This window comes from Rivularia sp. UHCC 0363 (assembly GCF_034931125.1).
In the GTDB taxonomy this organism is placed as follows: domain Bacteria; phylum Cyanobacteriota; class Cyanobacteriia; order Cyanobacteriales; family Nostocaceae; genus Rivularia.
The window spans coordinates 1-43846 of the sequence record NZ_JAYGHM010000066.1 but is presented as its reverse complement, the minus strand read 5'-3'; the positions used below and the strand labels follow the sequence as shown (position 1 = coordinate 43846).

The following is a 43846-nucleotide window of genomic DNA, read 5'->3' as shown; positions in this document are numbered from 1 at the left end:
CACTATGATTCGTAACTTGGATTTCTACTCGTGGTGGCTCAGACTCGTTATCTTTCCAAGTATATTCCCCTACTAAAGCTGAAGTTTCTGTTTTAGAAGAAAATTGATTACCTCCAGAAGTAACAATAACTTCCATCTCCACATCACCAGCTTTAATTTGACTAGTAGGTGGAGTTTTCAATTCCAGAATATTTTTCCAGCGTGCAATATGCTCTAAACGTTTGATAATTATCTCTGCATCATTTGCAGTGTATTGAGTCTGCGGTACTTCCGGAACAGGTGCGACTAATGGCTTTTTATCAGCAGTTTGTTTAATCCAAAATTGACCTTCAACAGCTTCTAAATAATAATCAGCATCCATCAAGGATTCGCTTTCTCGAACACATAAGGAAGGTTTACCAGCATTAACTTTTGAAAGTTCTGTACGAGCTAGTTCGATACCTTTTGTTTCACCTTGAAAATATACCTTTAACTTAGGTAATGGTGCTTCAGTTACAATTGCCCATAATGGCTCATCTTCAGACAATACACTAGTACCGCTAATAATTTCAGCCACACTAAATTCTGTACTTACTTGAGTCAACTTAGCTTTACAAATTGCATTGTCAATTACTTGTAACTGTTCTGATGTACTTCCTTGAGGAAAAATAGCTAAAACAGTCTCACCTTCAGAAGTTGGACGAATACCATGTAAAATACCACCGTTAATTACCCAACTATTATTCTTTTGTTTGTCATAACTCAAGGTAAAATAATTTATCCGTTCCCCTGCTGCACCTTCCAAGAAAGTTTGGGTTAAATCATCGGATTCTGCTTCTATTTGCGGTGACTGATCTTTAACTTTACCAGTGATCAAAGCATTAATATCTTGAACTAAATTTGCGTATAATAAACTACCATTAGTACGCACTAAAGCTTCCGTTAAAAAGTAAGAAAAAGCACCACGACGTTGACCATCTGAACCTGTATGCTCTTTCGCAGTTTGAAAGTCACGACAAGCAGAAATTAATATATGTTTTGGTCGTTTATAACTATTGCTTAAGCGCAAATTAAGCCATTCTGGTTCATTTGTGCTAAAAAGAAAGTCTTCTAAATGTCTTGCTTGTCCATTGGGATTTGTTTGACGTTCAACAATTTCTGGATCTCTTGTTGCAGTACCGGAGTGACAAGAATCCAAAATAATTAAGATATGGGGCTTATTTTTTGCTACTTGCTCAATTAAATAGTTTAATTCTTTATCTGCTAAGTCTTTAACTCCTGATGTACGGCTATCGTAGCAAACTAAAGTTTCAATTTTACCATCTCGTTCTTGCTTGCGAAAAACCTCTGGTGCTGGCTCATAGGAACCATGACCCGCATAATAAAAGAATACAACATCATCCTTGTCAGCTTTAGTTAGATGTTGCGAAAAGCCGTCGATCACCGCTTGACGTGTTGCTTTATCATTAGTTAACTTCTGCGTAACTAATTCCCATTTATTGTCAATAGTAATTCGGTTGCGTAAGTATGTTTCAATTGCTTCAATATCATTAATGCAACCCTTTAGTGAATTAACTCCTGATTGAGGATGATATTCATTAATACCAACAAGTAAAGCGTAAATTTTGTTAGTCATTGGTCTTTTCCTCTTTTAACGGTGAAATTTTCGTTTGCGAGCAGAGGTATCACCTGCTAATCGTAATATAGGTGCGAAAAGAATCAACTTATGCAGTTAAGTAAATTGCTATAAAAAAAAGGAACGGGCAATAGGGAGCAGTGGGTAGGTTGTATGGAATGTTAGCGGAGCCTGTCCGAAGGACTCAGTATTCACCGTAGGTGCGGTTCATCGCAAAGCCTTATTTTTCGTTACGAGTGCGTAAGTCCTACAATTAACTAAAAAGCAGTTAAATCATCCTCAAACTCCGCCATCGAACTAACAAGAATTGCTCTTCTAAATAAACTTTTCAAAACAGCAACATCATCAATTTCATTAACAGCTTCAACAACTCGTATAGGTACTTCTTCAAATCGTGTTGCTAAAGTTTCAATCACGCTTTCTCGAAGAGTTTCAATAACCCCTTCTTCCTTTGCCAATCTTTCAATACTTGTTACATAACGCATTCTATTTACCTCCTCATCATTCCTGAGTTCGACTTTAAAACTATCTGCTAATTCTTTCGGTAAAAACATTATCCAGTCGATAAACCGGAATAATCCAATAATTTCTTCTCGGTTATATCCTTTCGCGAAAAGACTTCTAACTAGTCTTAACTTCCACTGTAAACGACTTTCCGGGTTTTGGCTGGTTGCTTTGGTTTTCAAGTGTGCCATGACAACCAATCCAAAGGGATTTTCGGTTTCTTCTAAAGTTTGCCATTGTGCTTCATAGTCTAGCAATTTTACAGTGGGAAATTCTAAGCTCACCCGACATCCACCTAATTGATAACCGTAACTTTGAGGTCGCCAATTTACATCGTTGTCTGCTAAAACTGCTAAACTTATGACTCGCTTTTTATGACGGTCAAACAAACGGTAATTATAAATGTACATCCGTTGGGGGAATTTGCTGTCATATTGTCCTTGGACTTCCACATGAATCAATACCCAAGCTTCTTCACCATTTAACAGCCAAACTTTTGCTACTTTATCAACTAATCGCTTACCGATTTCCGCATCTGGTTCTAATTGTTGTAATTCCGTATCTAAAAATTCGTAGGGACGTTCCCAATCAATTTCAACATAAGCATCGTAAAAGAAAAATTCGATAAATTGAGGAAAATATTCTTCAATAATTTCTTTCCAAGGACTATCGTAATTAGTATTTGGTTCGTTCATAAATTTGATTCATCTGTAAAAAAAATGACAGACAAAAAGCCTATCAAATAAATACTTCCTCTACAAAAAAAAACTTTTGATTTTCTACTCTCTACTTATTTCTCTACATCCACTTCGGTAAAGCGACTTCACAAGCTATAGGCAATTCGTTCACCACTTCTAACTGTGAATCGATCAGCCGATCCATCCAATTTCGTAAATACACTTGATTTGCTTCTTGCTCGGAACCTTCGGTAGTATCTGCTGGATAAGGCATTAATCCCAAAATTGTAGATGTAGTCACGCAGTACATTGATTTTTGGAAGCTCTTACAAATTTGCACTAATAAATCATCTTCTCCCCGACGAGTTTGACGATAAATATTGCGTAAATATTCGGGTAAATAGTGGCGCATATCTTGCATTAACAATGTTGGAGGAATCCCCGCACCACCAATTGGTAAAGGGTCTGCATACAACGCACCGTACTGAAATCTTGCTTGGTCTGGGGGGATTTGATAAGCTTGAGCGTTATAAGAAACTGTTCCGTGAAAAGCCGTTCCTCTAAAGAAAATTGCTTCGACATAAGGTACAGCGGTATCCATTAAAAAGGTTAAACCAGCTTTTTCGGGAATTATGTTGTAAGCTTTACCGCGAATTTTAACGCTATAAGTAATCGGGTTACTTGCATTCGCTACCAAACCCGCTTTTACATGGTCTACAACTTGAGCAATTGATGTAATTTTGCCTTTATTGTAGAGGTCTGATAAACTCATAAACGCATCAGACATAACGCGCCAAAATTGTCCTAAACCGCTGTAATACGAGCAAACTCGTAACTGTTCAATTAAAAATTCTGGAAACAGTTGGTTAATACTTAAAACAAAAGGGTTATTCTTAAATTTAGCGTTGATAACTGCTTGTGCTAAGCGTTTAAATTCTTTTGAATCTAGGTATTCATCTAATCCACCACCACCGTGCCACATCATTGATTTCATGCAGTATTCGGCGTATTCGTAATTGATTCTATCATGCTGCCAGTGACGCAGCAGTTTTTTAAAGTTAATTTCGCCGTTAAAATATTTAAAAAAGGGGAAGAATATTAAAAATTGATTTTCAGCGAAGTATATTAGATTCTTTGAATAAGCATCTAAAACAATACCGTAACTGTGAAGAACTCCAACTACTTCAATTACGTTTTCTGGAGTGTCGGGAAGCAATGCTTCTCCACTTAATAAACGTTCGATGTATTCAGCTAAAGGATGCTTATTAAGTTTATTTTTTTTAGTAGTGGTTCCCACCATAAAGATTTCTCCTAAAATATTGATAAATTTAAATTGGGAATTGTGAATGGGGAATGGGGAATTGGTAATTGGTAATTAAAAAATAACAATCAACAATTAACAATCCTAACCATTTCCATTTTTATTGTTACTTATTAAAAGATACATTTACAATCGGATTTTGTGCATTCATTATTGAATTAGTTGTTGATTCTGTCCAGCGGATTAGCCAATTCGGTTGAATGCCAAAAATTACGATTAATACTGCTAAAACAATTGCTGGCATTCTATCCGACCAATAGACGCGGGGTAAATTTATTACTTGTTCGGATAAGCGTCCGAAAAAGGCTTTGCTCATGAGAATCAAGAAGTAAACAGCAGTTAAGCCGGTTCCAATCATGCACAATAAAGTTTGTATGGGAAAAACTGCAAAACTAGCCCGAAATACGATAAATTCCGAAATAAATCCCACCATTCCCGGTATCCCAGCACTTGCCATTACTCCTAGAACCATCAAACTACCAATTAAAGGTAAGCCTCTTTCTGGATTTAGTAATCCTTGGACAACATCCAAATCGCGACTACCTGCTTTTTTATAAATTACTCCTACGAGCAAAAACAGCAGCGCTGATATTAAACCGTGGCTAATCATTTGCATCACGATGCCTAATATACTTAAAGGTGTCGCAGCAGCCGCACCTAGAAGAATGTACCCCATATGTGCTACGGAACTGTAAGCCACCATTTTTTTCATATCTTTTTGAGCGATCGCGCAAGATGCACCGTACAACACGCTCACTACTGCCCAAGTGGCTAGCCAAGGGCTTAAGTATGTCCAAGCTTCTGGTAACAAAAACATTCCAAAACGCAGCATCCCGTAAGTGCCTAATTTCAGCAGAACTCCAGCCAGCAGCAAGGAAATTGGGGTGGAGGCTTCTACGTGAGCATCTGGCAACCAGGTATGCAAGGGTACCAAAGGAATTTTGATCCCAAAACCAATTAAAATCCCCAATAGGAGTAAAATCTGTGTAGCTAAGGGTATGGAACTGGTTTGCAAGCTGTCTAAACTAAAACTAGAGCTACCGCTCAACCAAACCAATCCAAGGAAACTAGCTAAAACCAAAATTCCGGAAACAGCAGTATAAATCAAAAACTTCGTCGCTGCATAACCCCGACGTTCCCCACCCCATATCGCAATCAGCAAATACAAAGGAATTAATTCCAGTTCGTAAAATAGGAAAAATAGCAACAAATCTTGCGATAAAAATGCTCCTGTAACTCCCACGTTGAGCAACAGTAACAAAGAATAATATAGTCGCGATCGCAGTATCGCTGTGTCAGTAGTATATATAGCTATCCCGGTCAGCAGTGCATTTAAAATCAACAGAGGCAAAGATAAACCATCAATTCCAATATGATAGTTAAGTCCTAATGCATCTATCCAAGGGATGAATTCACTAAACTGCTGATTCACTTCACCTAAATTAAACTGACTAGCTAATAGCAACGTCCATAAAAAAGACATAGCAGCAACAGTTAAAGCTATTCCACGGGAAATTTTTGACGTTATACCAACGGGGAAAAACCCAATCAAAGCCGCACCTAAAAGCGGCAGGAAAATTAAAATACTCAGCATGGGGAATTAGAGGGGATGGGGGATGGGGGGATGGGGAGATGGGGAGATGGGGGGATGGAGAGAAAAAATTTTAAATTTATAACTCTTCTTAACTCTTAACTCCTCCCTACTCTCTACTCCCTATTTGAATCTAAAATCCAAAATAGGTTGGGAAATTATCAAGCAATCCTGATGACCAGCTGATAAATAAGCCGATTAAACTGACTCCGAACACAATGGTCAATAAATAACCTTGAGAACGTCCGGAAATGCTGTATTTTAAACTTTGTCCGCTGAAAATTGCGGCGAAACCGACTAAATTTACTAATCCATCGACTAAATAGCGATCGCTCCAAGCGGAAATTTTGGACAGCAATGCTACAGCACCGACTACCGTGACTCGATAAACATGGTCGATATAAAAGTCGTATCCTAATAAATCTTGAATAAATCTCCAAGTCAATATTCTAGACCTAGACCAAGCTTTATGTAGATAAATTGTGGAACCAATAATTACTCCGAGTAAACTCGAACATACTAATGCTCCTAATACATACCAATTTATACTGTCCCAAGTTGGTAATAAATACCATTGCCGAAGCATTACCGGAACTAACAAAGTAACTATGGTTAGCGATACCATTGGTAATGCCATTGGCCAATGTACTTCTGGAGTTCGACGGGTTTTTTGTTGCGGTTCTCCCCAAAAAGCCAACCGAAATACTCTTGTCAAATTTAAGGCTGTCAAACCATTGACTACAATTAAAATCCCAACTACCCAAGGACTAGTTACAAAAAAACCATCCGCCCATGACAGCATTGCCCAAAAGCTTCCCAAGGGTAGCAGCGTTACCATCCCAGCGGAACCGACAATAAAAGCCGTAGTGGTTGCAGGCATTCGCGACCATAACCCACCCATTTCAGTGATATCTTGGCTATGGGTAGTATAAATCACTGAACCGGCGCTCATAAATAATAAAGCTTTAGCGATCGCGTGAGTAAATAATAATAACAGTGCCACACCACCTTGTTGCATACCTGCTGCAATAAAGACTAAACCCATGTATGCGCTGGTGGAATGAGATAAAGTTCGCTTAATATCGATCTGAGCGATGGAAACTAAACTCGCACCGACTGCTGTCATCGTCCCGATAATTAATAAAGTATTTAAAGCTATTGGTGATAAAGCTAAAATCGGTTGCAGCTTGTAAAGTACGTAAGCACCACCAGCAACTACCAAAGAGTTTCGCAATACCGAAGCTGGGTTGGGACCTTCCATCGCTTCATCCAACCATAAATGCAGTGGGAACTGGGCGCATTTACCAGCAGGTCCCGCAATTAGTGCTAAACCGAGCAAGGTTGATGTCAAAGGACTTAACTGTGCTGTTTGCGCCCATTCATACAAGTCGGAAAAATTCCAACTACCTGCCATCGTACCTACCGCTACCACTCCCATTAATAATAATAAATCTCCTACCCGCTTGGTAAGAAATGCATCTCGCGCTGCTGTAACTACCAACGGTTGTGCGTACCAAAATCCCACTAACAGGTAAGTTGAGAGAGTTAAGACTTCAAGTACCATGTAGCTGAGTAACAAAGAATCGCTGATCGCTAAAGCACTCAAAGCGGCTTCAAAAAAGCCGAACAAAGCAAAAAATCTGGCGATCGCCCAGTCTTTTTCCAAATACCCTAAAGCGTAAATTTGCGTTAACAAACTTAGTCCGACAATTAAAACCGTTGCACCAAAACTTACTGACGATATATCTAATGCAAAAGAGAAATTTATTTCTGCTGCGGAAAACCAATTTATGATAATAGTTTGTGGTTCGCTGTTCCAAATCTCTTTAAATACGAATAAACTATGAAAAAAAGCTAACCCTGTTGTGATTAAATTTAAATAAGCTGCCGGTCTTGGTCCGGTACGCTTAATCAATCCCGTGGCCCAAGGCAAAGTTAACAGCGCACCGACTAATCCGTATAAAGGCAAACACCAAGTTGTTGAAAACAGAAATTCATTCATGCAAATTACCGCTACAAATAATCCTTAATAGTCTTTAAGAAATTTTTCTATTTTTTTTAATCCTCCAGCCTACTTAATTACAGAAAATATCAATTCATGCTTTATTAAATTGATTTTTTCTCGATTCACGCTTTTCACAAATTACTTGACAAAAAAATCAAGTTGTACTCTCAATATTTCACTCTTTTTTTACTATATTTTTAATCAGTAATCCTAATTTATTGTTTAGCGCTTCTTAATTAAAAAACTAAAAACAATATGTCTGATAAGAAAAGTTTATATTTTCTTTATATCTTTTTTGCACCAATGACAATGCATATAGAAAGACTGCTATAGCATTCTTTGAGACTAAAGTCATCTTTCCATACGCCAAATTTACGCCTCTATGAACGCGGATTGGGCAAATGTGATAAAAAAAGTATAAAGCACAAGTGTCTACTCTAGAAACCGTAAACTTCGATTGAGTAGCGATCGGCCCTCAAAGATATGTTAAGTTTTTTAAAATGCTTTTATTACAAACTATTATACTAATTTATATTGCAAGGGGTGCAAAGCTTTCATATGCTTAATTTAGGGAGTCTTTTTTTTAAATCCTAAAAGAGCATACCCGTCATATAATTGCCTTCGTTGAGTACTAATTTAGTTAAGTTGGAGTCAGTAAATGCCTATAGCAGTTGGAATGATTGAAACTAAGGGGTTTCCGGCAGTAGTAGAAGCTGCTGATGCGATGGTGAAAGCCGCTCGTGTCACCCTGGTGGGTTATGAGAAAATCGGTAGCGCTCGCGTAACAGTAATTGTGCGTGGAGATGTTTCTGAGGTACAAGCTTCAGTTGCAGCAGGTATCGAAGCTGCAAGAAGGGTAAACGGTGGTGAAGTTGTTTCCACCCACATTATTGCGCGTCCCCATGAAAACTTGGAATACGTTCTACCAATTAGGTATACCGAAGCAGTAGAGCAATTCCGAACTTAAGGGCTATTAATAATTTGAAATGCCTAAATATTGGATTTATTCGTGAAGTAAGCACGCATTGAAAAAATCTAGTCGTTATTAAATAATGGCAATAATAGCGTAGGAAGCTAAATAAACACCTGTAATAAAATGTACCGTGGGGGGCGCACGGTATTGCAGGTTGTAAAATGGTTTTTGGATCTGAAAAAATCTCTCTAGGTTTTTCCTAAATTAACTAAATACTTTGACCAATTGGTTGGTGCGGATATTCGGTTAAATCTTACTAGGGAATCCAAGAGCGCGATCGAAGTAATCTTGATTTACAGGATCGACGAATCAATAATTCCTATTTCCTGGTTGGGATGGGTAAGTCAATTTAGAAAATTGTTTGAGGAAGCAAAGTAATGTCAATTGCAGTTGGAATGGTTGAAACTCTGGGTTTTCCAGCAGTTGTAGAAGCAGCGGATGCGATGGTGAAGGCTGCTCGTGTAACCTTAGTTGGATATGAAAAAATTGGTACGGGTCGCGTAACCGTTATTGTTAGAGGAGACGTGTCTGAAGTTCAAGCTTCAGTTGCAGCAGGAGTTGATTCTGTGAAGCGAGTAAATGGCGGACAAGTATTGTCTACTCATATCATTGCTCGTCCCCACGAAAACCTAGAATACGTTTTACCAATTAGATATACCGAAGATGTAGAGCAATTCCGGGAAAACGTCAACGCAATTCGTCCTTATGGTGGAAGACCGTAATATCTTAAAAACGAATGCAAATTGCCAGAGTTCGGGGTACAGTATCTAGCACGCAAAAAGATCCAAGTTTTAGAGGGGTGAAACTGCTGTTATTGCAGCTGATCGATGAAGAAGGACGCATTCAGTCGGAATACGAAGTAGCAGCAGATACTGTTGGTGCGGGAGTAGATGAGTGGGTGCTCATCAGCCGTGGTAGTGCTGCACGTCAAGTTTATGGCAACGAGCAGCGTCCTATAGATGCAGCAGTAGTAGCGATAATTGATACAGTTTACGTTGAAAATCGCTTGATTTACAGCAAAAAAGAACAATATTAATAGTTAGTCGTTAGTAGATAGTTATTAGTTACTAGTTCCTATAACTAATAGCTAATAACTAACCCATTACAGGAGAAATAATGTTATGAGAGTCCGCAGCAGGGCGGCTCCCCCGACCCCTTGGTCAAAAAATTTAGCTGAACCACAAATTCATGAAACTGCTTTCGTTCACTCGTTTTCTAATATTATTGGTGATGTTGAAATCAGTGCAAATGTAATAGTTGCTCCAGGAAGTTCGGTGCGAGCGGATGAAGGAGCGCCGTTTTTTATCGGTGAAAATACCAATATTCAAGACGGTGTTGTTATACATGGATTGGAGCAAGGTCGCGTACTGGGGGATAATAAAAAAGAATATTCAATATGGATAGGTAAAGACAGTTGTATTACCCATATGGCTCTGATTCACGGACCATGTTATGTCGGTAGTGGCTGCTTTATCGGCTTTCGTTCGACGGTATTTAATGCCAGAGTCGGCGATGGCTGTATCGTTATGATGCACGTTTTGATTCAAGATGTCGAAATTCCTCCTGGTAAATATGTACCTTCTGGAGCAATAATTACCAGTCAACAGCAAGCCGACCGTTTACCAGATGTAAATCCACAGGATAAAGAATTTGCTCATCATGTAGTGGGAGTAAATCAAGCACTTAGAGCGGGTTATCTTTGTGCTGAAGACAGTAAGTGTATTGCAGAAGTACGCGGAAAAATAGACACATATAATACAAACGAAGATAAAGGTTTGCAAAAAAGGAGTATTGAAGTGTATAAGAGTGGTTTAGATAGTGAAACAGTAGAGCAAGTGCGCTACCTGTTAGAGAAAGGATATAAAATTGGCACCGAACACGTAGATAACAGACGTTTTCGCACGGGTACTTGGAATAGCTGTCATCCCATCGAAACTAAAAGCGTCGGTGAAGCAATATCGGCGTTAGAAGGCTGTATGAACGAACACCAAGGCGAATACGTCCGTTTATTTGGCATCGATACCAAGCAGAAAAAACGTGTACTAGAAACAATCATCCAACGTCCGGATGGTTCGATAAAACCAACTACAACATCTACCTATACCTCTCCTCCTGCAACCATTAATAATACTGGTTATAAGAGTAGTTCCAGTAATGGTGGTTATAACAGTAGTGCTAGCAATGGTGGTCATAACAGTAGTTCTCAACTGAATGGCGAAACCATCGACCATATTCGTAACTTGCTATCAGGAGGTTACAGAATTGGTATGGAACACGTAGGAGAAAGACGCTTCCGCACGGGTTCTTGGCAAAGCTGTAGCCCAATTGAAACGAAGAACGTTAACGATGCGATCTCTGCTTTAGAAGAATGCATGAGAAGTCATCAAGGCGAGTACGTGCGTCTAATTGGTATTGACCCTAAAGCGAAACGTCGGGTATTGGAAAGCATTATTCAACGTCCAGACGATGCTAAGGGTGGGTCATCCAACGGTAATGGCAGTTCATATAGCGCCCCTTCTACTCGTTCCGACTCAGCGACAATGTTTACTCCTGCTGTGAGGAAATACGGTGTAGGTTTTGAAAGTGGTTCTACAGCAACTGTTACCAACACTCGATTAAGCACCGAAGTCATAGACGAAGTTCGCAATCTTTTACGTGGTGGCTATAAAATCAGTGCCGAACACGTAGACAATCGTCGTTTTCGTACAGGTTCCTGGTCAAGTTGCGGACAAATCGATTCACAATCGGAAAGTGAAGTAGTAGGTATTCTAGAATCCTATCTCGCAGAATATCCAGGAGAATACGTCCGCTTAATTGGTATCGAACCGAAAGCCAAGCGTCGCGTAGTCGAAAACATTATTCAACGTCCATGATCGAATTTTAGATTTTAGATTTTGGATTAGGGGATAAGAGTTAGGAGTTAATAATTATCTTTCTCCCTATCTCCCCATCCCCTTGTCCCTCCATCTTCCCATCCTCCACCAACGAGGTAAAATATGTCCGTGCCGCCACTGCGCCTATATAATAATTTTGAGACTTTTTTCAGTGGCGAGGTGATTGTTCATGCTAGTGCAGTCATCGCACCAGGAGTAATAATGCAAGCGGCTCCCAACAGTAAAATAATTATCGGTCCTGGGGTTTGTATTGGTATGGGGTCAATTCTCCAAATTGATGCAGGAACTTTAGAGATAGAATCGGGAGCGAATGTTGGAGCCGGTTTTCTAATGGTGGGAGCAGGTAAAATTGGTGCCAATGCTTGTATTGGTTCTGCTACAACTGTTTTTCGCTCTTCTGTGGAGCCGGGAAAAGTGGTTGGAGCAGGTTCGGTTATCGGAGATAATAGTCGGTCTTTTGGCGATTCTACCGAGGAAATGAATGGAAAAGTCAAGCAGCCTGAGTTACCTGTAGTTGAAGCAGAAGCAGAAGCAGAAGAAATTTTATCCGATCCTAATCCTTCAGTTTCTTCAACTTACGTTACTCCTCCCCTCACCCCGTCACCTCGTCCTTACTTTAGTCCATCTCCAATTTCGTCTTTTTCTCCTGGTAAAGATTCAACGGAGGAAACCGTTCCCTCGGATTCGGTGGAATCAGCGGCAGAACCCACTAATGGTAATTCAAACGGCGTTGGAAATCATATCTATGGAAGAAGTAACATTAAAAGTCTGCTGATAACTTTATTTCCCCACAGACAATCCTTGAATACACCAGTTTCTGAGGATGAATCCGAAGAATGAATTCCTAACAAGCGATCGCGAACCCCAACTATTCATACTTAACCCTCGATCTTTTATAGAAGCTAGGATGAAAGGTAAGGCGTAAAAACAATATGTTTAATTTTATCCTTCGCTTTTTACAGTCAGTTGGAATACTGGGGAGAAATAGTAATGCATTCTTATAATAAATCTTCATCACAGGGTCGAGAAAAAATCAAAGGTGATGCTTTAGGGCTAGTATCTACTAGTAGTTTTCCCGCGATCGTGGGAACGGCGGATATGATGCTTAAATCTGCTGGGGTTCATCTAGTCGGATATGAAAAAATTGGCGGGGGACACTGTACGGCTGTGATTCGCGGTGGAGTTGCTGATGTCCGCTTGGCTGTAGAAGCTGGCGAACAAACCGCTAAGCAATTCGGACAGTTTATTTCTAGCTTGGTAATTCCTCGTCCTTATCCTAATTTAAACATAGTATTACCTATTACTAGTAAGCTAAGTAATATCGCCCAAGGAGCAAGCTATAACCGATTGAGCAATCAAGCAGTTGGGTTAGTAGAAACAATCGGATTTCCGGCGATGGTAGGAGCAAGTGATGCCATGCTTAAATCAGCCGATGTGCAGTTAGCCGCTTATGAGAAAATTGGAGCGGGTTTATGTACCGCAATTATTCGCGGCTCTGTAGCAAATGTTGCAGTAGCCGTGGAAGCTGGGATGTACGAAGCAGAACGCATCGGAGAATTGAGTGCGGTAATGGTAATACCTCGTCCGTTGGATGAACTAGAGCAAACCTTACCAGTAGCAAGCTGTTGGATCGAGGAGCGTCAACCCGTCAGATTACCAATTAACATCAAAGAGCAAGTTGGGGAAGCAGAATTAATTGAATTGCCAGAATTAAACAAGTTACCCGAAAAAGTACTTGAAGAAATCTCAATTTTACCCGAAGTTGAAAGATTAGAAATGGGCGAGTTGGAATAGGATATTAGGCATTGGGCATTGGGCATTGGATGATACCTGCATCTTTTACCCAAATGCACTATATGCGGTTGCTCTTACTTATTGATAATAACTTCTTTGGTTCATAAATAAAATACCGATTTTGAATAAAAGGTATAGATTTTACTCTATGCAATTCCTCAGATTTTTTTCGTTGGTTAAAGCTTTTCTTACTTGATTATTCGGTAGTAGTTAATATATATCTATGAAAGGTCATCATTATCATAAGGATGGTCTATTTAAAAATTTTTATTAGAGGATAATCACCATTGAATCAGGCGACGCTGCATCAGTTAAAGGTGTTTGAAGCAGCGGCACGACACGGTAGTTTTACTCGCGCCGCAGAAGAGATGTTTCTTACGCAACCCACCATTTCCATGCAAATAAAACAACTAACGAAATCGGTAGGAATACCTTTATTTGAACAAGTTGGGAAACGGCTATATCTTACAGAAGCAGGAAAAGAATTATTTGCTACTTGCCAAGAACTTTTTAATACTTTGGCTCAGTTTGAAATGAAAGTAGCGGATTTAAAAGGATTAAAACAAGGACAATTGCGTTTAGCAGTAATTACTACAGCAAAATATTTTATTCCACGTTTATTAGGCGCATTTTGCGAACTTTATCCAGGAATTGAGATTGCTTTACAGGTAACAAATCATGAAGGCATTCTGGAACGAATGACGAATAATCAAGACGATTTATATATTATGAGTCAAATTCCAGAAAATCTTGACATAAATTATCAAGAATTTTTAGAAAATCCTTTAGTAGTTTTAGCACCAGTTAATCATCCTTTGGCTTTAGAAAAAAATATTCCCATATCAAGGTTAGCAAATCAACCTTTTATTATGCGGGAACCTGGTTCTGGAACCAGAAGAGCAGTGCAAAAGTTATTTGAAGAAAAGAATGTAGAAGTCAAGGTAAAACTAGAATTAGGTAGTAATGAAGCGATAAAACAAGCTATTGCTGGGGGTTTGGGAATTTCCGTTTTATCTCGCCATACCTTAATGCCTTATGCTGAAGACTTAACGGTTTTAGATGTAGAGCATTTCCCTATAAAACGCGATTGGTATATGGTTTATCCTAACGGGAAACAGTTGTCCATTGTTGCACGCGCTTATTTTGACTATTTATTAGAAGCTGCAAAGCAATTTGCTTCGGAAAAGGGTTTTTAAAAATTAATTACGAATTACGTTCACCTTTCTGTGTCCCTGTTCACCGCAAGGTGTCCCGTAGGGAAGGGTATTACGAATTACGAATTATATTGACGGCTATGCTTTTATCGATTAACAATTAACCAGCATAACCGTTTGCAATTAAGGAAAAGCTGGCAGTGGTTAACCAGGAAATATCATCCGAATCGCGTAAATTCATCGAAACAGATATTGTCGCAGTTGCAGTTTATACTAATCAAGCCTTGGTAACGCGCCGTGGTGCGATCGCATTAAGCGGAATTGAGCGGGAACTAATATCTCAACTGCCAGTAACTGTTGAAACGGAGTCGGTGCGGGTTCGTGGTATCGGTAATATTGCCGTGCGTTTGCTGGGTGTGAATGTGGAACGCATTTACACAACTGAGTCGGTAGTAGCGCGGGTGTCGCAGTTAAATCAACAAATCGAGGAGTTGGAAGCACAGAAACGTCAATTTCAAGCTCAAATGGATGCTCTAGCTTTACAGTCGCGGTTTCTGGAAGGTCTACGAGAGAAGACTGAAGAGCAATTTTCGATTAGTTTAGCGCGTAAAAGCATTAGTTTGAGCGAAACTCTGGATTTACTCAACTTTCTCGGCAGCCAGTACACAGAATACGCCATTTCCACGGAAGATTATAAAAATCAACAGCGGGAATTGGATGCTCAGTTGGAAGTGTTGTACGCTTCGTTAAAACAGATTAAATCTCCTCAACCTCACGAAAGTTTTAATTTGAGGGTGGGAATACAAGCCAGTGAAGCAGGACAATTTGAGTTAGAGGTGTCTTATGTAGTCAACCGTGCTAGCTGGAAACCACTTTACGATATTCGAGTCGATCGCATCAGTAAAAACGTTAATCTGGGATATTTGGCGCAAATCACTCAAAATACCGGCGAAGATTGGACAAATGTAAATTTAACTCTTTCTACAGCTAAACCGGGTAGCGGAACTTTACCCCCGAAACCACAACCTTGGTATATTGATATTCCGCAACCGTTAATGAATCAAAGAAGAGCAAGACGGTTTGCTGAACCACCAATGGCTGCACAACCTCGAAATTTTGATTTTGAAGAAGATAATTTCTCGGGTGAAATTGCAGAATTAGAAAGGAAAATAATTGAAGCAGAGGTAACTACAGCAGAAATATCCCAAGAAGGAAATGTAGTCACTTTTAACTTAGATGGTAGTGGAAATATACCCAGCGATGGCGCACCTCACAACACTACAATTTTCCAAGATGATTATCCCTGTCATTTTAGCTATGTAGCAATGCCGCGTTTGGTAAGCTTTGCTTATTTACAAGCCAAGGTCAAGAATAATCATAATGGTGCGACTTTGTTAGCCGGTAAAGCAAACATTTTTCACGACAATATTTTCGTGGGAGTTTCCGATTTACAAAATACGGTGCCAGGTGAAGAATTTAAATTAAATTTGGGAATTGACGAAGGTTTGAAAATCGAACGTGATTTAGTTGAGCGTGAAGTCGATAAAAGATTTATTGGTAATCTTCGTAAAATCACTTATGCATATAAACTGCAAATTAGCAACTTACTTAATACAGAAGCGAAATTAGAACTGATCGAACAACTACCAGTGAGTCGTAACGAACAAATCAAAGTACGTCTTAATCGTACCAATCCCCAAATTCAACCCAGTGAAATGGGAATATTAAAATTGAATTTAACCCTTGCACCACAAGAGAAACAAGAAATTTATTATCAATTTACTGTAGAACATCCACCGCAGTTGAACGTCATGGGACTGGACATTTAGATTTTGGATTTTAGATTTTAGATTTTGGATTGAAAGAATTATGAGTTAGGAGTTAGGACCACCGGAGTTAGGAGTTATTTCTCCCCTTGTCCCCTTGTCCCCCCATCCCCCCATCCCCCCATCCCTTTGCTGCTGCACGAACAATTCTATTACTATCGTGGATTAATGCGGCGCGAATACTATCGGGGGTGTTGGGATTTTTGGCGATCGCGTATCTTTCTAACCAAGATGAGGAATGAATTTGCGCTAATATTTCGCTTGGTGTTGAGAGATGCAATAAGACGAGTAAACGAGTGAATGTGGGATTTGATGTGACGCAATCTGCTAAAACTTGACTGATTCTCTCTGGAAAGCGTTTTATTAAGGCTTTGAGGGCTGTTTGCTTAATTTTGTTACCTCGTGAACCTAAAATAGCTAGTTGTTCGAGAATATTTAAGGATGTTTTTGTATGGGAAGCAACTGCGATCGCAACTGGATCTGAGTTATCTACTGCTAATAATTCCAACAAGCTACTAGGGGTATTGGGATTTTCAACTACACCTAAACGCACCATACTAATATTATCTTCTGCTAGCTGTTTGAGCAGATTTTTATCGGCGTTAGGATGACGTGCAACTGCCTGACGAATAATCACCCATTGGCTACTAGAAAGCGTATTTAACATATCTGGAGGTACATTTGGATTTTTAAGTCCTTCCATCTGTTTCAAGATGCTTGCTGGGGCGTAAGGATTATTTATTGCTGCTTCTCGAACTGTTTGATGTTTATCTTGAATTAATTTGACGAGGGTTTGGAAGGGGGTTTTGAGATTTTTGGCGACTATGGTGCGTATTTCCCAACGATGATGTTCTCCTAACTGTGCGAGCGTCGTACCTGAAGCGTTGCGATGACGCGCTACAGCAGCGCAAATTTTAAAATCGGAAGTTTGTGCTAGACATTGTAAAGTGCTGTCGGGGGTTTTGGAGTTGCGGGAAAGATTGGTAAGTGCGATTTCCAGAATCGAATTATTTTCTTTTTCGACGAGTTTTTCTAAAACATGAATAGGAGTATTAGGATGTTCCGCGACTCTTTGACGGGTATCGTAATTAGTACTCTCCGCCATTGCCGTTAATATATTGGGGTCGTAAACAGCGTAAACTGGCATAATTGGAATGCCTTGAGCGCGAGCCGTATTTATATAGTCGTATATTGTATTAGTTTGCAGATTGGGAGTAATTTTTGCGGGATTATTTGGATGAACTGCAACAATTTTTCCGATCCAAGCATCTCGATCTGTTGCCAATTGCTCTAATGCTGCTACAGTCGAGTTAACATTCAGCGCTACAGCTTTGCGTACCATGACATCTTCATCGCTTGCTAATTGCACTAACACATCTTTTTGAGTGTTAGAATGAGCGGCAACACCCAAGCGAATTCGCATCCATTGACTGGTAGAAAGCTGTCTGAGAACATCTTCAGACACCGGATTTTCGGTTGCTTCTAACTGTATTTGAAACTGTTGGTGTAAAGTCAGAGGTGTATGCGGATGATAAGCAACAGCTTCGCGGACTATATCGCTAACGTCTCCCATCAACTGTTCGACAATATCTATAGGAGTATGGGGATTTTGAGCAACCATTGCCCGCACCTTACTATAACTATCTGTCGCCAATATTGCTAAAACCTGCTCATTTGTACTTGTTTGGGCAATATCTAAACGTACTTCAGCATCAAGCGTTGTTAACAAATATTCCGGTACGGCTCCAATAGCCCATAAATAAATTTCAGATTGGCGATCGCGTGGTAAATTTGTCGTCTGCATTGCCAGCATCGCTGCTTCATCCCATCCACAAAGCATTTCTCCAGCTAAAGTTACGTGTAATCTTGCAGCTTCAGCTACTTCTATATTTTGGGCTTGAGTTAACCTTTGTAAAGCTGCTTGTGGTGTTTTGGGATCGATCGCGATCGTTAACAGCACTTCTACATCGTGATGATTTGCAGCCAATTCCAGAAATTGGGGAGAAATGCGATCAAGCTTTAACAAAGCTTGTAAAGTAATTAGCGGAATCTCGGCGACAAAGTTAGGATTTTCTAATAACAATAAAGAAAACAACGGATTTTCTAATAACTGCTGCGGAAATTCCGTTCCCAATTTAAATAGAACCTCTGTTGGTGCGTTAGGATTACTCGCAATATTCTTCCGAATAATGTTATCCGAATTATTACTTAAATCAAACAATAAATCGGGAGCAGCATTGGCATTTTTCGTTACAATTCGTGCTAATTCGATATCGAGTTGGGCTAACTCTTGTAATCGCTGTGGCGAAGTTTTCTCGCTCGCTGCTTCTTGCCGAAGTTTAGACAAATTCGGGTAATATGAACGATTAGCCATAGCGAATAATTAATTAGTAAATTATACAGATTTGAATGTAGACTTTTTGAAGCTATATATTAAACAATTTTTTCTTAAATTAGCGGGATTAGTCAATAGCAAATTTTGCTTTTGTAATTTAATAACAAAAAATTATCTCATATCAAAAGTAATTTAAATGACATACAAGCAATCATTAATTATCTAAATATTCTCTTTTATTGAGTTCGCTTTCAGTAGCTATACCAACTAAATTGATAAAATCATTAGCTATAGCTGTACAAATTGATTTTAACTGATGGTTTGTAAAAAAGGAATAAAGGTTAGATAATAAGATGTGTTACACCAATTCTGTATAAAAATACGCTAAAATATCCGCAGCCTAGAAGGCTGGGGCTAATATTATAAAGCCTACCTGCGTAGGCTAAATTGGGCGCATCTTTATAAAGAAACGGTATTACACAATAGAGTTAACGCAGCAGATATTACTACACGAATTAGGAATGATGAATTATTTTAATCCCTAACCTTCATTAAATATAAAATGTTTTGGCTTTTGAGACCGAATAAAGTTTGTCATAATATCTTTTTCTTTAACAGTTGGTGTCGCAAAACAACCTACTGTCCCAGCATTATAATTACCCTTGAAAGCTGATGGATCGTAATGAATGCCGATTTCCGAACGATTCGTCTTAAAAATAGGTGTGATCGGCGACCAAACTCCGCCAAATTGCGTTTTTAAATCTTTACCTTCATACACCCATCCGGGAGCATCAAAAGTATAAATTCCAAAAGGTGGAGGAGTTAGAGAATCTGCAACATTAGAAGGAGTTTGGTAGTTTGCTCTACCGGAAATAAGTCTTACTTTGTTAACAATTTTTCCATTACTGTCAATTAATATAGTTTTATATACTCTTAAACCACCAGCAATAGTTTCGTCAGTACGAGTCGCTACTACTCTTGCACCTTTAACAACTTTCAAAAACTCTGAAGCTACCCAACGATTTGTTCCAATTTTTACCCAATTCCAATTTCCTTTAGAAACGGGTTCTCCCTGCACTTTAACTTCAGTACCGTTACTGATAAATTCAATTTTCTCTCCTAATGGTGCATTACGAACTGTAAGAGAATCCACATCTTTTGTCTGAACGTATGCAATATAATCCATTGACCTGTACTTATGAATTTTGTAGTATAATCTATAACTTCAATCTTGATGTACGCGATTACGGAGCGAGCAAAAGTTACGAAATTTAATCAAAATAATATTATGAGCGTGTATGATTAATAACGCTTTAACAATCTTTATAAAAAAAATAAGTTGAATTTGTGCTGTTTTAAATAATATTATGGTACTAATGAACTAAAATCTATTTATTTTTGTACGGGTGTAATTAATGGTTTCAAGCCTTCCTCAATTATTTAGTTTCTCAGTAGCACCAAAGCCTTTTTTAAAATGGGCTGGTGGCAAAACTCAATTAATTAAACAAATAAGTCAATTTTTACCAGAAAGATTGAATAACGGTTCAATCAAAAAATATGTAGAACCGTTTATAGGAGGTGGGGCAATATTTTTTTGGTTAGCATCTAATTATTCTATAAAAGAGCTATTTCTATCAGACGTAAATGCTGATTTAATATTAGCATATAAGACTATTCAGCTTAATGTAGATGATTTAATTAAATTGCTATTAGATATTGAAAATAAGTATTTATCATTAAATCAAGATCAAAGGTCTGAGTATTTTTATCAAACCAGAGAAGATTTTAATAATCGAAGATATCATATAAATTTTGCTAAATATAGTTCAGAATGGGTAGAAAGAACGGCGCAAATTATATTTTTAAATAAAACTTGTTTTAACGGGCTATTTAGAGTTAATTCAAAGGGAGATTTTAATGTTCCGGTGGGAAGATATAAAAAGCCATCTTTATGTAACCCAGAAAACTTAAAATCAGTTGCTAAGATTTTGCAAAGAACAGAAATTGTCCAAGGGGATTTTAGTAAATGCGAATCATTTATCGATCACAATACTTTTGTATATTTTGACCCTCCCTATAGACCGATTAGTAATACATCTAATTTTACATCTTATTCCGATCAAACATTTGATGATTCAGAACAATTAAGGTTATGTACTTTTATAAAAAAATTACATCAAAAGGGTGGATTACTTTTACTTAGTAATTCTGATCCTAAAAATCATAATATTGAAGATGATTATTTTGAAAAACTTTATGTTGATTATCGTATAGAAAGAGTGAAAGCTTCCCGAAATATAAATAGTAATTCTGCAAAGCGCAACTCTATTAATGAACTGTTGATTATGAATTATTAGATAAAAATTTATTTACCATGAAATTTAATTATTTATTTCAAGAATACTTAAACTGCTCTGATGAATCAGAAGTTTTTCAGTATTTTAAAAATACATTAACAGATTCGATAACTGGATGGGATTATTTTGTTAATTGGCAAAAAGTACTAAATAAATTTAGAGAGGTAGAACTTCATTTAAACACATTAAATTACTTGGTTGGTAAAGAAGATATAGAAAATCAGTTTCGTAATTTATTACAACAATCACCTCAAATAAGCAGTGTCATACCTGTTTTAATAGCTTGCCGTACTTCTAACTTTCAGATATTAACTGATTATACAAATAATAATTTTGTTTATAAGTCATTTAATTTTAAAAACAAAATAACTTTATCCCCGACAGACATCGATGATATTGTGGAATTTACAAAAAATACGGGGGTATTAGAATTATTTAAAAATAAAACCATTAAGAGTATTCCTGATTATGTACTAGGAATCGAGGTCGGTTTAGACACAAATGGTAGAAAAAATCGTGGTGGGACAACTATGGAAACTATTGTAGAAAGTTTAATTACTACAATATGTCAGGAACATAACTTTATATTTATGACACAAGCAACTTCTGACAAGATAAAAAAGCAGTGGAACATTGATGTTCAAGTAGATAAATCGAGTAGGCGTTTTGATTTTGCGGTAAAGAGTCAGAATAATTTATACTTGATAGAAACTAATTTTTACGGTGGAGGCGGTTCTAAACTAAAAGCCACCGCAGGAGAGTATAAAAGTTTATTTGACTTTCTATCCAGACAGGGACATAGATTTATTTGGGTTACTGATGGTTTGGGATGGAAAAGTACTCTACGTCCGTTAGAAGAGACATTTAGATATATTGACTACACTGTAAATTTAAATATGGTTGTTAGTGGTTTACTTGGAGATTTAATAACACAGAATTTGTGATTATGTATTTGTTCTTCTAAACTCTGTAACCCTGTTGAATTATTAGATAATTTTAAATATAGTTGCATAATATAAAATTTATTTGTTACGCAACCAAAACCTTGGGAGACGTAGCAATGCTACGTCTCTACATTGGTTATTTGTTATCTATTATCTAAACTGAAAACAACCGTACTGCTTCCCCAAAGGGAAATTCATCCAAAGCTAAACCACCTGGAGTAACCACCCACAGCACTGGGAGTTCGGGTAAAATATCCGGGAAAGTACCGTAACCATCTGTCAAATAAACGCATACCCCCGTTTGGTGTCCGTCCCATGTTTGAGCAACTTTATCAAAGAAAGGTACAAAAGATGTACCACCACCACCTTGAGGTTTTGGCGGCATAGAATCGGCGTTGATTTCGTAAGGGCCGTAAACTTCGGCATCAACGTAATAAAACTCGCACTTAATATGGGGGTAAGAACTCAAAATACCCTGCACTTCCGAGAAAAATAATCCCAGCAACTTTGTATCAATTGAGCCGCTAGTATCCAAAGCCAAGTAAACGCGAATCGATTCACCTTGCAAGCTTTCTAAATACAGCCTGCGTCCGATGAAACGGCGATCAAATCCCGAAAAATCAGTAGGGGTTTGTACTAAATATCGCCAAAGATAAGAGCGCCAATCAATTTGAGCGGAATTTAAAGTTTCCAGTTCTCGTTCAATTCCTCCCCCAAGATTACCTTTATTTGCAGTCCGAGCAACAGTTGCAGCTTGCTGCATCGCGTTTTGCCAATGCGCTTCCATTGCGGCTTTTTTAGCTTGAGACATACTATCACCGCTTTGGGTCGAGGTTTCACCTTTTTCTTGCTTTTCTCCCCCAGCTTTACCTTCTCCAGTCTTCCCTTCTTGTTGCGAACCACCAGCATCCTCCGGTGGACTATCAAGTAAATCTGGATTAGTTAATTGTGGTGCATTATCAACATCTTGAAGCAGGATTTCATAAACTTCCTCAACACTTAAATGTTCTAATTTGACATCTCTCAAAGTTCCTTGCGGTAATTCAAAACCATGAGTCGCAATCATCCCGTTTATAACGATATCAGCCGCAATATTCCACAACTGAGCATCTCGGACACCCCGACGCGGTACGTGGAGCAAAGCTGCGTGTAAAACTTCGTGTAGCAAAACCCCATCAACTTGTTTAGCAGGTAAAGACAATAGAAACTCGACATTATAGAAAATATCTTTACCGTCAGTAGCCGCAGTTGGCAATTTCTCTGTAGGAACAAAACGAGCAAACATTGCCAATGTTGCAAAAAAAGGTGATTTCGTTTGCAAGCGCAATAAAGACCCGCTAATACTTTTTTGAATATCTTTAGCCATGATAAAGAGTTAAGAATAGGGAGTAGGGAGTAGGGAGTAGGGAGTAGGGAGTAGGGAGTAGGGAGTAGGGAGTAGGGAGTAGGGAGTAGGGAGTTAGTGGAACGACTTGCTCACCAACCAGTTAGGAGTTAGGAGTACAACGACTTGCTCAGTAACCTGATTGAGTTAAGAGTTAATAATTGCGAATTGCGAATTGCGAATTGCGAATTGTTTAAGGTTTTTGAGATTCGAGATAATCCTGCAATAATTTCTTAAATTCCGGGTCTTTGCTGAGCAAATTAGCTAAAACTCCCCGTTTACCTTTACTTTCCATAACTCGCGATAAGTCCACGGCAAAAAGCCTTACCCATTCATTTGTTGCGACTTGATTTAACCAGTTGAAAGCGTTAAGTGCTTGATTGGCATTTTCAGCACGCACTGTTAATCCAATTACCGTTGCATATCTGACGCTGGGTTCTTTCGGAAATTGAATACTTTCGCCTTTTCCTGACAAAATCGCCATTAGATTAGGTAGATTTTCGTACATAGAAATGTATGAAGCAAACTCAGTAGCGGCAGCAGTTCCTACAGCGGGATTAATGTCTAATCCGGCACAATGCAAGGTACTCGCCATCACCCAAGAGCGAGGAGAAGCCCAAGCTGGTTGTTGGGGGTCAATTTTGTGTAATAAAGTGGTGCGGAAGGAAAGAAAAGCAATTATCTGCTCGTGTACGCCTTTTTCTAAAGCATAGGCTTTGAAGCTTTCAAAATCCGGTTTTACTTCTAAGTGCAGAAACCTATTTGCTAAAGGTGAGGGCATATCGAATACAGCGGCGCGGTCTTCTTTACGGTTGCCTGCTGCCCAGACAAACCAACCATCCGGCACTTCGTAGGAGCCTACACAGCGGTCTAAAATCAATTGTTGTGCAACTCCCTGCATCGCTGGAGGAGCCATATTTAACTCATCAAGAAACAATACACCTTTACCCTTACGGGGTAGAAATTCCGGCGGAAACCACTTAGAAATACCATCTTCAGCAACCGGCAAACCACGCAGATCGGTAGGTGCTAACTGAGATAAACGCACGTCAACAAATTCAATATCGCTTTCTCGTGTTAGCTGACTAACAATACTAGATTTACCAATACCCGGAGGGCCCCAAATCATCGTACTAATTTGAATATTATTACGAATAAGCTGGTCTAAAAATAATTTGAGTTCGTTGGGAGTCATAGGATTTTGGATTTTAGATTTTGGATTTTGGATTTGGGGATTAATAATAGTTAGGAGTTAGGAGTTAGGAGTTAGGAATTTATTTTTCTATCTACCTTTAACCTTTAACCTTTAACCTTGTCCCTGCCGTTTCCTAAGCGATCGCTTTGCGGATTTACAAACAACTGGGTCTTGGTCTTGGGCTAGGTGTTCTAATATTTCTGTGGGGGTTTCTCGATGTCTTGCTACAAATAGTCTTTCGGTTTCAACGACGCTGGTAGAAAATTCTTCTAATAATCTCTGTCGCATTTTTGGCGGGGTGTTGGGATGCTGTACTATATACCAGTCGTATCGGAAAAACTGCGCGAGTTGCTCTAATGCTTTAGCTGGGGTGTTGGGATTTTGAGCGATAAATGAACGTAAATGCCAATCCTTAATTAATATCTCTAGAACATTTCCAGGTGTTTTGGGATTGCTAGCAATAGCTTGACGAACTTCTAATCGCCAATCTTCCGCTAGTTTTTCTAAAACGTGGGGAGGAGTATTAATATTTTTCGCCACACCATAACGCACATCTTTCGATGTATCTTTGGCAAGTTCTTCTAAAACCGGCGAGGGAGTGCGAACGTTTAAGGCAATCCACGGGCGAAGTTCTAGTGAATTTTTTGCCCATTGAATTAAAATTGATATTGGTGCATACTCATGCTGTGCTACATATTTGCGAACTGATAAACGTTCATCTAATGCCAAGCGCCAAAGTATTTTTTGTAAGGTAGATTCCGGAGTATTGGGATGACGTGCTAATAACAAGTCGTGAAACGGAGTACTACCTAATATTTCCAACACATAACCAGGAGTGTTGGAATTCTTGGCTACAGCTGCTTGGATATCTCCCCTACTATCCATTGCTAATTCTTCGAGAATTTCTGGAGGGGTGCTGGGATTTTCGGCGACAAACTGACGCAGTTGTAAATCTTTTGCTGCCTGTATTAGTAGATGTTTTGGAGTATGGGGATGCCTTGCTACCATTTGACGCACCCGTTCGCTCGGATGTTCTGCCATTTCCTCCAACCAACTACTGGGGATGTGAGGATTATTCGGCAAAAAATTCATCGTATGCACCCGATAATCCATTGACAGTTCGATGATTAAATGCTTAGTCAAATCGGCACGTTTAGCGATCGCACTTTTGACTTTGGTATAAGGTACCTTAATCAATTTTTCTAGAACATTTAGCGGTGTATTGGGATTTTTAGCAATACTTGTTTCAATAGCTACTCTTAAATTCCAATTTGGTTCTGGATTGTCAACTAAAATTTCCAAAACTCTGACAGGAACTTTCGGATAGGTAGCTAGATACAAGCGAACGGAACTTGCACCATGTTCCGCCAATTTTTCCAAAATTTGAGGGGATACATCTTTGCGTTGTGCAATACATAAACCCAATTCCGGATCGTACCTACTTTTAATTGCTAACTGTTCTAATACGTGTTCCGAAGCTTGCTTATGTTTGGCTACAGCTTCCAAAACTAAAGAATTAGAATGCATTGCAGCACAAGCCAAAAACCATTCCGGTGCAACATCTTGTTTTAACAGTTTTAGCAAAGACCAATATGATATATCTGTTGCTAAATTCGGATTTTCCAGCATCAATAGGGATAATACTGGATTCGCGAAAAATGAAGACGGAAAATCTCCCGCCAATTTCAGCAGTATATCAGTCGGTGTATTGGGGTTTTTCGTTACATTTTCGCGGGTAGCTTTATCTTGACTCGATGCTAACTCCCGCAATAACTCCGCTTGGGCACTAGGATTTGCTGCCACCAATCTTCCTAGTTCTATACTTTCATAAGCAAGAACCCTAAGTTTATCGGGTGGAGTAGTTTCGTCAGCGGCAAGTTGTTCTGGGATTGGGTACATTAACGCTAACCTACCTCATGCGTAGATGTATTATTTTATTCTGTTATCTCTAGTGATTTCTAGTAAAAAGGCTACATTTTCGCGCTGAGGAGTAAATTACTTTGAGAGCTTATTACCAAGAGTTATCCTGCGTCACTTTCTAAAGCCTAAAATGGCTAAAATACCTAGTAATACTAGCTTACGCAAGCGTACTGCAATTACCGATTTTATACTTGGATGAAATTTTAACTAAACTTAAGTACCGTAAATCTGGGTTTAACGCCTAAAATACAATGTTATTATAACTACTGACTTATTTAAGTATTGAGAGAAAGATATTTTAACTATTCCCTTTCCGCTAGAAGATTACTGATAAAGAACCGCAGAGACGCAGAGAGCGCTGAGGAAAGAAATAAGGAGAGATAAGTAATTTTAGAGCGGGATAGGAGTAGTTTCCAGCCAGAGACTGGGAACCAGAAGAATAAATGAATAAATAAATAAATAAAGACGTTGCAATGCAACGTCTCATAATCAAGATGCTAAAAACCTTTACTCTGCTTCCAAATAAGCCTTTAAAGCCTCATTCACCATATCTGTCATCGGTTTACCTTTGCTTTCAGAAGCTTGTCTGAGCTTCTCGTAAATATCATCTTTAATGCTGACTCGATGTCTTAACTTTTTAGCAGTCGTCGTATTACCGATCGCAACTACTTGTCCCCCGCTTTCTTCTGTAATGGCTGCTGTAGTCGAATCAGCCATTGCTTCTACTAAACCATCGCTATCGTCGGATAATCCGGGAGCAGTTGTTTTGACTTCATAATTGGCAGCATATTCGCGAATCGCGTCAAAACCAACTCGATCGCAAAAGTCACCAAAGCTTTCCTGAGTTTCCTTCGACTCTTTAAAGTAAACGAACATCGGCTCTAACTGCGTTTCCAAATCATTAACGTGCAGCCTTTCCATGTAGGGTAACGCTAAACGAGTTTGATTTGGCGAACCTCCCAGCCACAGTTGATAAGCATCCGGAGCGCTACCAACAAAACCTAATTCTGCCATGTAGGGACGAGCGCAACCGTTAGGACAGCCGGTCATCCTGACTACAAAATGCTCTTTTTGTAAACCAACTCTATCTAAAAGTGTGCGAATCCGGTCTAAAATCCCGGGAATTGCTCGTTCCGATTCGGCGATCGCTAATCCGCAGGTAGGAAATGCGGGACAAGCCATTGCATAACGTACCAAGGGTTCAATTTTATTAGGGTCGGTATTTACACCGTGGTTTTGCAGAATTTCTTCAATAGCTGGTTTTTGTTCGGGTGCAATATCGCAGAAAATCAGGTTGTGGTTGGCGGTAAGACGAACATCTAAATTGAACTGTTCGACAATTTTTCTTAGTGCGGTTTTGAGTTGAAAGGAACCTTCATCTTTGACTCTACCGTTCTCAATGGAAATACCTAAAAATAGTTTTCCATCACCTTGTTCGTTCCAACCGAGGTAGTCTTGATATTTAAATTCGGGTAATGGTTTAAAAGGTTCTACAGACTTACCAAAATATTCTTCAACCTGGGAACGGAATTTTTCTACACCCCAATCGTTGATTAAATATTTTAAACGAGCGTGTCGTCTTTGAGTGCGATCGCCATAATCTCTTTGAGTAGCGACAACGGCTTTAACTAAATCGTAAACGTCTTCTTTTGAGACATAACAAACCTCATCAGCCTTTCTCGCAAAGGTTTCTTCCTTGTTATGGGTTCTTCCCAAACCACCACCAGCAAAAACATTGAATCCTTGTAATTCGGAATTTTCGTCGGTAATTACCACCAACGATAAATCCTGAGTATAAAGGTCAATGCTATTATCACCCGGTACCGTGACGCTAATTTTAAACTTGCGCGGCATATAGTGGCTACCGTAAATCGGTTCGGGATTATCGTGAAAAATAGTTCCCGTACCGTTACGTTGACGTGCAGCTTTTACCTCTGGATTTTCTTCAGCACTGATGGCTTTTTCACCATCGAGCCAAATCTCATAATAAGCACCAGTTTGCGGTGTAAGTAGCTCGGCAATTTTATCGGCGTATTCTACAGCGTATTGATATTCTGGTTTATTTTTATAAGGAGCAGCAGGAGCCATGACATTGCGATTCAAATCTCCACAAGCTCCTAGAGTGGAACCCATGTTTTTAATAATAGCCGCAATGCTAGATTTGAGATTTTTCTTTAAAATTCCATGCAGTTGAAAACCTTGACGAGTAGTTACCCGCATCGTATGGTTTCCATAGTCATCTGAAAGCTTATCTAAAGTTAAATACAGAGCAGGTGGAACAAAACCCCCCGGATTCCGGGTTCGTAGCATCATCTGATAATCTTTTTCTTGTCCTTTAACGCGATGATCGCGGTTATCTTGCTGATAAGAACCGTGAAACTTGAGAATTTGTATAGCTTCTTCACTAAAGTGAGTTGTATCTTCAAGAATCTCGGTTGCTACAGGTTCGCGTAAAAAATTGCTGCGTTCTTTGAGTCCTTCAAGTTTGGACGGCTTACGATTTGTGGTTTCGGGAGGAGCAGACTTAACCATTGCAGTGGTATTGTATTCTTAATAGGGCATCGCGTATTGCCGAGGTGCGATTTTTACAGTATTTTAATTACCAATAACTGTTTCAATGACACTGACTAAAATACCACCTTCATCTGTAATACTAATTTGACTTTGCAAAAAGTTGAAGGTGTTTATAACAAATAGATTAATCAGTATTACTGAATACTGGTCACTGATAAAGATGCATCCCTTCGGCTAAGTATATTCCCGGTATTCCGGTCGGAATTAAGGGGAACACTTTAATTTTATCACGGTAGAAAGCCCAATTTCCCATTGAAGCAACATTTAATCAAACCAGTGTTTATCGAAATGTAGAGATGTAGCACTGTTGCGATCGCCTCAATTACTCCTATCCCGATCGAGGATTAACTATCTGAGGGAGTAGGAAAGAAGAAATTACATGGGTAATCTTAAACCAAGAACAAAGTAAACAATCAACAATTGCGAATTGACAATTGTTCGCTCATCCATAAATAAACCCAGTTTCTCGCTCTAAATCCGGCATTCTATCGCCAGATGTTGGGAGAAACGGGGTTTTTCAAAGTTATATCTAAGTTAAACAGAAACCGAATATTTACTTACTCAGCAATCAGTAATCTACTAACTTAAATTAATAGAAACAAACCTGCCTGTACTATTAAAAGTTAAAGCCAACACCACCACCAACGTTAACAGGAATAGCACTAGTATTGTCGAAGCCATCAAGGGATACAGTAGCATTACTGTAGACAACAATGCCTTTCTTCACTTGGGATTCTACACCAATACTTGCGGTTACTGAATCTTTGTTACCTAAAGGAGATGATTGACCGTTTTTTTCTACGAAGGAGTAACCAACAGCACCATATACATTAGTGTTTTTAGCGATGCCTAAATCAGCAGAAATTTCAGGGTTGATCGCGGTTGTATCGTTGTTCCACAAAACCTTAGTACGTGCAGAGATGGGGGTATTTTTAATCTTCACACGACCTTGGATATTACCGCCGAGGTTAGCAGCATCATTTTGCTGTCCACCGTTAGTTACCTGACCACCGATACCAGCACCAACGTAGTTTCCATCAAAACCTTTAGGCTGTGCAGAAGCCTTACCAGCAGATAAAACAACAGGAGCAATTAATAAAGAAGATAATGCGGAGATTGTGACGCAGGATTTAATAAAGCGTTTCATAATTTTCACCAAATATTGTAGAAGTTGCTTTTACATTTATTGTCGAAAAACAAGCTAAAAGGTTCCAAAAGTTTTTACTAAATTGTTAATTTGTTACTTAAAAATCTGGAAATACTGATAAACACATATTTGTAGTTTTCTTAGCTTATTTTTTGAAAAAAGAATATTGATTATGTGACTTATAAATCAAAAGAAATGTTTCCAAAACGAATTTATAAAATCCTTTATTAGACGCTTTTTAATCTGTCACAAATGAGAGATTTTAATCAATAAAATGGAATAATAAAACTTAAACTATCTGCGTTATCTTACGGATAAATTTGTCTTACTATTATCTATAAGTTTAGACTGAAAAATTAGTTTGAAATTAATTGAAATCGGTGGTGGCTTTACAAGACAAGGGAGTAGGGGGAATGTACCTCATTTACCCAGCATTATGCTGTATGGCGTTTCTACAGGGTTTCGGGGATAAACGAACTAATCATGATTAATTAAATAGAATTCTAGTACTTGACCACATAAGTTCTGAGGAGTTATGGTAGTGCGTTACCCATAATAATTAATGTGGTGAAGTACTAGGTGAAACGGTATCCCTAAGCCGATTTTCCATCTTTAATTCCAGCTATAGCACCCAACATTAACCACGAAAACGTATTTAAGCGAAAATCAAACAGCGTTACATCCACCGTATTGAAGAGTATCCAGGCTGCAAACACTAATAAATAGCTGAAAAATATTAACCGATCTTGCTTGGGGATAATTCGTAGCGATCGCACTCCTCTAATAAATACCCAAGCCAACAAACCGCAAAACAACAGGGTTGCGGGGAGTCCAGTTTCAGCAGATAGCATTAAAAATAAATTGTGCGGATGACCCAACCACAGGTTCGTTTTTGCTTTATAAATATCCGAAAAATTACGCAGACCCCAACCAGTCCAGGGACGCTGTATAGTTAAATCCCAGGCAAAATCCCATTGACTTGTACGCATTAAAGCAACTGGTCTATCTGGGTGTAATTGGTCATTGAAACGCGCCCAGAAAAAAGCCGGAACAACTTTACGAAATGACTTTGCAATGGTTGGAGGTGCAAAAGCAGCCAAACCTACGCTAATTGCAATCCCAGTTACAAAAGCTACAATCAAGCGCCAGCCTTGGTAAACAGCGTAAGCCAAGCAAGCAGTTAAAGCAATTACCCATGCATTGCGAGAGTTAGTTAAAATTAACCCCGCGAAATTTATTATTACCGTTAAGGTAAGGAAAAGGAAGGAAGTCACAGAGAAGGCAGAGGGGGAAGAAAGGATAGAATCGCTCTTGTCCCCTTGTCCCCCCATCTCCCCATCCCTTTTTCTCCCCATTCCCTTGTCCCCCCATCTCCTTGTCCTCAATCTTCCCCATTCCTGCAACCATAAACCCAAGCTGAGAATAAAAACTATTACCAGATAACCAGCTAAAGTATTGGCGTACATGAAAACAGAAGCCATGCGATCAGGGGGGTTTCCTCCAGCAATTAGCGACCAACCAAAGATATTACTTGCAACACTCCACCCTAAAAATAGCTGTCCTATACCCAGAATCACTACTGGTAGGGAACCAATCGTTATAATCCAGGATATTCGTTTTAACTGCCAAGTTGTTTGGACTAAATGACTCCAACCGGCAAATAATAAAAAGAAAGGTAATAAATTAAATAAGCCAAGAAAAGCTGCTGTTTTATCCGCAGCAAAACCAACGGTAATTACTAATAATAGACTTAAAAGAATAAATCCTTGGTATAAGGAATGTTTGATAATCTGGCGGTATTCTTGCACGCAGGTGATTAAAGAACCTAAGAATAAACCTACAGCACCCAAAGCCGGAAACCAAGGAAAAATCAACAATCCTAATTGCAGGCAATACCAAGAAAATCGCAGTTTAGGGTCTGAATGTCGTAAATAAGACCATATAATTTTCGTCATTTGTTAATAGTAGGGAGTAGGGAGTAGGGAGTAGGGAGTAGGGAATAGTTAAGAATTTCGGATTTTAGATTTTAAGTTAGGAATTAGGAATTTTCTACCCATCCCCTATGCCCAATACCCCATGCCCAACTCCCAAAAAAATTAAGCCATTTCCCAACATTCAGCCCGTGTCAGACGAATTTGAGCTAAAGCAAAGATAGTGGGAATAATTCGACCGTAATTTGTGGCGATCGCTCTCCATCCCAAATCCGCGAAAAACCAAGCCCACATCATCGGGCCAACAAATGCAAATACGCTTCTCACGGCACCATAACGCGCTGCACTTACAGCCATACCCCGACGGGCTATTTGCGAAGTTGCATAGCCTTGAAACTGCTTTGCAGCCACAGTTCCACCTGTAATTGCGGTCTGTTTGGCTAGCTGATAAGTCGCAAAATGAGTCGCAAACTGACGGGTAATTTGTTTGAGCAACATTGGTTTAATTACCGAAGTCACAGCTATTGCACTACCGCCTTTAAAAATTAAGCCCAAGGGGTCTTTTTGTAAAGCTAAAGGTAATGGTTCGTTAACTTCGGATTTTACTAACTGCTGCTGTACCTTTTCGGTTAACTTTCTTTTTTCTCTCGCAGGTAGTTTCTTCCAAACTTTTCCTAAAAGATGTAGAAACACTTCTGCTTCTAAATCCACAGTTGTCAAATCGTCAGAATAAGGAATTTTTAAATATTTACAGACCTGTAACAAAGCTTCGCGGTAAGTTACCTGTTTGCTACGTCCCCGCAATACCGTCATTCCATCGGCAGCTAAAAAGCGAAAACGTTCCTCAAGCGCATCTAACCAAGCTTGACGACTTTGACTTTGCACTTCTATCGGGTCTGGTGTTTGAACGTAATCCAAAGGATTAAACTTACGACTAAATAAAATTGCAGTCAAATCTTGCAACTCTTCTTCAGTAGCTAACTCTAGCCCTGCCCTTAACTCATCCAATTTCCCTTCCTCCCTTACATTCGTTTGTTCCCGTACCTTATTCTACTATTAGCTTTCGGCACTCATTGGTTATCCTTTCTAAGACTGCTGAAAACTGATAATTCTATACAACGAGCTATTGACTAATGACTAATATTGCTATAGTTGGTGCCGGGATGGCGGGTTTAGTTTGCGCTCAACAATTAACTCAAGCGGGATATTCGGTACGGGTAATAGATAAATCTCGCGGAGTCGGTGGAAGAGTTGCTACCCGTCGTTTATCTGACACCAAAGCCGATCATGGTGCTTGTTATCTTAAACCCAAAGGCGAACTTTTGCAGCATTTAGTAAAGTTGCTGGTTCAAAAAGGGGATTTAGAAGTTTGGACGGACACCCTTCACGAATTAGAACCAAATTCTTCATCTATTATTCCAAATTCCCCATCATCTCTTCCCTACACCGCACCGGAAGGGATGAATGTTATAGCAAAATTTCTGGCACAAGGATTAGAAATACACCGCGAACAACGTGTTAATTCGATTACTCTTAATTCTCAAAATCACTGGCATTTAATTAGCGATACAAATGAAGAGTTTACAGCTTCATCTGTAGTCATAGCTATTCCAGCACCCCAAGCCGTGATGTTACTAGAACCATTAGCACAATTATTAGATAATAGTTTTTGGAAAAAATTGCGTAGTGTTGAATTTTACCCGGCTCTAACAGTAATGGCAGGATATGCCGATTCATTGCCACAACCGGAATGGAAAGCAATTACTTTTAAAGATAATCCCGTACTAGGGTGGATTGGGTTAGACAGTAGTAAACGAAAGATAGCGCGATCGCATTTTGTCGTCCATAGCAGCGCGGATTTCGCCGAACGTTACTTTGAATCGGAATTGCCACAGGTTGGACAACAAATGTTACAAACCGCTGCTTCCACCTTAAACTTACTGTGGTTGAACAATCCCCAATGGATGCAAGTACATCGTTGGAAATACGCATTCCCCAAAACACCCTTAGAACAATCTTGTTTAGCAGCAGAAACACCCGTACCCTTAGTATGTTGTGGAGATTGGTGCGGTGGAAATCTGGTTGAAAGTGCAATGCATTCCGGAATTGCCGCAGCAGAGCATATTAACAATAAACTTGAACAGCGTAAATTACCCGGAATTAATTTTCTGGATGCTCTGTAAAAACTTATAAATAATTAATTGTAGGGTGTGTAACGGCTTCGATACGTATTCGGGAAAAAATATAGCCAAAGCCGTAACGCACCATTTTTATCTGAGGTTGTACTTAAATGAGTTCTACGGGTAGATTTGGGAAAGTATTTCTGTAGAAACCTATTCCAATCCAAAATCTAAAATCCGAAATCATATTAATCTTCAATTTTATCTAAAGACTCAGGTTTATGAGCCGCTTTCTTGCCACTTTTCTCGCTTTCAACTAAATATTCGGGATTATCTTTTGAAGCTGCAACATGATGTCCTTTTATATCTGTTTCTGAAGTTAATTTCTTTTTAACTTCACCAGTGGTTTTACCTTGAGCCGTATTCCATTCGACTTTATCGCCTTTTTTTAGTTCTTCACTCATTTTATTTTTTCAATCGATATTTAATTCTTACATACATATTTTAAGTACATGAAAAAAAAGATCATCTGTCTACTGGTATCATTCTCTAGATAGATGATTTTTTGAATTTGGCTATACTTCCGGCACCCCTCTCCTTGACAAGGAGAGGGGAAGGGGGTGAGGTTTTTAATGTATTGGACTCAACTAAAAACTGCTATATACCAATATAAAAATTGCGCGTTATACCGTTAAATACAAAGACGTAGCAGTGCTACGTCTCTACATAATTAACCTATTTAGAATACTTCTAAAGGCAAATTATGAATCCCTTTCATATTTGCCAGAATGCTCGCGGCTTTTTCAATTAAATCGACATTAGCATTTAAAAGATCCTTGCGAGTCGTATTGTGAATATAATCTGGAATTACTCCAAAATCTTCTAAGGGCAAACCACTATTATTTCCTATACGAATCGAACGTCTTACAGCCATTCTTATTTGTGCATTTCTGGGTAAGGGAGAAAAGCCAAAAGGATGGAATAAATCGGAATATTCCCAAACATTTGCACCACCACCACTAGTATTTCCATTGGTACCAAGAATCGGTCCGATCGCGTTATCTTGAAACCCGGCCGCAAATATATCTGTGGTACCGTAACACAGAGCATCAGTTATCAAAAGAACGGGACCAAAATATTTTTTCCCGTATTGATTAATCTCGTCAACATAATAAGAATGTCCGCCAATTGGATAACCCATAGAATAAACAGCACCTGTATCTAAAGAACGCTCAATCGAACTTTTCCAGGGTTCCGGTGCTATTTTTAAAGTTGTCGGTGTATTAATAAACTGAAATAATTCTGGTTGAATTTTATTGGTGGTAAATAGCTGAAGAATCATTTCACCGGCTTCAATATATCCACCACCATTATCGCGAACATCAATTATTAGACCATCCCTAGGTAGCTGATCTAAAACACGAATCAAATCTTGAATAAATTTTTGTCTATCATAAACCATAAAAGTGTGAATTCTAATATAGCCAAATTCACCATATGAGGTAGTACGAATACTCCATTGAAAATCAGTTTCGTAAGATGTTTGACTATCTTTGGTAATTGGAGCAAACAAACCTTTTTTAATTTTCTGCAATTTTACAGTTTCAAAATCAACAGCTAAAGAACCATAAGCTTTTAAATGAGGAACAGCTTGATTATTTGTTTGAGCTTGAGTTTCTGGTAAATTCCAGGTTTGCCATTGAAAACGATGCTCGTAATGCTCTCGGTTTGCTGTTAAATAAGAAATATACAGCCATTCTTCATCGGGAATCAAATATTTACTTCCCGAACGAATAGTCATTGAATTTAGACTATGATTTCTACGTACATCATTATTACCATAATTCCGTAAACCATTTAACTCAATCGCACGTTCAATTGGAACACCATTCCAATGAGTAATTATCACCCCTTGTTTTAAACTTTCATGCTCAAAATCCTCATTTACATGAGAAACAATATAAAACCTTTGATTGTTTTCATAACATTCCTCGATCGCGAAAGGTAAAACAAAATTGATTGATTGGTAAGGCATCGGAGGCAGATATACTGTATGTAAGTCTCTAAGTTCAGCAAAGATACCAATCATTTCCTGTTGAAACTTAAGCTCGTTCATATTCACCAAACGATACTTAAGCAACTTCAAACGCTGTACCGGGTCTATAGCATTTCTCGCTCGTTTTAAAGGTAAATGAACATATATATTTTCAATAAAACTTAAAGCTTGATCGACAATTTCTTCTCTTTCTTCTCTAATCGATTGCTCAATAATTTGTTTCTTCTGTTCTTCCGTCAACCCCATTGCAGCTACTACATAATCCAACTTATAGTCAGTCATACTTATTTACTCCTTAGAGACTGTGTTAAAAAGAATACAGCTATTGTTACACAACCTGATTTTTAAACGTAAAAATTTTAACAATTATATGATTGTAGTCGCGATGCTTCAATTTCTCTCTAGGTAGGATTTTCAGACGAAATAGCAAATCGTACAGTTCTAATCAATGTGCTAAAGCTTATCAGTACCTGCTGAGGAATGAAATTCCCCGCTCTTTTAGCATAAGTCCTCTCAGAAAGGACTAAGTAAGGAATTTTATATGTCAAACTAATTACCAAATACTGCTTAAATTGTGCTGTATTTGTAAAATTGCAGGATGTAAAGAAATGCTGTTTCCACAAAGACAATAGTACGGAACTACTATATAATGTTGTTATTTCTAAAAATAAATTAATTGTAATCATATGCATTCCGAATTGCTTCAACATAGCGATTTGCAACCTTTTCTCAATGGTAATGCTTTAGCATAAGTAATTGATTCTCATGCTTACAGAAGAGAAAAAATTGCTAGTCATCCGAATATATTAGTTAGTACATTAGAACAACTTACTCAAGATTCTTCTCCTTCAGTACGTATTGCTGTTTACCAGAATCTGAAAACACCAGAAAAGTTAAGAAAACAACTTTTAGAAAAATTTTTTTAATTCAGTAAAAATCAAATACTTGTCAAGGATGACTATGGTGATGAAATTACATCCAAGTATATTTGGAAAGGTGTTGCGGAATCTGGAAATACTTCTGCTTCTGTTTTAGAAAGATTGGCTAATTTAGTAGATTTTGATTCAGAAATTAATAGACGGAAAAAAATTGCGATCGCGATTATTTGATAGGTAATTAGAATACACCAGTCGTAACTCGAAAAAGATTAACAGAACAACTTCAATCAATATCAAATTTAAAAGAAAATAAACTGTATTGGGAAATATGTTTAGCATTGGCTTTTAACACATCTATTTCCGATAATCATAGAGAAGAATATTTTCAGCAAGTATCAAACTATGGGAGGAAATATATTAAATCTAGAATATAATGTGAAACAAATTTTAGCAGAACTAACTCCTTTAAGATTAGCCCTTTGCGATGCTGCTGGATACAGTTATAACTATTAGGTATTAAAATGTCTGGGAATTATGAATACAATCCTTAAAATTATTGGAAAATAATACGACTACTTAACCCACCCAGGTGGGTTTTGCCTATATAGACGCGGTTTCAACCGCCGATTTTCTATAAATCTCTCTATATCCTCTTCCTCTGCGTCCTCCGCGTCTCTGCGGTTAAATAAACAAAATTCTCGTTACCAACCACAATCCTTGTAGCGACCCGATATATCGCGTCTCTACATTTGGGGATACATCCCGACTCTACATCAATTTCCTTATCCCTTCCTCCAACCCCCGACAAACCCCGGTCAAAAAATCCAAATCCAAAGTCCCAATCTTATCACTCGGCTTATGATAATGAGGATTCCGCATAAATGAAGTATCCGTTACCATCATTGCCGGATAACCTGCATCCCAAAATGGTGAATGATCGCTTCGTCTTACTGAAGGAACCATTTTACCTTGATTCGGGACTGGTAAAAATTCGCTCTCGATTCCACTTTTACGAATAATGTTGCGGAGTCGAAATAAATCGGGAAGAGTTCTTAAATTACCAATTAAAGCAATAAAATCACCTGTACTCGGATAAAACCTTTTCAACAACGGAGCAGGATAAACTTGCGAATCCGGATTAGAATCACAGTAACCTAACATTTCCAAGGACATCATCAAACGCAATTTTTGCTTTTCTCGCTGCAATTTTGCAACATAATCCCTACTACCCAACAACCCATATTCTTCCATATCAAAAGCCACCAGTCGCAAAGGGTACTTTGTTGGCTGCGTAACAAAAATTCTCGCTAACTCTAATAAAACCGCTACTCCGGTAGCATTATCATCAGCCCCTGGTGTCCCTGGAACGCCGTCATAATGAGCCGCAATTAAAATTGGTGATAAATTGCTCTTTTCATATTTAGCATCTGGAGGTAAATTCAAGATCAGATTTTCGCAAGATTTGCTACCAACTTCAAAGGTGTGGATTTCCACACTTCCCCATTGTGAAAAAGAAGCACGAATGTATTCTTGGACAAAGAAATGTCCTGCTGTTGCTAAATACGGGTCGCGTTCTCGTGCTATTTGGATAAGATGGGCTTCAAGTTGTTTTTTTAACACGGATTAACCAGGAACTATGAAGGATAAAGAATGAAGCATAATAAGAGAAAATGTTTTTTCGAGTACATTTATTGTGCCATTGGGCGAGAAAATGAAGCAGGGCTGTTAATGGCTTGTTTTGTAGATAAATTGTAAATTAATTAAATTATTTCAAACTTCGGACTTGCCAACAGATAATTTAGTTGACAATGTATTTCTCAACTGCAAGATACAATAAATCAAGCATTACTTCTAAACATATATTTATAAAAGATTCTAGGAGAAGCGTAGGGCATGGGCAAGGTAGTAGGCATCGACTTGGGTACAACAAACTCTGTAGTCGCCGTAATGGAAGGTGGCAAGCCGGTGGTTATTGCCAATGCAGAAGGAATGCGAACCACTCCGTCGGTTGTGGGCTTTAGCAAAGACGGCGAAAAGGTTGTTGGACAAATGGCACGAAGACAAACTGTCCTCAATCCTCAGAATACCTTTTTTGCGATCAAGCGTTTTATGGGACGCAAATATTCGGAATTAAATCCAGAATCCAAGCGAGTTCCTTATACAGTCCGTAAAGGCGAATTTGGTGATATAAAAATTGTCTGCCCTCGTGTAAAGAAGGATTTCGCACCGGAAGAACTTTCGGCGATGATTCTCAGGAAATTAGCCGATGATGCCAGTAGATATTTAGGTGAAGCTGTAACGGGTGCAGTAATTACCGTTCCTGCTTATTTTAATGATGCTCAGCGACAAGCTACCAGAGATGCAGGTAGAATTGCTGGTTTAGAAGTGTTACGAATTCTTAACGAACCAACTGCTGCTTCTTTAGCTTACGGTTTAGATAAAGTCGATAACGAAATAATTTTAGTCTTTGACTTGGGTGGTGGAACCTTCGACGTATCCATCTTGGAAATCGGCGATGGTGTATTTGAAGTTAAAGCCACATCCGGCGATACTCAACTGGGTGGAAACGATTTTGATAAACGAATTGTCGATTGGTTAGCCGATAAATTCTTAGAAGATGAAGGCATAGATTTAAGACGCGATCGCCAAGCTTTACAGCGTTTAATGGAAGCTGCGGAAAAGGCAAAAATCGAACTTTCGGCGGTCAGCGTTACCGATATCAATTTACCTTTTATTACTGCCGACCAAGATGGACCAAAACATTTAGAGACTCGGTTGACTCGTTCCCAATTTGAGGGAATGTGTGACGATTTGTTAGGTAAATTGCGAATTCCGGTGAAACGAGCGCTGCGAGATGCGGGAATGACACCGCGAGATATTGAAGAAGTTGTACTTGTGGGTGGTTCAACTAGAATGCCGATTGTGGAAAAATTGGTGGAGGGAATGATCGGCTTGCAGCCCAACCAAAATGTTAACCCCGATGAAGTTGTCGGTATTGGTGCTGCGGTTCAAGCCGGGATTCTAGGTGGCGAACTTAAAGATGTATTGCTGCTTGATGTCACTCCCTTATCAATCGGGTTGGAAACCATCGGCGGGGTAATGAAGAAGTTAATTCCTCGCAACACTACTATACCCGTTCGCCGTTCGGATATTTTCTCAACTTCCGAAAATAATCAAAATACCGTAGAAGTCCATGTAGTTCAAGGCGAACGAGAAATGGCTGCGGATAACAAAGCTTTGGGTCGTTTTAAGCTATATGGTATCCCTCCCGCGCCTCGGGGAATTCCGCAAATTCAGGTATCTTTTGATATCGATGCCAACGGAATTTTACAGGTAACGGCATTGGATAGAACTACGGGAAGAGAACAAAGTATTACTATTCAAGGCGCTTCTAATTTAAATGAAGCAGAGATTCAGCAAGCGATTCGGGACGCGGAAAAATTTGCCGATGTTGACAGACAGCGCAAAGAGAAAGTAGAAAAACGCACTCGTGCCGAAGCATTAATTTTACAAGCCGAAAGACAGTTGCGAGAAGTCGCGCTGGATTTCGGAATGCAGTTTGCTCGCAATCGTCGTCAACGAATTGATACTATTTGTCGAGATTTACGCGATAGTTTAAAAGCCGATGACGATCGCGGTATTGACCAAACCTATGCGGATTTGCAGGATGCTTTATCCGATTTGAATAAAGAAGTTCGTCAGTATTACGCTGAAGACGAAGATGACGATTTATTCGGTACTATCCGAGATATTTTTATCGGCGATAAAGATCGGGATGACGAATTCTATGATAAAGGTTACGGTAGGGATTCTAATCGGGGCAGCGGTAAAGATTACGACCGGGGAGGTTACGCCGGGAATTCTGACCGGGGTTATGGCAGTAGAGATAGAGAACCCGACCGGGGTTACAGTAGAGATGCCGATAGAGGTTATGGTAGCCGGGACTTAGACCGGGGTTATGGTCGAGATAGCGGTCGAGATGGCGGTAGAGATGGCGATCGCAATAGTGGTCGAGATTCTTACCGAGATGGGACTTCTGGCACTAGGGACAACAGCTACCCATCTTATGACAAAGGTTATTCATCGCGCAAACCAGCCAAACCTAGCTATCAAGATAACTGGGATGATGAGGATGACGAATGGCTCTAAAAAGTTTCAAGTTATCTTTTACAACCGAATATAGATTTTTCTTTGTGGGGCGGTACACGCCCTTAATTATTTCACAATATTTAGAATACAACTAGTGAAATAATCATATCTAATTAACTGCACCTACTTAAATATACGGATTTTAATCTTGGACGAGAGTACAAAATAGAAATATCAAAAATCAACAATAAATTCAAGAAAGACCTTCTTCTCAAGCATAAATCATCAACTTAAACTTAAATTATTAAGAGACAGAAAATCTATTAATCGAAAGTCAAACAACTCACTATGCAGAACTTGCAGAATTTTCGCGATTACTACGAGATTTTAGGAGTATCTAAAGATGCCCCAAATGAGGACATTAAAAAAAGTTATCGACGATTAGCGCGACAATATCATCCAGACCTGAATCCTGGTGATAAAACCGCAGAAGAAAAATTTAAAGATATAAATGAAGCTTACGAAGTTTTAAGCGACCCCAGTAAACGCGCTCAGTACGACCAATTTAGTCTTTTCTGGAAGCAAAATGGTTTTGGTGGGTCGAAATCTTCCTCGCGTAAAGGTACCAATCAAGGAAACGGTCGTACACAAGATGTAAATCCTGCTAAATACGATAATTTTGATACCTTTATTGACCAAGTTTTTGGTGTCAAAAATAAAGCAGGGAATACATCTAATAATTACGCTGATGCAACAGCTACAGACCCATTTCGGACTCAAAGAACAAAGGTTTCTTATACTCCCTCCTCGCGTCCAACTCGTCGTGATATCGAAGCCAGATTAACTTTACCCTTAGAAAAAGCTTATCAAGGTGGTTTAGAAAGAATTCGTCTTGAAGATGGACGTTCCTTAGAAGTTAATATGCCTCCAGGTATGGTAACAGGACAAACTATCCGCTTACGAAACCAGGGTATTAGTGGCGGCGATTTGTATCTCAAAATTACCGTACAGCCACATCACATTTTTAAACTTGAAGGCACCGATATCCACTGTCAAGTTCCGATTACTCCCTGCGAAGCAGTTTTAGGAGGACAAGTAGAAGCACCGACCTTAGATGGACTGGTAAAAATGACAATTCCTCATGGAGTTAGATCGGGTCAACGGTTGCGCTTAGAAGGTAAAGGATATCCTGACGAAAAAGGTAAGCGGGGGAATCAACTGGTAGAAATTCAAATAATTACTCCTAAAAATATCAGTCCCGAAGAACGCGAACTTTACGAAAAGTTACGCCAGATTGAAACTTTCAAACCTCGCGGTGATTTAATCAAATAATCCCCAGGGTAATTTAAACTCAAATTCACAAATATTTATTTACTTAATGACAATTTTCATAGCTTGGGACAAAAAGATAGTTCTAAAATATGAGAAAAAACTGTCCGCAAGGTAACGAACATAGCTGTGAATCAAAATGGGACAATATTAAGCCGCAGGGAACCTACCTACTACTTCTTGTTAGGTCTTCATCCAGCAGCTTCAGCGATTGAAATCCGTCGTGCTTACCGAGAACTTAGCAAACGCTATCATCCCGATACTACAGATTTGCCCACCGCACTAGCTACCGTTAAATTCCAAAAACTCAACGAAGCTTACAGCACTCTGAGTAATCCGCAAAAACGCTTGAGTTACGACCTGAAAATTGGCTATTCACGTTTTTCTGCGATCCAACCACCCTCCGACTTAAATTATCCGGCTTCTCAAAGTCGTTATGTATCTAAATCGGCTTACCTCGACCCTAGCGATCGCCCTCTTTCATCAGGTGAGCTTTTTGCTTTGTTTATTTTAGGACTAACTTTTTTAGGATGTTTACTCCTAGTAATTGCCGTAGGTTTAACTAGGGGTGAAGCTGCTTTTCAGACAAACATCCAGCAGCCAGATATTATCGTGCAGCAAATAATTCGCCCAGATAAATCAAATAGGTAATAGGTAATAGGTAATAGGTAATAGGGGATAGTAACCGATAGTTAAAAGCAATAGATTGATAAAAATCCAAAATCCAAAATCCAAAATCTAAAATCCAAAATTCATCCAGATGTATCTTTTAAACTCAGAAACACCACTATATAATCATCCACTTCCTCAAATTGAGCAGTGGCTAGAAAACAAAGGCTGTCAGCAAGACGCAACACATTTGCATTTGTGGCGTGTAAAGCGACCTTTTTGGGAAGCAGAAATTTTGCTTGATATTGAACAAGTTACAGTGCGATATATCAACGTAGGAGAGAACACAGAAGAGATCCAGCGCTCGTTCAAATATTCTCTCAGTCGTCAAGATATAGAAGAGGCAATTTTTTCCGGACCGTAGAAGGGATGGGGGGATGGGGAGATGGTGAACCCACTCTCGTGCGGAGGAACACGACCGTTGAGAGAAGTGGTGAACCCGAAGGGGGAGATGGGGAGACAAGGGGATATTTAAATTACAATTACCAATTCCCAATCCAAAATCTATTGACGCGAAAGCGTCTTCCCGCAGGGTAATCCAAAATCAAATAACTCCTACTATTT

At 38.9% G+C, this 43846-nt stretch carries 32 protein-coding genes; 15 read left to right on the top strand and 17 right to left on the bottom strand.

Annotation, left to right across the window (positions count from 1 at the left end; translation table 11 throughout):
- From VB797_RS27795 to VB797_RS27775, 5 genes are all read right to left on the bottom strand, one after another.
- A partial coding sequence (locus VB797_RS27795; RefSeq protein WP_323241006.1) for a caspase family protein occupies positions 1-1615 on the bottom strand: 1615 nt, incomplete at its 3' end.
- 257 nt (positions 1616-1872) lie between these two features.
- Positions 1873-2814 carry a transposase gene (locus VB797_RS27790; RefSeq protein WP_323241005.1) on the bottom strand — a complete coding sequence of 314 codons (942 nt, stop codon included), beginning with the start codon at positions 2812-2814 and terminating at the stop codon, positions 1873-1875.
- Between the two features lie 103 nt (positions 2815-2917).
- The gene (locus tag VB797_RS27785; RefSeq protein WP_323241004.1) at positions 2918-4096 is read right to left on the bottom strand and encodes a CO2 hydration protein; all 1179 of its coding nucleotides are present in this window, start codon (positions 4094-4096) and stop codon (positions 2918-2920) included.
- A 127-nt stretch (positions 4097-4223) separates the two neighbouring features.
- The gene (locus tag VB797_RS27780; protein WP_323241003.1) at positions 4224-5711 is read right to left on the bottom strand and encodes an NADH-quinone oxidoreductase subunit M; all 1488 of its coding nucleotides are present in this window, start codon (positions 5709-5711) and stop codon (positions 4224-4226) included.
- A gap of 130 nt (positions 5712-5841) precedes the next feature.
- On the bottom strand, positions 5842-7710 hold the full coding sequence (locus VB797_RS27775; RefSeq protein WP_323241002.1) for an NAD(P)H-quinone oxidoreductase subunit F: 1869 nt from the start codon (positions 7708-7710) through the stop codon (positions 5842-5844).
- 661 nt (positions 7711-8371) lie between these two features.
- Here VB797_RS27775 and VB797_RS27770 point away from each other — a divergent pair.
- The 8 genes from VB797_RS27770 (at position 8372) to VB797_RS27735 (ending at position 16357) form a co-directional block, all read left to right on the top strand.
- Entirely contained in the window at positions 8372-8680 is a 309-nt protein-coding gene (locus tag VB797_RS27770) for a carbon dioxide-concentrating mechanism protein CcmK (RefSeq protein WP_010995042.1), read from the top strand.
- Positions 8681-9063: 383 nt separating this feature from the next.
- The gene (locus tag VB797_RS27765; RefSeq protein ID WP_323241001.1) at positions 9064-9408 is read left to right on the top strand and encodes a carbon dioxide-concentrating mechanism protein CcmK; all 345 of its coding nucleotides are present in this window, start codon (positions 9064-9066) and stop codon (positions 9406-9408) included.
- 14 nt (positions 9409-9422) lie between these two features.
- Complete coding sequence (locus VB797_RS27760) at positions 9423-9722, top strand: EutN/CcmL family microcompartment protein (protein ID WP_323241000.1); 300 nt, start codon at positions 9423-9425, stop codon at positions 9720-9722.
- Positions 9723-9807: 85 nt separating this feature from the next.
- Positions 9808-11559 carry a ribulose bisphosphate carboxylase small subunit gene (locus VB797_RS27755; RefSeq protein WP_323240999.1) on the top strand — a complete coding sequence of 584 codons (1752 nt, stop codon included), beginning with the start codon at positions 9808-9810 and terminating at the stop codon, positions 11557-11559.
- A 123-nt stretch (positions 11560-11682) separates the two neighbouring features.
- Positions 11683-12420, top strand: a complete 738-nt coding sequence (locus VB797_RS27750) for a transferase (protein ID WP_323240998.1) — start codon at positions 11683-11685, stop codon at positions 12418-12420.
- 150 nt (positions 12421-12570) lie between these two features.
- Positions 12571-13374 (top strand): BMC domain-containing protein, encoded by an 804-nt coding sequence (locus VB797_RS27745; protein WP_323240997.1) that lies wholly within the window; start codon positions 12571-12573, stop codon positions 13372-13374.
- A gap of 287 nt (positions 13375-13661) precedes the next feature.
- A complete protein-coding gene (locus VB797_RS27740; RefSeq protein WP_323240996.1) occupies positions 13662-14570 on the top strand; it encodes a LysR family transcriptional regulator in 909 nt (302 codons plus the stop codon).
- 158 nt (positions 14571-14728) lie between these two features.
- Positions 14729-16357 carry a mucoidy inhibitor MuiA family protein gene (locus VB797_RS27735; protein ID WP_323240995.1) on the top strand — a complete coding sequence of 543 codons (1629 nt, stop codon included), beginning with the start codon at positions 14729-14731 and terminating at the stop codon, positions 16355-16357.
- 67 nt (positions 16358-16424) lie between these two features.
- On the opposite strand, the gene VB797_RS27730 is transcribed toward VB797_RS27735, so the two are convergent.
- Together VB797_RS27730 and VB797_RS27725 are read right to left on the bottom strand one after the other, a co-directional pair.
- The gene (locus VB797_RS27730; RefSeq protein WP_323240994.1) at positions 16425-18728 is read right to left on the bottom strand and encodes a hypothetical protein; all 2304 of its coding nucleotides are present in this window, start codon (positions 18726-18728) and stop codon (positions 16425-16427) included.
- A gap of 502 nt (positions 18729-19230) precedes the next feature.
- A complete protein-coding gene (locus VB797_RS27725; protein WP_323240993.1) occupies positions 19231-19875 on the bottom strand; it encodes an SH3 domain-containing protein in 645 nt (214 codons plus the stop codon).
- Positions 19876-20104: 229 nt separating this feature from the next.
- Here VB797_RS27725 and VB797_RS27720 point away from each other — a divergent pair, with 229 nt between their 5' ends.
- Entirely contained in the window at positions 20105-21046 is a 942-nt protein-coding gene (locus tag VB797_RS27720; RefSeq protein ID WP_323240992.1) for a DNA adenine methylase, read from the top strand.
- Positions 21047-21063: 17 nt separating this feature from the next.
- Entirely contained in the window at positions 21064-21990 is a 927-nt protein-coding gene (locus tag VB797_RS27715) for a type II restriction endonuclease (RefSeq protein WP_323240991.1), read from the top strand.
- Positions 21991-22144: 154 nt separating this feature from the next.
- Here the strand turns inward: VB797_RS27715 and VB797_RS27710 are convergent, their stop codons facing one another.
- The 7 genes from VB797_RS27710 to VB797_RS27680 all read right to left on the bottom strand — a co-directional run bounded on the left by VB797_RS27710 (position 22145) and on the right by VB797_RS27680 (position 33149).
- A complete protein-coding gene (locus VB797_RS27710) occupies positions 22145-23356 on the bottom strand; it encodes a DUF2201 family putative metallopeptidase (protein WP_323240990.1) in 1212 nt (403 codons plus the stop codon).
- Positions 23357-23567: 211 nt separating this feature from the next.
- Positions 23568-24569, bottom strand: a complete 1002-nt coding sequence (locus VB797_RS27705) for a MoxR family ATPase (protein ID WP_323240989.1) — start codon at positions 24567-24569, stop codon at positions 23568-23570.
- Between the two features lie 111 nt (positions 24570-24680).
- On the bottom strand, positions 24681-26468 hold the full coding sequence (locus VB797_RS27700; protein ID WP_323240988.1) for a hypothetical protein: 1788 nt from the start codon (positions 26466-26468) through the stop codon (positions 24681-24683).
- 528 nt (positions 26469-26996) lie between these two features.
- Positions 26997-29021, bottom strand: a complete 2025-nt coding sequence (gene sir / locus VB797_RS27695) for a sulfite reductase, ferredoxin dependent (RefSeq protein ID WP_323240987.1) — start codon at positions 29019-29021, stop codon at positions 26997-26999.
- Positions 29022-29679: 658 nt separating this feature from the next.
- Positions 29680-30210 (bottom strand): hypothetical protein, encoded by a 531-nt coding sequence (locus tag VB797_RS27690; RefSeq protein WP_323240986.1) that lies wholly within the window; start codon positions 30208-30210, stop codon positions 29680-29682.
- Positions 30211-30803: 593 nt separating this feature from the next.
- Positions 30804-32165 carry an O-antigen ligase family protein gene (locus VB797_RS27685; protein ID WP_323240985.1) on the bottom strand — a complete coding sequence of 454 codons (1362 nt, stop codon included), beginning with the start codon at positions 32163-32165 and terminating at the stop codon, positions 30804-30806.
- A gap of 141 nt (positions 32166-32306) precedes the next feature.
- Positions 32307-33149 (bottom strand): YaaW family protein, encoded by an 843-nt coding sequence (locus VB797_RS27680; protein ID WP_323240984.1) that lies wholly within the window; start codon positions 33147-33149, stop codon positions 32307-32309.
- A gap of 125 nt (positions 33150-33274) precedes the next feature.
- On the opposite strand from VB797_RS27680, the gene VB797_RS27675 reads away from it, so the two are divergent.
- Positions 33275-34324 carry an NAD(P)/FAD-dependent oxidoreductase gene (locus VB797_RS27675; protein WP_323240983.1) on the top strand — a complete coding sequence of 350 codons (1050 nt, stop codon included), beginning with the start codon at positions 33275-33277 and terminating at the stop codon, positions 34322-34324.
- A gap of 185 nt (positions 34325-34509) precedes the next feature.
- On the opposite strand, the gene VB797_RS27670 is transcribed toward VB797_RS27675, so the two are convergent.
- The 3 genes from VB797_RS27670 to VB797_RS27660 form a co-directional block, all read right to left on the bottom strand.
- Positions 34510-34725, bottom strand: coding sequence for a DUF2945 domain-containing protein (locus tag VB797_RS27670; RefSeq protein WP_323240982.1), 216 nt, complete (start codon positions 34723-34725; stop codon positions 34510-34512).
- Positions 34726-35000: 275 nt separating this feature from the next.
- Positions 35001-36599, bottom strand: coding sequence for a S41 family peptidase (locus tag VB797_RS27665; RefSeq protein ID WP_323240981.1), 1599 nt, complete (start codon positions 36597-36599; stop codon positions 35001-35003).
- Positions 36600-37963: 1364 nt separating this feature from the next.
- Entirely contained in the window at positions 37964-38815 is an 852-nt protein-coding gene (locus tag VB797_RS27660) for a M28 family peptidase (protein ID WP_323240980.1), read from the bottom strand.
- 273 nt (positions 38816-39088) lie between these two features.
- On the opposite strand from VB797_RS27660, the gene dnaK reads away from it, so the two are divergent.
- The 4 genes from dnaK (at position 39089) to VB797_RS27640 (ending at position 43646) form a co-directional block, all read left to right on the top strand.
- Complete coding sequence (gene dnaK, locus VB797_RS27655; protein WP_323240979.1) at positions 39089-41344, top strand: molecular chaperone DnaK; 2256 nt, start codon at positions 39089-39091, stop codon at positions 41342-41344.
- A 288-nt stretch (positions 41345-41632) separates the two neighbouring features.
- Positions 41633-42616 (top strand): J domain-containing protein, encoded by a 984-nt coding sequence (locus VB797_RS27650; protein WP_323240978.1) that lies wholly within the window; start codon positions 41633-41635, stop codon positions 42614-42616.
- 126 nt (positions 42617-42742) lie between these two features.
- Positions 42743-43264 (top strand): J domain-containing protein, encoded by a 522-nt coding sequence (locus VB797_RS27645; RefSeq protein ID WP_323240977.1) that lies wholly within the window; start codon positions 42743-42745, stop codon positions 43262-43264.
- A gap of 109 nt (positions 43265-43373) precedes the next feature.
- On the top strand, positions 43374-43646 hold the full coding sequence (locus tag VB797_RS27640; protein WP_323240976.1) for a DUF3143 domain-containing protein: 273 nt from the start codon (positions 43374-43376) through the stop codon (positions 43644-43646).
- The last annotated feature ends 200 nt before the right edge of the window (positions 43647-43846 follow it).

Bases quoted from the DNA above. Each gene is read 5' to 3' on its own strand.
- VB797_RS27765 (WP_323241001.1), top strand. From the start codon at position 9,064: ATGTCAATTGCAGTTGGAATGGTTGAAACTCTGGGTTTTCCAGCAGTT.
- VB797_RS27650 (WP_323240978.1), top strand. From the start codon at position 41,633: ATGCAGAACTTGCAGAATTTTCGCGATTACTACGAGATTTTAGGAGTA.
- VB797_RS27785 (WP_323241004.1), bottom strand. From the start codon at position 4,096: ATGGTGGGAACCACTACTAAAAAAAATAAACTTAATAAGCATCCTTTA.
- VB797_RS27750 (WP_323240998.1), top strand. From the start codon at position 11,683: ATGTCCGTGCCGCCACTGCGCCTATATAATAATTTTGAGACTTTTTTC.
- VB797_RS27690 (WP_323240986.1), bottom strand. From the start codon at position 30,210: ATGAAACGCTTTATTAAATCCTGCGTCACAATCTCCGCATTATCTTCT.
- VB797_RS27780 (WP_323241003.1), bottom strand. From the start codon at position 5,711: ATGCTGAGTATTTTAATTTTCCTGCCGCTTTTAGGTGCGGCTTTGATT.
- VB797_RS27685 (WP_323240985.1), bottom strand. From the start codon at position 32,165: ATGACGAAAATTATATGGTCTTATTTACGACATTCAGACCCTAAACTG.
- VB797_RS27670 (WP_323240982.1), bottom strand. From the start codon at position 34,725: ATGAGTGAAGAACTAAAAAAAGGCGATAAAGTCGAATGGAATACGGCT.
- VB797_RS27730 (WP_323240994.1), bottom strand. From the start codon at position 18,728: ATGGCTAATCGTTCATATTACCCGAATTTGTCTAAACTTCGGCAAGAA.
- VB797_RS27720 (WP_323240992.1), top strand. From the start codon at position 20,105: ATGGTTTCAAGCCTTCCTCAATTATTTAGTTTCTCAGTAGCACCAAAG.
- VB797_RS27745 (WP_323240997.1), top strand. From the start codon at position 12,571: ATGCATTCTTATAATAAATCTTCATCACAGGGTCGAGAAAAAATCAAA.
- sir (WP_323240987.1), bottom strand. From the start codon at position 29,021: ATGGTTAAGTCTGCTCCTCCCGAAACCACAAATCGTAAGCCGTCCAAA.
- VB797_RS27790 (WP_323241005.1), bottom strand. From the start codon at position 2,814: ATGAACGAACCAAATACTAATTACGATAGTCCTTGGAAAGAAATTATT.
- VB797_RS27675 (WP_323240983.1), top strand. From the start codon at position 33,275: ATGACTAATATTGCTATAGTTGGTGCCGGGATGGCGGGTTTAGTTTGC.
- VB797_RS27775 (WP_323241002.1), bottom strand. From the start codon at position 7,710: ATGAATGAATTTCTGTTTTCAACAACTTGGTGTTTGCCTTTATACGGA.
- VB797_RS27755 (WP_323240999.1), top strand. From the start codon at position 9,808: ATGAGAGTCCGCAGCAGGGCGGCTCCCCCGACCCCTTGGTCAAAAAAT.
- VB797_RS27770 (WP_010995042.1), top strand. From the start codon at position 8,372: ATGCCTATAGCAGTTGGAATGATTGAAACTAAGGGGTTTCCGGCAGTA.
- VB797_RS27700 (WP_323240988.1), bottom strand. From the start codon at position 26,468: ATGTACCCAATCCCAGAACAACTTGCCGCTGACGAAACTACTCCACCC.
- VB797_RS27725 (WP_323240993.1), bottom strand. From the start codon at position 19,875: ATGGATTATATTGCATACGTTCAGACAAAAGATGTGGATTCTCTTACA.
- VB797_RS27710 (WP_323240990.1), bottom strand. From the start codon at position 23,356: ATGGCTAAAGATATTCAAAAAAGTATTAGCGGGTCTTTATTGCGCTTG.
- VB797_RS27715 (WP_323240991.1), top strand. From the start codon at position 21,064: ATGAAATTTAATTATTTATTTCAAGAATACTTAAACTGCTCTGATGAA.
- VB797_RS27640 (WP_323240976.1), top strand. From the start codon at position 43,374: ATGTATCTTTTAAACTCAGAAACACCACTATATAATCATCCACTTCCT.
- VB797_RS27665 (WP_323240981.1), bottom strand. From the start codon at position 36,599: ATGACTGACTATAAGTTGGATTATGTAGTAGCTGCAATGGGGTTGACG.
- VB797_RS27760 (WP_323241000.1), top strand. From the start codon at position 9,423: ATGCAAATTGCCAGAGTTCGGGGTACAGTATCTAGCACGCAAAAAGAT.
- dnaK (WP_323240979.1), top strand. From the start codon at position 39,089: ATGGGCAAGGTAGTAGGCATCGACTTGGGTACAACAAACTCTGTAGTC.
- VB797_RS27705 (WP_323240989.1), bottom strand. From the start codon at position 24,569: ATGACTCCCAACGAACTCAAATTATTTTTAGACCAGCTTATTCGTAAT.